The sequence below is a fragment of the Arthrobacter gandavensis genome, assembly GCF_015355785.1.
GTDB classification, from domain to species: Bacteria; Actinomycetota; Actinomycetes; order Actinomycetales; family Micrococcaceae; genus Arthrobacter_B; species Arthrobacter_B gandavensis_A.
On record NZ_JADKYW010000006.1, the window covers coordinates 1 to 57,671 of the forward strand.

50 protein-coding genes and 1 tRNA gene (1 of these 51 running past the window's edge) are annotated in these 57,671 nt (G+C 66.2%); 35 read left to right on the plus strand and 16 right to left on the minus strand.

Translation table 11 applies throughout. The annotated features are described in order from the left end of the window. Nucleotides 1-1,575 precede the first annotated feature (1,575 nt). A complete protein-coding gene (locus tag ITX31_RS11815; RefSeq protein WP_194783651.1) occupies nt 1,576-2,433 on the minus strand; it encodes a hypothetical protein in 858 nt (285 codons plus the stop codon). Between the two features lie 156 nt (nt 2,434-2,589). Here ITX31_RS11815 and ITX31_RS11820 point away from each other — a divergent pair, with 156 nt between their 5' ends. The 10 genes from ITX31_RS11820 to ITX31_RS11865 are packed head-to-tail and all read left to right on the plus strand — an operon-like array spanning nt 2,590 to nt 12,277. Beyond that, complete coding sequence (locus ITX31_RS11820) at nt 2,590-3,393, plus strand: hypothetical protein (RefSeq protein ID WP_194783652.1); 804 nt, start codon at nt 2,590-2,592, stop codon at nt 3,391-3,393. Beyond that, nucleotides 3,386-4,381, plus strand: coding sequence for an HAD-IIA family hydrolase (locus ITX31_RS11825; protein WP_194783653.1), 996 nt, complete (start codon nt 3,386-3,388; stop codon nt 4,379-4,381). The genes ITX31_RS11820 and ITX31_RS11825 overlap by 8 nt, the downstream gene beginning before the upstream one ends. Before the next feature lie 9 nt (nt 4,382-4,390). Continuing rightward, nucleotides 4,391-4,669 (plus strand): hypothetical protein, encoded by a 279-nt coding sequence (locus tag ITX31_RS11830; RefSeq protein WP_194783654.1) that lies wholly within the window; start codon nt 4,391-4,393, stop codon nt 4,667-4,669. A gap of 1 nt (nt 4,670) precedes the next feature. Next, entirely contained in the window at nt 4,671-5,543 is an 873-nt protein-coding gene (locus ITX31_RS11835) for a TlyA family RNA methyltransferase (RefSeq protein ID WP_194783655.1), read from the plus strand. 22 nt (nt 5,544-5,565) lie between these two features. Next, on the plus strand, nt 5,566-6,510 hold the full coding sequence (locus ITX31_RS11840) for an NAD kinase (RefSeq protein WP_194783656.1): 945 nt from the start codon (nt 5,566-5,568) through the stop codon (nt 6,508-6,510). Continuing rightward, a complete protein-coding gene (gene recN, locus ITX31_RS11845; RefSeq protein ID WP_194783657.1) occupies nt 6,507-8,231 on the plus strand; it encodes a DNA repair protein RecN in 1,725 nt (574 codons plus the stop codon). Before ITX31_RS11840 ends, recN begins: the two co-directional genes overlap by 4 nt. Before the next feature lie 18 nt (nt 8,232-8,249). Then, the gene (locus ITX31_RS11850) at nt 8,250-9,944 is read left to right on the plus strand and encodes a CTP synthase (RefSeq protein WP_194783658.1); all 1,695 of its coding nucleotides are present in this window, start codon (nt 8,250-8,252) and stop codon (nt 9,942-9,944) included. A gap of 4 nt (nt 9,945-9,948) precedes the next feature. Next, nucleotides 9,949-10,617: an NUDIX domain-containing protein gene (locus ITX31_RS11855; RefSeq protein ID WP_194783659.1), complete on the plus strand. Its 669-nt coding sequence runs from the start codon at nt 9,949-9,951 to the stop codon at nt 10,615-10,617. 8 nt (nt 10,618-10,625) lie between these two features. Then, on the plus strand, nt 10,626-11,774 hold the full coding sequence (gene xerD, locus ITX31_RS11860; RefSeq protein ID WP_228529321.1) for a site-specific tyrosine recombinase XerD: 1,149 nt from the start codon (nt 10,626-10,628) through the stop codon (nt 11,772-11,774). 35 nt (nt 11,775-11,809) lie between these two features. Then, entirely contained in the window at nt 11,810-12,277 is a 468-nt protein-coding gene (locus tag ITX31_RS11865) for an 8-oxo-dGTP diphosphatase (protein ID WP_323745710.1), read from the plus strand. A 261-nt stretch (nt 12,278-12,538) separates the two neighbouring features. On the opposite strand, the gene trxA is transcribed toward ITX31_RS11865, so the two are convergent. The 5 genes from trxA to ITX31_RS11890 form a co-directional block, all read right to left on the minus strand. Next, a complete protein-coding gene (trxA, locus tag ITX31_RS11870) occupies nt 12,539-12,901 on the minus strand; it encodes a thioredoxin (RefSeq protein WP_194783660.1) in 363 nt (120 codons plus the stop codon). Nucleotides 12,902-13,046: 145 nt separating this feature from the next. Continuing rightward, the gene (locus ITX31_RS11875; protein ID WP_194783661.1) at nt 13,047-14,183 is read right to left on the minus strand and encodes a bifunctional 2-methylcitrate synthase/citrate synthase; all 1,137 of its coding nucleotides are present in this window, start codon (nt 14,181-14,183) and stop codon (nt 13,047-13,049) included. 95 nt (nt 14,184-14,278) lie between these two features. Beyond that, nucleotides 14,279-15,187 (minus strand): methylisocitrate lyase, encoded by a 909-nt coding sequence (gene prpB / locus ITX31_RS11880; RefSeq protein WP_194783662.1) that lies wholly within the window; start codon nt 15,185-15,187, stop codon nt 14,279-14,281. Continuing rightward, nucleotides 15,188-16,705, minus strand: coding sequence for an MmgE/PrpD family protein (locus ITX31_RS11885; RefSeq protein ID WP_194783663.1), 1,518 nt, complete (start codon nt 16,703-16,705; stop codon nt 15,188-15,190). Nucleotides 16,706-16,731: 26 nt separating this feature from the next. After that, nucleotides 16,732-17,379: a GntR family transcriptional regulator gene (locus ITX31_RS11890; RefSeq protein ID WP_194784273.1), complete on the minus strand. Its 648-nt coding sequence runs from the start codon at nt 17,377-17,379 to the stop codon at nt 16,732-16,734. Nucleotides 17,380-17,587: 208 nt separating this feature from the next. Between ITX31_RS11890 and ITX31_RS11895 the strand changes: the two genes are divergently transcribed. Then, a complete protein-coding gene (locus ITX31_RS11895) occupies nt 17,588-19,501 on the plus strand; it encodes an AMP-binding protein (RefSeq protein WP_194783664.1) in 1,914 nt (637 codons plus the stop codon). A 78-nt stretch (nt 19,502-19,579) separates the two neighbouring features. Here ITX31_RS11895 and ITX31_RS11900 read toward each other — a convergent pair whose 3' ends face one another. Beyond that, nucleotides 19,580-20,275, minus strand: a complete 696-nt coding sequence (locus ITX31_RS11900) for a response regulator (protein WP_194783665.1) — start codon at nt 20,273-20,275, stop codon at nt 19,580-19,582. After that, nucleotides 20,272-21,930 carry a sensor histidine kinase gene (locus tag ITX31_RS11905; protein ID WP_194783666.1) on the minus strand — a complete coding sequence of 553 codons (1,659 nt, stop codon included), beginning with the start codon at nt 21,928-21,930 and terminating at the stop codon, nt 20,272-20,274. Before ITX31_RS11905 ends, ITX31_RS11900 begins: the two co-directional genes overlap by 4 nt. 188 nt (nt 21,931-22,118) lie before the next feature. Between ITX31_RS11905 and ITX31_RS11910 the strand changes: the two genes are divergently transcribed. Further along, nucleotides 22,119-23,519 carry a cation:dicarboxylate symporter family transporter gene (locus ITX31_RS11910; RefSeq protein ID WP_194783667.1) on the plus strand — a complete coding sequence of 467 codons (1,401 nt, stop codon included), beginning with the start codon at nt 22,119-22,121 and terminating at the stop codon, nt 23,517-23,519. Between the two features lie 90 nt (nt 23,520-23,609). Here ITX31_RS11910 and ITX31_RS11915 read toward each other — a convergent pair whose 3' ends face one another. Then, complete coding sequence (locus ITX31_RS11915) at nt 23,610-25,097, minus strand: sodium:solute symporter (protein WP_228529380.1); 1,488 nt, start codon at nt 25,095-25,097, stop codon at nt 23,610-23,612. Nucleotides 25,098-25,445: 348 nt separating this feature from the next. Here ITX31_RS11915 and ITX31_RS11920 point away from each other — a divergent pair, with 348 nt between their 5' ends. The 8 genes from ITX31_RS11920 to ITX31_RS11955 all read left to right on the plus strand — a co-directional run bounded on the left by ITX31_RS11920 (nt 25,446) and on the right by ITX31_RS11955 (nt 32,725). Continuing rightward, nucleotides 25,446-26,345, plus strand: a complete 900-nt coding sequence (locus ITX31_RS11920; protein ID WP_416354817.1) for a ParA family protein — start codon at nt 25,446-25,448, stop codon at nt 26,343-26,345. Continuing rightward, a complete protein-coding gene (locus ITX31_RS11925; RefSeq protein ID WP_194783669.1) occupies nt 26,323-27,207 on the plus strand; it encodes a segregation and condensation protein A in 885 nt (294 codons plus the stop codon). The genes ITX31_RS11920 and ITX31_RS11925 overlap by 23 nt, the downstream gene beginning before the upstream one ends. A 10-nt stretch (nt 27,208-27,217) precedes the next feature. Continuing rightward, nucleotides 27,218-27,832, plus strand: a complete 615-nt coding sequence (gene scpB, locus ITX31_RS11930) for an SMC-Scp complex subunit ScpB (RefSeq protein WP_228529322.1) — start codon at nt 27,218-27,220, stop codon at nt 27,830-27,832. A gap of 24 nt (nt 27,833-27,856) precedes the next feature. Beyond that, the gene (locus ITX31_RS11935) at nt 27,857-28,975 is read left to right on the plus strand and encodes a pseudouridine synthase (protein ID WP_194783671.1); all 1,119 of its coding nucleotides are present in this window, start codon (nt 27,857-27,859) and stop codon (nt 28,973-28,975) included. A gap of 10 nt (nt 28,976-28,985) precedes the next feature. Next, nucleotides 28,986-30,089 (plus strand): prephenate dehydrogenase, encoded by a 1,104-nt coding sequence (locus ITX31_RS11940; RefSeq protein ID WP_416354818.1) that lies wholly within the window; start codon nt 28,986-28,988, stop codon nt 30,087-30,089. Then, nucleotides 30,089-30,787 carry a (d)CMP kinase gene (gene cmk / locus ITX31_RS11945; RefSeq protein ID WP_194783673.1) on the plus strand — a complete coding sequence of 233 codons (699 nt, stop codon included), beginning with the start codon at nt 30,089-30,091 and terminating at the stop codon, nt 30,785-30,787. Before ITX31_RS11940 ends, cmk begins: the two co-directional genes overlap by 1 nt. A gap of 182 nt (nt 30,788-30,969) precedes the next feature. Beyond that, nucleotides 30,970-32,514, plus strand: a complete 1,545-nt coding sequence (gene der, locus ITX31_RS11950) for a ribosome biogenesis GTPase Der (protein WP_194783674.1) — start codon at nt 30,970-30,972, stop codon at nt 32,512-32,514. Between the two features lie 137 nt (nt 32,515-32,651). Further along, nucleotides 32,652-32,725: transfer RNA gene (locus tag ITX31_RS11955), tRNA-Pro, on the plus strand. 166 nt (nt 32,726-32,891) lie between these two features. Here ITX31_RS11955 and ITX31_RS11960 read toward each other — a convergent pair. Next, a complete protein-coding gene (locus tag ITX31_RS11960) occupies nt 32,892-34,040 on the minus strand; it encodes an NAD(P)-binding domain-containing protein (protein ID WP_194783675.1) in 1,149 nt (382 codons plus the stop codon). Nucleotides 34,041-34,157: 117 nt separating this feature from the next. On the opposite strand from ITX31_RS11960, the gene ITX31_RS11965 reads away from it, so the two are divergent. After that, on the plus strand, nt 34,158-34,925 hold the full coding sequence (locus ITX31_RS11965) for a MerR family transcriptional regulator (RefSeq protein ID WP_194783676.1): 768 nt from the start codon (nt 34,158-34,160) through the stop codon (nt 34,923-34,925). 21 nt (nt 34,926-34,946) lie between these two features. Here ITX31_RS11965 and bsh read toward each other — a convergent pair whose 3' ends face one another. After that, nucleotides 34,947-35,894: a choloylglycine hydrolase gene (gene bsh, locus ITX31_RS11970; protein ID WP_194783677.1), complete on the minus strand. Its 948-nt coding sequence runs from the start codon at nt 35,892-35,894 to the stop codon at nt 34,947-34,949. Nucleotides 35,895-36,147: 253 nt separating this feature from the next. Between bsh and ITX31_RS11975 the strand changes: the two genes are divergently transcribed. Then, a complete protein-coding gene (locus ITX31_RS11975; protein ID WP_194783678.1) occupies nt 36,148-36,714 on the plus strand; it encodes a small multidrug efflux protein in 567 nt (188 codons plus the stop codon). On the opposite strand, the gene ITX31_RS11980 is transcribed toward ITX31_RS11975, so the two are convergent. Next, a complete protein-coding gene (locus tag ITX31_RS11980; RefSeq protein WP_194783679.1) occupies nt 36,711-37,232 on the minus strand; it encodes an alpha/beta fold hydrolase in 522 nt (173 codons plus the stop codon). The two genes, ITX31_RS11975 and ITX31_RS11980, sit on opposite strands and share 4 nt — an antisense overlap. Nucleotides 37,233-37,401: 169 nt before the next feature. On the opposite strand from ITX31_RS11980, the gene ITX31_RS11985 reads away from it, so the two are divergent. The 8 genes from ITX31_RS11985 (at nt 37,402) to ITX31_RS12020 (ending at nt 45,137) form a co-directional block, all read left to right on the plus strand. Then, nucleotides 37,402-38,736 (plus strand): hypothetical protein, encoded by a 1,335-nt coding sequence (locus ITX31_RS11985; protein WP_194783680.1) that lies wholly within the window; start codon nt 37,402-37,404, stop codon nt 38,734-38,736. 69 nt (nt 38,737-38,805) lie between these two features. Further along, nucleotides 38,806-39,885 carry a PQQ-dependent sugar dehydrogenase gene (locus ITX31_RS11990; RefSeq protein ID WP_194783681.1) on the plus strand — a complete coding sequence of 360 codons (1,080 nt, stop codon included), beginning with the start codon at nt 38,806-38,808 and terminating at the stop codon, nt 39,883-39,885. Between the two features lie 86 nt (nt 39,886-39,971). Further along, on the plus strand, nt 39,972-41,459 hold the full coding sequence (locus ITX31_RS11995) for an FAD-dependent monooxygenase (protein WP_194783682.1): 1,488 nt from the start codon (nt 39,972-39,974) through the stop codon (nt 41,457-41,459). Nucleotides 41,460-41,503: 44 nt separating this feature from the next. Further along, entirely contained in the window at nt 41,504-41,887 is a 384-nt protein-coding gene (locus ITX31_RS12000) for a VOC family protein (RefSeq protein WP_194783683.1), read from the plus strand. A gap of 685 nt (nt 41,888-42,572) precedes the next feature. After that, nucleotides 42,573-43,043, plus strand: a complete 471-nt coding sequence (locus ITX31_RS12005; protein ID WP_194783684.1) for an FHA domain-containing protein — start codon at nt 42,573-42,575, stop codon at nt 43,041-43,043. A gap of 12 nt (nt 43,044-43,055) precedes the next feature. Continuing rightward, nucleotides 43,056-43,811 carry a MerR family transcriptional regulator gene (locus tag ITX31_RS12010; RefSeq protein ID WP_194783685.1) on the plus strand — a complete coding sequence of 252 codons (756 nt, stop codon included), beginning with the start codon at nt 43,056-43,058 and terminating at the stop codon, nt 43,809-43,811. 5 nt (nt 43,812-43,816) lie between these two features. After that, on the plus strand, nt 43,817-44,314 hold the full coding sequence (locus ITX31_RS12015) for a bifunctional nuclease family protein (protein ID WP_194783686.1): 498 nt from the start codon (nt 43,817-43,819) through the stop codon (nt 44,312-44,314). 232 nt (nt 44,315-44,546) lie between these two features. Then, entirely contained in the window at nt 44,547-45,137 is a 591-nt protein-coding gene (locus ITX31_RS12020) for a MerR family transcriptional regulator (RefSeq protein ID WP_194783687.1), read from the plus strand. 78 nt (nt 45,138-45,215) lie between these two features. Here the strand turns inward: ITX31_RS12020 and ITX31_RS12025 are convergent, their stop codons facing one another. Then, nucleotides 45,216-46,058 (minus strand): ParA family protein, encoded by an 843-nt coding sequence (locus tag ITX31_RS12025; RefSeq protein WP_194783688.1) that lies wholly within the window; start codon nt 46,056-46,058, stop codon nt 45,216-45,218. Between the two features lie 246 nt (nt 46,059-46,304). Between ITX31_RS12025 and ITX31_RS12030 the strand changes: the two genes are divergently transcribed. Both ITX31_RS12030 and ITX31_RS12035 read left to right on the plus strand, forming a co-directional pair. Beyond that, nucleotides 46,305-49,703, plus strand: a complete 3,399-nt coding sequence (locus ITX31_RS12030) for a pyruvate carboxylase (protein ID WP_194783689.1) — start codon at nt 46,305-46,307, stop codon at nt 49,701-49,703. 56 nt (nt 49,704-49,759) lie between these two features. Beyond that, on the plus strand, nt 49,760-51,187 hold the full coding sequence (locus ITX31_RS12035; protein WP_194783690.1) for a mycothione reductase: 1,428 nt from the start codon (nt 49,760-49,762) through the stop codon (nt 51,185-51,187). Between the two features lie 83 nt (nt 51,188-51,270). Here ITX31_RS12035 and ITX31_RS12040 read toward each other — a convergent pair whose 3' ends face one another. After that, nucleotides 51,271-53,079 (minus strand): AMP-dependent synthetase/ligase, encoded by a 1,809-nt coding sequence (locus ITX31_RS12040; protein WP_194783691.1) that lies wholly within the window; start codon nt 53,077-53,079, stop codon nt 51,271-51,273. Nucleotides 53,080-53,234: 155 nt separating this feature from the next. Between ITX31_RS12040 and ITX31_RS12045 the strand changes: the two genes are divergently transcribed. Beyond that, on the plus strand, nt 53,235-54,308 hold the full coding sequence (locus ITX31_RS12045) for an ROK family glucokinase (protein WP_194784275.1): 1,074 nt from the start codon (nt 53,235-53,237) through the stop codon (nt 54,306-54,308). A 13-nt stretch (nt 54,309-54,321) separates the two neighbouring features. Here the strand turns inward: ITX31_RS12045 and ITX31_RS12050 are convergent, their stop codons facing one another. Beyond that, entirely contained in the window at nt 54,322-54,837 is a 516-nt protein-coding gene (locus tag ITX31_RS12050; RefSeq protein ID WP_194783692.1) for a hypothetical protein, read from the minus strand. Continuing rightward, nucleotides 54,834-55,598, minus strand: coding sequence for an alpha/beta hydrolase (locus ITX31_RS12055; RefSeq protein ID WP_194783693.1), 765 nt, complete (start codon nt 55,596-55,598; stop codon nt 54,834-54,836). Before ITX31_RS12055 ends, ITX31_RS12050 begins: the two co-directional genes overlap by 4 nt. Nucleotides 55,599-55,810: 212 nt before the next feature. Here ITX31_RS12055 and ITX31_RS12060 point away from each other — a divergent pair, with 212 nt between their 5' ends. After that, a complete protein-coding gene (locus ITX31_RS12060; protein WP_194783694.1) occupies nt 55,811-56,731 on the plus strand; it encodes a lysophospholipid acyltransferase family protein in 921 nt (306 codons plus the stop codon). 78 nt (nt 56,732-56,809) lie between these two features. Next, a protein-coding gene (locus tag ITX31_RS12065; protein WP_323745667.1) for a class II 3-deoxy-7-phosphoheptulonate synthase crosses the window boundary here: on the plus strand, nt 56,810-57,671 show its 5' portion. Its footprint extends 527 nt past the window's final position; the window shows 862 of its 1,389 coding nt (coding positions 1-862); it begins with the start codon at nt 56,810-56,812; the stop codon falls past the right edge of the window.

The window sequence follows — 57,671 nt, forward strand, 5'->3', positions numbered from 1 at the left end:
CCGCCGGACAATCATTGACAGGTTCAGGCCCCGCAGCGCTGCGGGGCCTGAACCTCTTTAACACCCCGGTCCACCCCGGACCCGTGGGCCGACCCCCGGGGGCCTTGCCTGCCTTCCCTGGCTTCTCGTCTTGTCTGGCTGCCGTGCGCTCACCCTGGACCATGGCCTGTGGCCCTGGACCGGGCACCCGCGGCTGATGCCTTGCCCGCGCCGGTCCTGCCCGGCTGCGGCTTCTGCCCGGGTGCGGTTTTTGCCCGGCTGTGGTTTCCGCCCGGGGCTGCCGTCCACGGCCGGCAGCCTGGACCCGGGCTCCCACCCCCTGAGGCATCCGTTCACCCCCGGGACCACACCTGGCAACAACCGCCACCACGGTTGGGAACCATCGCAGGGGAGTGCCTCACGGGCCACCTCCGCCACAACGGCTGGGAACCACTGTCGCAGTCCCGGCCACGAGGACTCGTTCCAGGCCGCCGCACTCCGCCCAGGGACCGCCGCCCGCCCCGGACTCCCACCCCTTGTGACATCCGTTCACCCCCTGGACCACACCAGGCAACATCCGCCACGACGGTAGGGAAGCGCGGGAGCCGGAAAACCTCACGGGCCACCTCCGCCACGACGGGGCGGGAAGCACTGTCGCCGTCCCGGCCACGAGGACTCGTTCCAGCCACCGCGCCCCGCCCAGGGCGGCGGCCCGGACCGGCAACTGTCCCGGATCCGTGCTCCTGCCCCCAGGCCAGCGCTTCCCATCATCTGTGAGATTTGCTGACTAGCGAGGCCACATGCGGCAACACCTGTCACCACGGTTGGGAACCATCCCCGGGGAATGTCTCACGGGCCACCTTCGTCACGCCGGCTGGGAACCACGGATGCTGCAGAGTCTCATGGGCCACTACTGCCACGACGGCTGGGAACCGCGGCGGGTGCAGAGCCTCACAGGTATCAACGGCCACGGACGCTGGGAAGATGGGTCGCGCGGAAGCCCGACACGTACCGCCGTCCACAACGTCTTGGGAACCACCGCCACAATAGGTGGTCCGAAGTCCGGAGACAGTGCAGACCTGGATCCCACCACCGGGCACTATCTCTGGTCTTGCACCCCGCCCCAGATTCCCATCCCCTGTGTCATTTGCCGTGCCGCGGGAAATCACAAGGCGTCAAGCGCCACGACAGCTGGGAATCACGACAAGCGCGCACCCCCACGGGTCACACCCGGCACGACGGATGGGAAGCAGGGGCAGGTCAGTGTCCCATGGTTATCTACTGTCACGATGTGTGGGAAGAACGGTCGTGAGTGGGTCCCATAGGCAGAGTGGGCGGGTCCCAAGGGCAACGATGGCAAACTCGGGTGCGAATCACGCGCGTCAGAAGGCTGCTGCCCCAGAGCAGGCTCGCGGGAAGTGGTGAGCTTCACGGCGCTTTGCAGGTCAGGCTCGGCCCGGCGGAGCGGGGAGGCTGCGCTCTGCCTTAGAATTGATAAGGACCCCGTGCGGTCCCTATGACTTTTGCAGGCCTGATCCTGCCAATCACCTACACATACATAGTGACGAGCGACTGCAGTAAATTCCGTTGGTCGGCTCACGACGAGAGGAACTCAGCATGTCCGAGCAGAACAACCGGGAAGATCGGGACAGCCAGGGGCGCCCCCGCGCGAACGATCGTAAGCCCCCGCAGCGCAAGTCCTACAACGACAGGCAGTCCTCTGCCGGGCGTCCGGCTCGTGAAGGTGAACGTAAGCCGTTCAGCAAGGACCGGGGAGACCGTAAGCCGTTCAGCTCTGACCGTCCCTCGCGCGATGGAGAACGTCGTCCCTTCAACTCTGATCGGGGTGAGCGTAAGCCGTTTGCTGGCCGTGACGATCGTAAGCCGTTCAATAGGGATTCCCGGGATCGCAAGCCTTTTGGTGATCGTCCGGCTCGTGATGGTGAGCGTGGTTCCTTCAACTCTGATCGGGGTGAGCGTAAGCCGTTTGCTGGCCGTGACGATCGTAAGCCGTTCAATAGGGATTCCCGGGATCGCAAGCCTTTTGGTGATCGTCCGGCTCGCGACGGTGAGCGTAAGCCCTTTAACTCTGATCGTCCGGCTCGCGACGGTGAGCGTAAGCCCTTTAACTCTGATCGTGGTGAGCGTAAGCCGTTCAGCTCTGACCGTCCTTCGCGTGATGGTGAACGTCGTCCCTTCAACTCTGATCGTGGTGAGCGTAAGCCCTTTAACTCTGATCGTCCGGCTCGTGATGGGGAGCGTAAGCCTTTCAGTAAAGAGGGCGGCTCTCGCAAGCCTTTCAGCAGTGATCGCGGTGAGCGCAAGCCTTTTGGTGATCGTCCGGCCCGCGACGGGGAGCGCAAGCCCTTCCGCAAAGATGATCGTCCGCAGCGGACCAATGATCGTCCGCAGCGCCACAGCGCCGAGGAAGCGCCCGTCACCGAGCGCAAGCACAACGCCCGCGACCTGCGCAGTGCCAACCGCGCCGGCCGTGAACGCTCACCTGAAATCGACGATGACGTCACGGGCCAGGAACTGGACAAGGTCACCCGCGCCCAGCTGCGCAACCTCGAGGAAGTCAACGGTGAATGGGTTTCCAAGCACCTGGTGATGGCCGGCCGCCTGATCGATGCAGATCCCGAGCTCGCCTTCCAGCACGCCCTGGCAGCCAGCCGCCGAGGGGGCCGCCTTGCAGCAGTCCGTGAAGCCGTAGCGCTGACTGCCTATGCAGCAGGAGAGTTCGGTGATGCGCTGCGCGAGTTCCGGACTCACCGCCGAATCAGCGGATCCAGCGAATACCTGGCCATGATGGCGGACTGTGAACGCGGTTTGGGCCGCCCGGACCGCGCGCTGGACCTGGTCCGCTCCGAGGAAGCCGCCGGTCTGGACAACGCCGGCAAGGTTGACATCGCAATCGTTGCCTCCGGCGCCCGGATGGACATGGAGCAGTACGACGCCGCGGTCAGCGCCCTGGAGATTCCGCAGCTGGATAAGAACCGCGCGTTCTCCTACAGCCCGAGGCTCTTCCGCGCCTACGCCGACGCCCTCGAGCTGGCAGGCCGCCGGAACGAGGCAGAGCCGTGGCGCCGCCAGGCACTGCTGGCTGAGAGTGTTCTGGGCATTGGAGAATTCGCTGAGCCGGAAATCATGGATCTTGGAGAGGACGACGAGCCCGCCGGCAAGCCCCGCTTCCGCCGCGACAGCGAGAATGCGGGTCACGACGCCGAAGCGGAGGACCGTTCCGCGAACTACGCCGAGCGCCCCGAAACCGCAGCTAACCCTGCCGACATCGACGCCGAGGACGCCGACGCTCTGCCCACCGATGAGCACGAATCGGTCCTGGGTGCAGAAGAAGCCGAAGCGGACAGCGAGGACGACGACGACGCCCGCCAGAGCGCGGACAGCAATGACTGAGCCGCTGCTGGGGCGTTTCGACGCGGTTTTTGCGGACCTGGACGGAGTGGTCTATGCCGGCCCGCACGCTATCCCCGGAGCGCCGGAGGCGTTGCAGGGTCTGGAGGCTGCCGGCATCAAGCTCGCATACATCACCAACAATGCATCACGTTCCTCGGCAATGGTCGCGGAGCACCTGCGTGAACTTGGGGCACCCGCCACGGCGGTGAATGTTTTCGGCTCGGCGCAGGCCGGGGCGGAGCTGCTGGCCGGACTGGTGCCTGCCGGCAGCAAGGTGCTGGTCACCGGAAGTGCAACGCTGAGGGACCAGGTGCGGGCCCAGGGCATGGTTCCGGTCGACTCGGCCGAGGACAGCCCCGCAGCGGTGATCCAGGGGTTCGACCCCGGGCTCGGCTGGAAGGACCTCGCCGAAGCAGCGTTTGCCGTAGCCGCTGGGGCAGTGTGGGTCGCCACGAACACGGACCTGTCCATACCGCAGGCGCGCGGCATCGCCCCGGGCAACGGCACGCTGGTAGCTGCAGTGACTGCCGCTACCGGGCGGCGTCCAGTGGTAGCCGGCAAGCCGGAAGCGCCGCTGTTTACGACGGCGGCACGCCACCTGGGAGTGGAACGCCCGCTCGTCGTCGGCGACCGGCTGGACACCGACATCCTGGGCGGCACCAACGCCGGTTACGCGACCGCCCTGGTACTCACCGGCGTGGACAGCCCGGCCTCTGCGCTGGCCGCGCGCACCCAGGAGCGGCCCGGCTTCCTCATCCCATCCCTGTCAGCCCTCTACGAGCCGTACCCGGCTTCGCAAGCCGTTGAGGGTGGAGTTAGCTGCGGTTCAGCCACGGCACGGGTCAGTGGAGAAGAAGTGCTCGTCGAGGCACCCGAGGGGGACCTGGACGGGTGGCGCGCTGCGTGCGCCGCGTGGTGGGGAGAACACCCGGAGGCTGTTGAGGCAACGAACCCGCAGGTCCGCTGGACTGTCGGTGCCGGACGCTAGGCTGTGCCCGTGGAAGAAGAGACTGGCGGGGACACCCCAAAACCGGACCTGACCGGGGATCCGGCTGTTGACCAGGTGCTGTCCGGCTTGGCAGACGCCGGCGAAACCCCGGTGGGTGAACATGCGGCGCTCTACGGAGCACTGCATGACGGCCTGCTCGCTGCCCTGAATGAGGAGCCGGGCCGATCCCCGGATCCCGTTCCGGGCGCCGGTTCCGCCTCCGGCCCGCGGCTCCCGTCCGGCGGGGCGCCCGGTCCCGTTCCGCGTCCGGAACAGGGGCACCCCTAGCGTGGCCCGGCTTGACCAGGAACTCGTGACCCGCGGCCTGGCACGTTCGCGCACCCATGCAGCTAAGCTCATCGCGGCTGGCCGCGTACGGCGCGGCCAGACGGTACTCACCAAAGCTTCGTCATCCATCCAGCCGGACGAGCCGCTCAGCGTGGCCGATGACGGCGGACCAGACTACGTCAGCCGTGCCGGGCACAAGCTGGCCGGCGCACTCGCCGCATTTCCGGGCGTCGACCCCGCCGGCCTGCGCTGCCTGGACGCCGGAGCCTCGACCGGAGGCTTCACCGATGTGCTGCTGCGCGCCGGGGCCCGCGAAGTCGCAGCAGTGGACGTAGGGCATGGCCAGCTGGTCGAGTCGCTGCGCGCGGATCCCCGTGTCCGCGTCTTTGAAGGCATGAACGTCCGCTACTTCACGCCGGCGGACATCGGCGGCACCGTGGACCTCACCGTAGCCGACCTGAGTTTCATTTCGCTGACCCTGGTGATCGGGCCGCTGGCAGCTGCCACTCGGCCGGGAGGCAGCCTGCTGTTGATGGCGAAACCCCAGTTCGAGGTGGGCAGGGAGCTGCTGAACCGCACCGGCGTCGTCACCGATCCGGTACGCCACCGGCTTGCCGTGGAGCGGGTGGCCGGTGCGGCATTGGACGCCGGTCTGGAAATAAGCGGAATCGCCCGCAGTCCTTTGCCCGGGCAGAACGGGAATGTGGAATTCTTTATGTGGATGACGGTCCCGGAGGGGACTCCCCATGACACCGCAGAGCGTGCGGCAGCGGCATCGGCACTGGTCCACCGCGTTTTTGGCGGACAGGCCGCGTTTGCGGAGGCGCCGCAGGGCATAGAAGACTGGCGGGACGGCAACACACTTGCTCCGTAACGGGGCAGAACAGGACTGGAAGATGAGCAGACGGATACTGGTGCTCGCGCACACCGGCCGGAAGGCCGCCATGGCTGCGGCCCAGGAAGTCTGCACGCAGCTGCACGCCGCCGGTCTGGTGCCGGTGATGCGGCGTAAGGACCTTGAGGACATCCAGGCCGAATACGGACAGCTCACCGTCCCCACCGAGATTGTCGGAGAAGACGTCCAGCTTGGCGATGTTGACCTCGGCATGGTGCTGGGCGGCGACGGTACCATCCTGCGTGCCGCGGAACTGGTGCGCGACACCGAAGTCCCGCTGCTTGGCGTGAACCTGGGCCACGTTGGCTTCCTGGCCGAAAGTGAACGCGAAGATCTGGAAAAGACCGTGGGCTGGGTTGTGGACCGTGCCTACACGGTAGAGGAACGCCTCACCATCGACGTGAAGGTCTGGCTGGACAGCACGCTGCTCGCCCACACCTGGGCCCTGAACGAAGCCGCAGTCGAGAAGGCCGACCGCCAGCGCATGCTGGAAGTAGTCATGGAGGTGGACGGCCGCCCCATTTCATCCTTCGGCTGCGACGGCGTTGTCATGGCCACCCCTACAGGTTCCACCGCGTACGCCTTCTCCGCCGGGGGACCGGTGGTCTGGCCCGAGGTGGAGGCACTGCTGATCACCCCGATCAGCGCCCACGCCGTGTTCTCCAGGCCCCTCGTGGTGGCCCCGGACTCGATCCTGGCGGTGGAGATCCTGACCCGGAACGCCGCCTACGGACTGCTCTGGTGCGACGGCCGGCGCAGCCTGGACCTGCCCCCGGGCGCCCGGGTGGAAGTCACCCGGTCCACGATGCCCGTCCGGCTTGCCCGAACCCACCAGACACCATTCTCCGAACGCCTGGTCCGCAAGTTCCAGCTGCCCACCCAGGGCTGGCGCGGACCTGCAAACCACCCCGCAGACGCAGCCGAGAGCGGAGGAGTGCTCCCATGATCGAAGAAATCCGCATCCGGGACCTGGGCGTCATCACCGATGCGACGCTGACGCTGGGTTCCGGTTTTACCGTGGTCACCGGTGAGACCGGCGCGGGAAAGACCATGGTCATCACCGCCCTCGGGCTGCTGCTGGGTGCCCGCTCGGACGCCGGTGCGGTCCGCACGGGCGCCAAGTCCGCCCTGGCCGAAGCCGTGGTGCGGCTCTCGCCGGACAGCCCTGCCGTTGTCCGCGCTGCGGACGCTGGTGCGGAGCTGGAAGAGTACGACGGCGGCACTGAACTGCTCGTGGCGCGCACCGTCAACGCCGACGGCCGCAGCCGTGCACACCTGGGCGGACGATCCGCTCCGGTGGGCGTACTGGCAGAGGTGGGCAGCCACCTGGTGGCCGTCCACGGACAGACTGACCAGCTGCGGCTCAAGAGCACCACCGCCCAGCGGGAAGCCCTGGACAAATACGCCGGGGAAACCCTGAACGCGGCCATGAGCGCCTACCGGCAGGGCTACGACCGGTGGCGATCCGCGGCCGCGGAGCTGACTGAGCTGCGGGAGACCGCCCGGGAACGCCTGCGCGAAGCCGAATACCTTGCCGCGTCGCTGGAGGAGATAGACGCCGCCGCCCCCGAACCGGCCGAGGACGAGAACCTGAAGACCGAGGCCATGCGCCTGGGCAACATCGAAGAACTGCGCACCGCCTCGGTTGGTGCCCACGCCGCGCTGGTTGCCGGGGATTTCTCCGACGGATCGGACGCCACCTCGCTGGTGGACGCGGCCAAGCGCCAGCTGGAACTGGCCGGTGAACACGACCCTGCACTGGCTGCTGCAGCCGGTCGGCTCGCCGAGGTGGGCTACATCCTCGCGGACATCGCCGCTGAACTCTCCAGCTACAGCGCGTCACTGGATTCAGACGGCCCCGGCCGGCTCGCCGAGGTGGAAGCCCGGAGGGCTGAGCTTGCCACTCTGGTGCGGAAGTACGCTCCCAGCATCGATGAGGTTCTGGAATGGGCCGAGACCAGCCGGGCCCGCCTGGCCGATCTGGGGGACGACGGCAACCGCATCGAATCCCTGGAGGCCGAACTGGCCGAGCTTGAAGCCAGGCTGCGGGACGAGGCAGAGGGCCTGAGCAAGCTGCGCACCGAAGCCGCCGCCGAATTGGGGGAGCGCGTCAGCGCAGAGCTGACCGCCCTGGCCATGCCGGATGCACGGCTCGTGATCAACGTCGAGCCCACCGGTGAGCTTGGTCCGTACGGCGCCGATGCCATTGAGTTCCTGCTCGCGCCGCACCCCGGCGCCCCGCCCCGCCCGCTGGGCAAGGGTGCCTCCGGCGGCGAACTCTCCCGGGTCATGCTCGCCATTGAGGTGGTGCTGGCAGAGGTGGACCCGGTGCCGACCTTCGTCTTCGACGAGGTGGATGCCGGCGTCGGCGGCAAGGCGGCCATTGAAATCGGGCGCCGCCTGGCGATGCTCGCCCGGCACGTCCAGGTGATTGTGGTCACCCACCTGCCCCAGGTGGCGGCCTTCGCGGGCCACCATATCCGCGTGATTAAAACCTCTTCCTCCGCAGGCGACGGAACCGGCGTAACCGCCAGCGACGTCGTCGTGCTGGACCGCGAAGCCCGGATCAGGGAACTGGCCCGGATGCTTGCGGGCCACGAGGACTCGGAGTCGGCCCGCGCCCACGCCGAGGAACTGCTGGCGACGGCTGCCGTCCCCGGTGAGTAATACCCCAACCAACAAAAGGTGATAGGCTCGAATTCCGTGGTGCAGCGATCAAATTCCAGGTTTCCCAAGTCGTCTTCTACGACCAAACACATCTTCGTCACCGGCGGTGTGGCTTCTTCCCTCGGTAAGGGACTGACGGCTTCCAGCCTCGGCCACCTGCTTCGGGCACGAGGCCTCTCGGTGACCATGCAGAAGCTCGATCCCTACTTGAATGTGGATCCGGGCACAATGAACCCTTTCCAGCACGGCGAAGTCTTCGTGACCGACGACGGCGCTGAGACGGACCTCGACATCGGCCACTACGAGCGCTTCCTCGACGAGAGCCTCGACGGGTCCGCCAACGTGACCACCGGACAGGTGTACTCCACCGTCATCGCCAAGGAACGCCGCGGCGAATACCTCGGTGACACAGTCCAGGTCATTCCGCACATCACCGACGAGATCAAGCGCCGGATGCGCCTGCCCTCCGAGGCAAAGAAGGCTCCGGACGTCATCATCACCGAAATCGGCGGCACTGTCGGCGACATCGAGTCCCAGCCGTTCCTCGAAGCGGCCCGACAGGTCCGCCAGGACGTCGGGCGCAACAACGTCTTCTTCCTGCATGTTTCCCTGGTGCCGTACATCGGCCCGTCCCAGGAACTGAAGACCAAGCCGACCCAGCACTCGGTGGCAGCCCTGCGCTCCATCGGCATCCAGCCGGACGCGATCGTCATCCGCTCCGACCGGCCCGTGCCGGACTCCATGCGGGACAAGATAGGCCGCATGTGCGACGTCGACGTCGATGCCGTTATCGGCTGCCCGGACGCTCCGAGCATCTATGACATCCCCAAGACTCTGCACTCCCAGAACCTGGACGCGTACATCGTCCAGCACCTGGGACTGAAGTTTAAGGACGTCGACTGGACCAAGTGGGACCGCCTGCTCGAGGCCGTCCACAACCCGAAGCACCACCTTGAGGTGGCACTGGTTGGCAAGTACATCGACCTGCCGGACGCCTACCTCTCGGTGACCGAGGCCCTGCGTGCCGGCGGCTTCGCCAACAACACCAAGGTCAAGATCCGCTGGGTCCCCTCCGATGACTGCGCTACCGAAGAGGGTGCCCGCAAGGCGCTCGACGGCGTGGACGCCATCTGCGTTCCCGGCGGCTTCGGCATCCGCGGCCTCGAAGGCAAGCTGGGTGCACTGAAGTTTGCCCGCGAGAACAAGATGCCGACCCTGGGCCTGTGCCTTGGTCTGCAGAGCATGGTCATCGAATACGCCCGCAACGTAGTTGGCCTGGAAGGCGCATCCTCGAGCGAATTCGAGCCGGACACCAAGTACCCGGTGATCGCGACCATGGCCGAGCAGAAGGACATCGTTGCAGGCCAAGGCGACATGGGCGGCACCATGCGCCTGGGTCTCTGGGACGCCAAGCTGGACGAGGGCTCGGTAGTGGCCAAGACTTACGGCAGAACCGCCGTCGCCGAACGCCACCGCCACCGCTACGAAGTCAACAACGCCTACCGCGAACAGATCGCCGAAGCCGGCCTGGTCTTCTCCGGTACCTCTCCGGACGGCCAGCTGGTGGAGTATGTCGAACTGCCTGAGGAGGTCCACCCGTACTACGTCTCCACCCAGGCGCACCCGGAACTGAGCTCCCGGCCCACCCGGCCGCACCCGTTGTTCGCCGGCCTGATCAAGGCCGCGCTGGCACACCAGGGCGCGGAGGCATAAGGCCATGAGCAAGGACTGGGGGCTCGCCGATGAACAAAGTCCGCGACGGCTGCTTGAATCATCCGTGGTTTACAGCGGTCCCATTTGGGATGTGTTGAGCGAAAAGTTCACCCTGACCGACGGCGGCGAGCCCCTGGTCCGCGACTTCATCCGGCACCCCGGTGCCGTGGCCATCCTGGCCATGAATGAGCAGGGTCAAATCCTGCTCATCAACCAGTACCGGCATCCCGTGCGCATGACGCTGTGGGAAATCCCGGCCGGCCTTCTGGACGTTGAAGGCGAGGACTACCTCACCGCCGCTGTCCGTGAGCTGGCTGAGGAAGCGGACCTGGTGGCAGAGGACTGGAACGTCCTGACTGATCTGTTCCTTTCCCCCGGATCCTCGCGTGAAGAGCTGCGTATTTACCTGGCACGGAGCCTGCACCAAATTCCCGAAGCAGACCGTCACGAACGCTTCCATGAGGAAGCGGAAATCAAAATGATGTGGGTGGACCTCGACGACGCCGTCACAGCCGTGCTGGAAGGGCGGATCCACAGCCCCTCCGCGGCAGCGGCAGTCCTCGCGGCTGCTGCGGCGCGCAATACCGGTTACACCGGCCTGCGTCCGGGCGACGCACCGTGGCCGGAACACCATTCGGAGCATCACGCCTGGCCCAACGGTTCCGTCCGCTAGGGGAACCAATGCCGTCAAACGTTCCTCCATCCAGTGCCGGAACGGACGGCGCCAACGCCGTGCCGCGGCACAATGACACCATAAAGCTGGATCTTGCCGGCCAGCTGAACCCCACACTGGTCCTTGACCGGGACGGCATCGCGTCCCAGGCGCAGGTGGAAACGCCGAAGGCTGCCGTGCCGGCCGCCCGGAGCTCCCGGTCCGCGGAGGAGGAACTCCGTTCCACCGCCGTCGGCCGTGCCATCGGAGCGTATCTGCAGCACATGGCCGTGGAGCGCGGGCTGGCCCGCAACACCGTCGACGCCTACCGCCGCGACCTGCTGCGCTATGCGCGCTTCCTCTCCTCCGGCGGGCGCACCGCCATTCCCGATATCACCCGGCACGACGTCACTGCCTTTGCCCGGTCCATCGCGGAGGGGTCCGACGGCGCCTCCGCCCTCAGCGTGCGCTCCGCCGCCCGGACCATCGTCGCCGTGCGCGGACTGCACAAGTTCTGGGCACTGGAAGGACTGACGGCACAGGATCCGGCAGCAGACGTGCATCCGCCGCTTCCGGGCAAGCGCCTGCCCAAGGCCATCAGCGTGGACGAGGTGACGCGCATCCTGGAAGCCGTTCCGCTGGATACCCCCACCGGTCTGCGGGACCGGGCCCTGCTGGAGTTCCTCTACTCCACCGGCGCACGCATCAGCGAAGCGGTGGGCCTGGACATCGACGATCTCTCCCTCGAACGCATCCCGGCCAACGGCCCCGACGTCGTCCGCCTGTTCGGCAAAGGATCAAAGGAGCGCCTGGTGCCACTCGGCTCCTACGCTGCGCGGGCACTGGATGAGTACCTCGTGCGCGGCCGGCCGGGTGCAGCGGCCAAGGGGAAAGGCACCCCGGCGCTGTTCCTCAATGCGCGGGGCGGGCGGCTGAGCCGGCAGAGCGCCTGGACGATCCTCAAGACCGCAGCGGACCGGGCGAAAATAGACAGGGATGTTTCCCCGCACACCCTGCGCCATTCCTTCGCCACCCACCTGCTGGAGGGCGGCGCGGACGTGCGCGTAGTCCAGGAGCTGCTCGGGCACGCCTCGGTCACTACAACCCAGGTGTACACGCTGGTTACGGCCGACACGCTGCGGGAGGTCTACGCCGCAGCCCATCCGCGGGCACTGTGAAACCGGCAGGCCGGGCACCGCGCGCCACCCCGGTGGTGCTGTGCTTCCTCATGCGCGAAAGCCCCAACGGTGCGCAGGAAGTACTGCTTGGCCTAAAAAAGACCGGATTCGGTGTTGGACGCATTGTCACGCTCGGCGGGCATGTGGAGCCGGGGGAGAGCCCCGAACAGGCTGCGGTCCGGGAGGTCTTCGAGGAATCAGGGGTCACGATGGCCGAAGCCGATCTTGAACCGGCCGGGACCATCGAATTCGTTTTTCCCTCAAAGCCCGAATGGGATATGTCCACCGTTGTCTATCGCAGCTGGAACTGGCAGGGCGAGCCTGCGCCGTCGTCGGAAATCGATCCCGCCTGGTACGCGGCGGACGCGATTCCGTACCCGCAGATGTGGGAGGACTCTGCGCACTGGCTGCCGCGGGTGCTCGACGGCGACTACGTCGCTGCCGTCATCACCCTGGCGCCGGACAACGAGTGCGTGGCCAGCGTGGTGTTTTCCTCCACCTGAGCTGGCAGGGGACCGTTGGTCAGGTTCTCTCGGTGCCCGTTTGCGACGGAAAAAGCGGACGGCACGTGGTGCACGCCAAAGCTGGTTCGGCCTCCGGAGCCAGAGCCTGCCGCTCTAGTTTGAGCCGCGACCACAGCGCCCAGCCCAGAACGGCAAGGGACAGCAGAGCAAACGCGGGCGAAATCAGGCCGGTCAGCACTCCCGGCCGGCGGCTTGTTCGTGCCTGCTCTCAATGGTCATGGTGGTTCCCTCCAGCGGCCGCTAGGACGCCTGCGCTGCCACCTTGGCGCGGACGTCATCCATGTCCAGGTCCTCGACCGCGGTAATGAGCTGTTCCAGGCCTGCTGCGTTCATCGCCCCGGCCTGGGAGAACACCAGGATGCCGTCCCGGAAGGCCATTAGGGTGGGAATGGAGGTGATTCCCGCAGCCCGGGAGAGGCCCTCCTCTGCTTCGGTATCGACCTTGGCGAAGACAACCTCCGGATGCTGGGCTGCCGCCTTGTCGAAGACCGGCGCGAACATCCGGCACGGCCCGCACCAGGCAGCCCAGAAGTCGACGAGCACAATGCCGCTGACCGAGACGGTTTCGGTGAAGTCTTTTTCGGTGATATTGATTGGAGCCATGATGTCAGCATATACCCCCGGGGGTATACTCGACAAGAGGCACCAGGCCTTCGGCCGGAGGCGGCGTGCCGGTCCCCTTCACGGACCAATGCCCGCCGCAGGAGGAAGCTGCGGCGGGCATTGGTCTGTGAAGGAGCTGGACTGTCTAAGCCACGTGCCGCTCCTCCGGTCCGTTGTATTCGCTCAGCGGGCGGATCAGCGAGTTGGCTTCCAGCTGTTCCATGATGTGCGCGGTCCAGCCGGGGATCCGTGCCGCGACGAACAGCGGCGTGAACGTGGGCGTGTCAAAGCCCATCAGGTGGTAGACCGGCCCGGCCGGATAATCCAAATTCGGCAGGATGTTCTTCCGCTCCGCCATGGCCGTTTCCAGAGCAGTGTAGAGCTCGCCCAGGTCCGGACGGTCGTAGTGCTTGATCATGGCATCCAGCGACGCCTTCATGGTGGGGACCCGGGAATCGCCGTTCTTGTAGACCCGGTGGCCGAAGCCCATGATCTTCTTCTTCCCGGACAGCGCCTCGTCCAGCCATGCGGCGGCATTGGCAGCCGCTTCCGAGTCTTCCGCGGTGGCGGCCGTGATCTCCTCGAAGGTGTGCATCACTGCCTCGTTGGCGCCGCCGTGAAGCGGGCCCTTCAGCGCACCGATGGCTCCGGTGACTGCCGAGTGCAGGTCCGCCAGCGTGGAAGTGATGACCCGCGCCGTGAACGTGGAGGCGTTGAAGGAATGCTCCGCGTACAGGATCATCGAGACGTTGAAGGCGTCCACGACCTCGGGGGCGGCTTCCTCCCCGAAGGTCATCCAGAGGAAGTTGGCCGAGTAGCCCAGGTCTTCCCGGGGCTCCACGAGTTCCTGTCCGCGCCGGCGCCGCTGGTCGTAGGCAACGACGGCAGGCATGGCGGCGAAGAGGCTGACGGACTTGGCGAGGTTGGCCTCGGCACTGGAGTCATTGGCTGCCTCGTGCTGGGCGCCCAGCACCGAGGCAGCCGTGCGGCAGACATCCATCGGATGGCAGGTCAGCGGCAGCGCATCGATCACTGCCTTGAGCTCCGGAGTCAGGGCCCGCTGGGAGCGCTCGGCATCGGTAAACACCGCGAGTTCCCCGGCCGTGGGCAGCTCCCCGTTCCAGAGCAGGTAGGCAACCTCCTCGAACGAGCACTTGGCCGCCAGTTCCTGGACAGGGTAGCCGCGGTAGAGCAGTGAGTTCGTTTCAGGGTTGACCTTGGAGATGCGGGTGGTGTCCACCAGCACTCCGGCCAGGCCCTTGTGAATCGTGGTGTCGGTCATGTTCGGACTCCTTCGTCGTGGTGCGCAGGTCAGTGGTGGTGCTGTGCGTTCCTGTGGCTTTCCTGTGTGCGTGTGCCGGAATTGAGCGGGCCGGGTCAGGCCGGGGTGCCGGGGACCTGGAAATTGAATACCGAAGTATCGAAGCGGTTATACGCCTCATAATCCACCAGATCGTACAGGCGTGCACGTGTGAGCATGCTGGGAACGCTGGCGGACTGGGTGCCGTCGGCCTTGATGGTCTCCAGTGTCCGCTCGGCAGCGCCCATGGCACTGCGCAGCAGCGTCACCGGGTAGATGACCATGTTCACGCCCACGGATGCGAGCTGGTCATAGGTGAACAGCTCGCTCTTTCCGAACTCTGTCATGTTGGCCAGGATTGGCACGTCGACTGCGGCACGGATGGCGGCGAATTCCTCCACCGTCTTCATGGCCTCAGGGAAGATGGCGTCAGCGCCGGCCTCGACCAGGGCGCGTGCCCGGTCCTGTGCCGCTTCCAGACCTTCGACGGCGCGGATGTCCGTGCGCGCCATGATGAGGAAGTTCGGATCCCGGCGGGCGTCGGCGGCCGCGCGGATCCGCTTGGTGGCGGTGTCCAGGTCCACCACGTTCTTGCCGTCCAGGTGCCCGCAGCGCTTGGGGTTGAACTGGTCCTCGATATGGCAGCCGGCCAGGCCGGCGTTCTCGAGTTCCTGGATGGTGCGGGCTACGTTCATCGGTTCGCCGAAGCCGGTGTCGGCGTCGACAATCGCCGGCAGGTCCGTCATCCGCGCGATCTGGCCGGCGCGGGCGGCAACCTCCGTGAGCGTGGTCAGCCCGATGTCCGGCAGGCCCAGGTCATTGGCCAGGACGGCGCCGGAAATGTAGACGCCGTCGAAGCCCTTTTCCTCAATCAGCCGTGCCGAAAGCGGGTTGAACGCACCCGGGTACTGCTGGAGGGTGCCGGAAGCCAGGCCTTCGCGCATAGCGATGCGCTTCTGCTCCGGGGTGGTGGCGGAATACAGCATTTAGAACAGTCCCTTCGGTGCGGCCGCCGGGTTGATGACGCCGGCAGCGGCGGTGATGTTGAGCTGGCCGAGTTCCCCGGCGGCGAGTTCGGGCAGGCGTTCTGCGGCCGCGATGAAGCGGTCCATTTCCTCTTCCGTGACCAGGCCCGCGGCCAGGGTGCGGAACTTGTGAATGTAGTCGGCGCGCACGAACGGCCGGGCACCCAGCGGGTGGGCGTCGGCGACTGCAATCTCATCGGTGATGACGGTGCCGTCGGCCAGGGTGATGTCCACGCGTCCGCCGAATGCCTTCTCCGCGATGTCCATGGAGTGGTAGCGGCGGGTCCACTCCGGATCCTCCACCGTGGTGACCTTGTGCCAGAGCGCCACGGTGTCCGGGCGGCCGGCGCGTTCGGGCGCGTAGGAGTCAACGTGGTGCCAGGCGCCGTCCTGGAGGGCGACGGTGAAGATGTACGGAATCGAGTGGTCCAGGGTTTCGCGCGAAGCCGTGGGATCGTACTTCTGCGGATCGTTGGCGCCGGAGCCGATCACGTAGTGGGTGTGGTGCGAGGTGGAGATCAGCACGGAGGCTACGTTGGCCGGGTCGGCCGCCTCGGGGTGCTCGCGGTGGATCTTCCGGGCCAGGTCGATCCAGGCCTGGGCCTGGTACTCCGCGGAGTGCTCCTTGGTGTAGGTGTCCAGGATGGCGCGCTTCGCTTCACCCGGAGCCGGCAGCGGCACCTGGTAGGCGGCATCCGGCCCGTCCAGCAGCCAGGCGATCACGCCGTCTTCACCTTCGTAGATGGGGGTGGGGGAGGTTTGTCCGCGCATGGCACGGTCTACGGCCTCAACGGCCATCTTCCCGGCGAAGGCAGGTGCGTGTGCCTTCCAGGTGGAGATTTCGCCCTTGCGGGACTGACGGGTTGCGGTGGTGGTGTGCAGTGCCTGGCCCACGGCCTGGAAGATGGTCTCGGTGTCCAGCCCCAGCAGGGTGCCGATCCCGGCTGCCGCGGACGGGCCGAGGTGCGCAACGTGGTCGATCTTGTGCTTGTGGAGGCAGATGGCCTTGGCCAGGTCAACCTGGATTTCGTAGCCGGTGGCGATGCCGCGCAGCAGGTCCGCTCCGGAGGCGCCGGTGTGCTGGGCTGCGGCGAGGATCGGGGGAATGTTGTCCCCGGGGTGCGAGTACTCGGCGGCAAGGAACGTGTCATGGTAGTCGAGTTCACGGACGGCCACGCCGTTGGCCCAGGCCGCCCACTCCGGGGAGGTCCTTTCCTGCACGCCGAAGACCGACGCTCCGGATCCGCCGGACGACGGGGCAAAGGAGAGTGCCTGCGCCCGGGCAGCAACGATCGGTCCGCGGTTCAGGGAGGCCACTGCCACTGAGGCGTTGTCGATGATGCGGTTGATGACCATGTCCGCGACGTCCTCGGTGACGTGCACAGGGTCTGCGGCAACAGCGGCGATCTTCCAGGCCAGCTGCTCCTCGCGGGGCAGGTTTTCCTCACTGCGGTAGACACGTACGTTCTGCTTTTTCAAGGCGCGGTCCTCTCGGGTGGTTCGGCTCAGGGGTGGTTGACGGTGGTGAAGTGTTCGAGGCTCTTATGCAGATGGACCTTGGTGGCGGCCGCTGCGAGGGCAGGATCCCCAGCTGCAATGGCCGCAGCGATCGTTGCGTGTTCGGCGGCGGTTTCGCGCAGCCTTGCCGGGTTGTCCTTGGCCAGCCGGCGTACCCGTGCAAGGTGCAGCCGCACATTGACCAGGGCCTGCGCGAGGTAGGGGTTGGCGGCGGCTTCGTCGATGTCGGCATCCAGCCGGGCTACAAGGGCGTAGTACCCCCGCCGCGCAGGGTCTTCGCACGGGTCAGCATCCAGCCGCGCCGCGGCGTCCTGGAAGTCGGTCCGGAGCGCGCGGAAGATGTCGGGCCGGCCCCTCACGGCCGCCAGGGAGGCTGCCTGGCACTCCAGCGCCTGGCGCAGTTCGAAGAGCGCGCCTACTGTTTCAGCGGAGATGGGGGTGACGACGACGCCGCGGCCGTTGTGCGGTGCGGTGAGTCCGTCTGCGGTGAGCCGCGCGAGGGCCTCGCGCAGCGGCGTGCGGGAAACGCCCAGCCGCTGGGACTGTTCGACCTCGCCCAGTACAGTTCCCGGAGGCAGCCGCCACTCGACGATGTCCTCGCGCAGCATGGCGTAGGCCCTGTCGCTGGCCCGCATGGTTGCCCTTCCCACGATCTCTCTTGCTCGCATCAGTGTATACATAGAACGTCTCATCGTGAAGCAGATCTCACATTTGCCCCGGCACGTCGAGCGCTGTGTATACACGGCGGGGGTTCTCACAGATCCCTCGGTCGCCTACGATGGCCGGTACGCACGGTTGCGTGCGCTGCGTCCAAGCCAACGGGCCGCGAATCAAGGAGGATTCATGGAAACTGCCGGTTACGCCGAAACCTATGCCGCGAGCGTCAACGACCCCGAGGCGTTTTGGCTGAAGGCAGCGGACCTCGTGGACTGGGATGTCCCTCCGCGGAGGGCCCTGGACGACTCCGGGGCGCCGCTGTACCGCTGGTTTCCGGACGGTGCGCTGAACACCAGTTACAACGCACTGGACCGCCACGTACTGGCCGGACGAGGCAGCGATGCGGCACTCGTCTACGACTCCGCGATGCTTGGCAGCCAGCGCACCTACACCTTTGCCGAACTGCTCTCGGAAGTGGAGAACTTCGCCGGGGTCCTGCACGGCCAGGGCATCCGTGCCGGGGACCGGGTGGTCATCTACCTGCCCATGATCCCGGAGGCAGTGATCGCCATGCTGGCCTGTGCACGGCTGGGAGCCGTGCACTCGGTGGTGTTCGGCGGCTTTGCCGCCACGGAACTGGCGGCACGGATCGACGACGCCCGTCCTGACGCCGTGGTGACCGCCAGCGGGGGACTTGAACCCAGGCGGCGGGTCGAATACCTCCCCGCCGTCGCCGAGGCACTGGAAGCAGCCTCCCACCGGGTGCGCGCCGTCATCGTCGCGTCGAGGGAGGGGTTTGCGCATACGGCGGCGGAACTGGACGGCGCGGGCGGCGCGGCATGGCTGGACTGGGCCCGGCTGGCGGCGTCTGCCCAGCCGCAGGGGCCGGTGAGCGTTGCGGCCACGGACCCGCTCTACATTCTCTATACCTCCGGGACCACGGGATCCCCCAAGGGGGTGGTGCGGGACAACGGCGGCCATGCAGTTGCCCTGGCCTGGTCGATGGCCAATATCTACGACGTCGCTCCCGGCCAGACAATGTGGACGGCCTCCGACGTGGGCTGGGTTGTGGGGCATTCATACATCGTTTACGGTCCTCTGATCGCCGGCGCCGCCACCGTTCTGTATGAAGGCAAACCCGTGGGTACCCCCGACGCCGGCGCCTTCTGGCGGGTGGCTGCCGAACACGGCGTCGACGTACTCTTCACGGCACCCACGGCGCTGCGGGCGATCCGCCGGGCCGACCCCGAGGCCGCACTCACCGCGGGATACGACCTCTCCGGCCTCCGGACCCTTTTCGCGGCGGGGGAGCGGCTTGACCCGGAAACGTACCGGTGGGCGTCTGAATCGCTGGGCATCCCGGTAGTAGACCACTGGTGGCAGACCGAAACCGGATGGGCCATCTGCGCGAACCCGATGGGACTGGACGCGCAGCCGCTGAAGGCCGGGTCGCCGACGTTCCCCGTCCCGGGGTTCCGGGTACGGATCGTCGACGGCGCCGGTGCGGAGGTCCCGCCCGGGACAGAGGGAAACATCGTGCTGGACCTGCCCCTGCCGCCGGGGACCCTCGCAACGCTGTGGGGCAGCGACGACCGCTACCGAGCCTCTTACCTTGAAGCGTTCGAAGGCAGCTATGCCACGGGCGACTCCGGGTACAGGGACGAGGACGGCTACGTGTTTGTGATGGGGAGGACGGATGACGTCATCAACGTGGCAGGACACCGGCTCTCCACCGGAGCGATCGAGCAGGTCATAGCCTCGCATCCCGCAGTTGCCGAATGCGCCGTGATTGGGGTGCAGGACAGTCTCAAGGGACAGCTGCCCTGCGGGTACGTGGTCCTCAAGGCCGGGTCGGAAGCTGCCGAGGACGAGATCCAGGCAGCGCTCGCGGACCTCGTGCGCACCCGGATCGGGCCGGTGGCCGACTTCCGCGAAGTGCGGGTGGTGGAGGCGCTGCCGAAGACGCGTTCCGGAAAGATCCTGCGGAAGACCATGCGCCAGATCGCTGACGGCGACGACTTCACCGTGCCCTCCACTATCGAAGACCGCTCAGTGCTCGATGACCTGATCCCGCTGCTGCGTCCCGGTGCCGCATCCTGACCCGTCGCCTAGAGGGCAGCTGCGGCTGCTGAGAGCGCCCAAAAGAGCCGTAAGTGCCTTCTCGCCGGCTGGCGCGAATTAGCGGCGCCAGGCGTACTCGAGCTCGGGCCGTCCCGGCGATCCGTAGCGCGGGGTACGGAGGACGGCGCGCTGGGCCGTGAGGTGTTCGAGGTACCGCCGCACGGTGATCCGTGACATGGACAGGGCAGCGGAGACTTCTGAGGCGGACATCGGCGCTCCGGCCTGCTTCAGCGTCGCCGAGACGGCCTCGAGTGTTTCCGGAGAGAGTCCCTTGGGAAGCACTGCCGGCACCGCCGGACGGAGGGCAGCAAGCGCGCGGTCCACCTCGGACTGAGTTGCGGAGGAGCCCTGCGAGGCCAGGTTCGCGTGGAACTCGCGGTAGGCGCCGAGCTTGGCGCTGAATGCCGCGAAGGTGAACGGTTTGATCAGGTACTGGGCAATTCCCGCAGACATTGCCTGGCGCACGACCGGCAGTTCGCGCACCGCAGTAACGGCAATGACGTCCGCCGGAATGCCTGAACCCCGGATGCGGCGCAGCAGGTCCAGCCCGTGGAGGTCCGGCAGGTTCATGTCCAGCAGCACCAGGTCAACTTCCGCATTCGCTGCCTGCAGGAGCTTCAGGGCCTCGGCCGCGGTGTGCGCGATGCCGGCCAGTGCGTATCCGTCGGTGCGGCGCACATATTCTGCGTGCACCTCCGCCACTACCGGTTCGTCCTCCACGACCAGGACACGGATAAGCCTTTCCGGCGTCATCGGCGTGCTCCTTCGGGCAGCGGCAGGAGCACGGTGAACCGTGCTCCTGGTCTCTCCGGGGTTGAGTCCAGCCGGAGCGTCCCGCCGAGCCGGAGCACGGCCTGGTTCACGAGCGCGAGCCCAAAGCCGCGACCGCTTCCGGGCAGGGCGGCCTTTGTGCTGAAACCCTGCTCGAAGATCCGCTGCTGCGACTCCGCCGGTATTCCTGGCCCGCTGTCCCGGACCGAGAGCCGGAACGCGGGCTGTCCGCCGTCGTCCGCTACGGCCAGATGCACGGTGACCTTCGGATCCGGCAGGCCCTGGACCGCGTCCATGGCGTTGTCAACGAGGTTTCCCACAATGGTTACCAGCTCGCCGGAGTCCAGCACGGCGGGCCCGGTGCCGTCTTCCGGGACCGCCTGGAGCTCCAGTTCCACATCGATTCCGCGCTCACGCGCCTGCGCTTTCTTGCCCGCGAGCAGGGCGGCCAGGGCCGGTTCGCCAACAGCGCTGACGACGTCGTCCGCCAGCTGCTGGGACTGCTCGAGGTCCCTGGTGGCAAACTCCAGTGCCTCCGCGGGGCGGTCCAGTTCGATGAGCGATACGACGGTGTGGAGGCGGTTGGCGTGTTCGTGCGCCTGTGCCTGCAGTGCGTCGGTGAGCGTCCGCATTGACTGCAGCTCTCCCGTCAGGGCTTCCACTTCCGTATGGTCGCGCAGGGTCGTTACTGTTCCCAGCCGTCTTGGTTCCCCGGACTTCCTTCCGCGGCCTGTACCGCCCGTCCCCGCGGCTACGGCGGGGGACTGGTTGATGACCAGGATGCGGTCTTTCGTGAAGTGGAATTCGTCAACGGCGGTGCGCCCTGTGCGCAGCAGTTCGGCGAGGGGAGCCGGAAGTCCCAGGGAGCCGAACCCGGTGGGGCTTTGCGCAGCCCCGGAAGGCAGCCCCAGCAGCTCTGCCGCCTGGTCGTTGCAGAGCACCAGGTCGCCGTCGTTGTTGATGAGCAGCAGGCCCTCCCGCAGCGAATGCAGTGCCGCGTCGTGGAAGGCGAAGACTCCCGCCAGTTCATCCGGACGCCGGTCCTGGGTGGTCCGGCGCAAATAACGGCTCAGCAGGAAGGAAGCCAGGCTTCCCCAGGCCAGGGCGGCAGTGGCAATGATGAACAGTCCCGGCAGCTCGGCATCACGGGCGATCGCCACGCGGTCCACGGTCAGCCCGGCCGCGACCAGTGCCCGGACCTCGCCGCGGCTGTCCAGGACCGGAACGATGGCTCGGACGGAGGGGCCCAGGGTTCCGGTGTACACCTCGGTGAAGGAGCTGCCGGTCAGCGCCTGGTCCACGGATCCGATGTACTGCCTGCCGATCTCGGATGCATTGCGGTGCGTGTAGCGTGTCCGGTCCGGAGCCATGATCGTGAGGAAATCCACATGGGCGGAGCCCATAACTGAGGATGCGTAGGGCTGGAGCGCGCTGCTTGGGTCAGCGCCGGCCACTGCTTCAAGTACGAACGGATCAGCCGCGATCGTCTCCGCGACGGAGAGCATGCGGTCCGCGGTTTCCTCGTAGCTGTGCTGCTCCGCCTGGACGTAGAGCGCCCAGGACAGCCCGGCGGACAGGCAAAGGATGAACGCCAACTGGCCAATGAGCAGCCGGCTGGCCAGGCTCCACTTGCGCAAGTAACTCCTTCGGCGCACAACGCGCGTTCTGTTGTCCCGGCGGCGGGTTGCCGCGGGACCTCCGTGAACAGTATGAACACAACCGTGACCACCGTCACACGCTGGGGAGAGGATGTACCCGGATTACTTCCGGTTCCTGCTGCGCTTCGCCGCCGGGGCCCAGCTACCAACGAAGCTAGGAGCATGCGATGGCCTCTGCCACCATACCCGGCGGCGACCAGCCACCGGTCAAAGCCAAAAAGAAGGACCGGACCCACGTCCTGTACATAGCCGTGATCGCTGCCGTGGTTCTGGGCGCGGTCATTGGGCTGGTCGCGCCCGAAATCGGCAAGTCCATGAAGCCGCTCGGTACAGCGTTCATTGGGCTGATCAAGATGATGATCGCGCCGGTGATTTTCTGCACCATCGTCCTGGGTATCGGCTCGATCGCCAAGGCGGCAACGGTCGGCAAGGTAGGCGGCCTGGCGCTTGGCTACTTCATCGTCATGTCCACCTTCGCGCTCGCCATCGGCATCGTAGTGGGCAACTTCATCCACCCCGGTGAGGGCCTGGACCTGCAGTCATCCGGTGCCGCGGCACCGGCAGCCCCGGAGGAGGACGGCGGGACAGTCGGATTCCTGCTCGGGATCATTCCCACCACGCTGCTGGCCTCGCTGACCGGCGAGTCGATCCTGCAGACCCTTTTCGTGGCACTGCTGGTGGGTTTCGCGCTGCAGAAGATGGGCAAGGGCGGCGCACCGATCCTCAAGGGCATCGGCTACATCCAGGTACTGGTCTTCCGGATCCTCATGATGATCATGTGGCTCGCACCGATCGGCGCCTTCGGTGCCATTGCCGCCGTCGTGGGCGAGACCGGCGTGCAGGCGATCGTCTCCATGGCCACCCTCATGATCGCGTTCTACCTGACCTGCGTGCTCTTCATCGCCGTCATCCTCGGAGGACTGCTGAAGATCGTCACCGGGTTCAACATCTTCAAGCTGATGCGTTACCTCGGCCGGGAATACCTGCTGATCTTCTCCACCTCGTCCTCCGAGGTGGCGCTGCCGCGGCTGATCGCGAAGATGGAGCACCTGGGCGTGTCCAAGCCGGTTGTCGGTGTCACCGTGCCCACCGGCTACTCCTTCAACCTGGACGGCACCGCAATCTACCTGACTATGGCCGCGCTGTTTGTCGCCTCCGCGATGGGCAAGCCGCTGGAACTCGGTGAGCAGATCTCCCTGCTGGTCTTCATGATCATCGCTTCCAAGGGTGCTGCCGGTGTTACCGGTGCAGGCCTTGCGACCCTGGCCGGCGGCCTGCAGTCCCACCGCCCCGACCTGATCGAGGGTGTAGGCCTGATCGTGGGCATCGACCGGTTTATGTCCGAAGCCCGGGCCCTGACCAACTTCACCGGCAACGCCGTCGCCACCGTGCTGATCGGCACCTGGACCAGGGAGATCGACAAGGATCAGGTCCGCCGTGTCCTGGACAAGGAACTGCCGTTCGACGAAGCCAGCATGAACGTCGACGCAGGGTCCGGCGAACCGGAGCCGACGGAGGAGTCCCGTGAAGTAGAGAGCGCGGTTCCCGCTGCAGGCAGCCGGTCCTAGCCCGCGCCGGAAGCTGAGCCGACAGACAGAGGCAGATAAAAAAGGAACGCTCCCGCACTTGGCGGGAGCGTTCCTTTTTGTGTTTAGCTGCTAAGCGCGGGAAGCGTCTGCCGCCCGGCCTGCTTCCGCGGTGTCCGGCTGTTCCCGGCCCGCTACCCGCGTCTCCCAGGCAGCCATCACCGCGGGGTCGGTCCGCGGAGTCAGCAGCGACACCACGAAGTACACCGCAGCGGAGGCGATGAGGCCAAAGTAGATGGGCTCGTTGGCGTACACGCCGTCATACGGTGCGTCTCCGGTGATTTCCAGATAGATCATGGTGGCAAGGGTGGCCACCGTTCCGGCGACCATGGATGCCGCGGCGCCGAAGCCGGTGCCCCGTTTCCAGAACAGACCGCCCAGGATCGCCACCAGCAGGCCGCCCACCAGGATGTCGTACGCAATGGTCAGGGCAGCTACCACGTCCTGGACCACAATGGCCAGCAGGATGGTCACGACGCCCAGGCCCAGGACCCAGGCCTGGCTGCGGGCGACGTCGTGCTCCGGGTTTCCGTCGGACGGGGCACCGGTGCCGGCGGACTTTGAACCGCCGAACCAGCTGCGGACGTAGGGCACGACGTCGGTGCGGGCCACCGTGGCGGCCGCAATGAGGGAACCGGAGGCGGTGGACATCATGGCCGCCACGGCGGCGGCAAGGACCAGCCCGCCCAGCCCGACGGGCAGGATGTTCATGGCGACGTCTGCGTAGACGTCATCCTTGGACTCGATGGCCGGCAGGACGACGGAGGCGGCCATGCCGATCAGCGCCCCGGCGACGCCGTACAGGATGCAGTAGATGCCTGCGGCGGTGCCGCCCCAGCGCGCAATCAGCGGGGTGCGGGCGGTGAAGACCCGCTGCCAGATGTCCTGGCCGATCAGCAGGCCAAGCGTGTAGACCACAAAATACGTGATGATGCTCTGCGCGCCGATGCCCGTGATGCTGAAGAACTCGGCGTCAACCCGTTCGCGGATGCCTTCGATGCCACCGGCGTTGGAGAAGGTGAAGGGAAGCATCAGGGCGAACACGCCGATTGTCTTGATGATGAACTGGGCCATGTCGGCCAGTGTGATGGACCACATACCGCCAATGGTCGAGTAAATGAGCACGACGGCGCCGCCCACGGCGATTGCCAGCCAGCGGTCCCAGCCGAAGAGCACCACGAAGATGGTGGCGTAGGCGCCCGTGGAAGTGGCGCAGAGCATGAGGGTGTAGGCGAGCATGACCACGGAGGACATCCGGGTGGAACCGGCGCCGTAGCGAAGCGACAGCATTTGGGAAACCGTGTAGATCTTCAGCTTCTGCAGCTTCGAGGCGAACAGCACGCTCAGCAGCAGGACACCGGTGCCGATCGCCACCACCAGCCACATTCCGGAGATGCCGTACTGGTAGCCGAGGCCCACACCGCCTACGGTTGACGCACCGCCCAGGACCACGGCAGCCATGGTCCCCGTGTAGAAGAGCGGACCTAGGCGCCTGCCGGCAACCAGGTAGTCACTTTCATTTTTGGTGCGGGACTTTCCCCACCATCCGAAAGCAAGCATCCCCACGAGGTAGGCCACAACGATCGCGGCATTTATATATTCCACATTCGGTCCTGTCGGTTCGGCGGACTGGGGTTTGACGTGGACCTCTGCCTCGTATTGCCTTACAGTCAACATCTGTTTACCTAGACGCTAACCGCCTTTTCGAAAAAGCGTCAATGGTTTCAGCCAAACTCGTCACAGCGACCGCTCCCCGCGCCGCGCCTGGCGGAGGAACATTCGAGTTAAGGTTGAGCGTCAAGGCTCGCAGGTGTTGCGGCCCTTGATTCGCAGGATCCGAGTTGCACGGTTGTAACCTTGGAAAGGACAGCCAGCAGGACAGCTAGAGACGGAAGCGTGGATTTATACGTGAGCAGCGAACAGAGTTCCACAACTCTGCAGGACGAGGCGCAGGGCGCGGCCGACGAGGCCATGGGTCCCACCGGCCGGCCGCTGACTGAGTTTCCGGAGCCTCCGGTCCTGACTTCCCACGGTCCGGCCCGCATCATTGCGATGGTGAACCAGAAGGGCGGCGTCGGCAAGACGACGTCCACCATCAACCTCGGTGCTGCGCTGGCGGAAGCCGGACGCAAGGTACTGCTGGTGGACTTCGACCCGCAGGGCGCCCTGTCCGCCGGGCTTGGCACCAACCCCCACGAGCTGGACGTCACCGTCTACAACGTGCTCATGGACCGGAAGGTGGACATCCGTGACGCGATCCAGGAAACGCATGTAGACAACATCGACCTGCTGCCGGCCAACATCGATCTCTCCGCCGCCGAAGTCCAGCTGGTCAACGAAGTTGCCCGCGAACAGGTCCTGGAACGCGCGCTGCGCCGCGTCTCGGACGACTACGACGTCATCCTGATCGACTGCCAGCCCTCCCTGGGCCTGCTGACGGTCAACGCGCTTACCGCCGCCCACGGCGTGATCATCCCGCTGATCTGCGAGTTCTTCGCGCTTCGTGCCGTCGCGCTGCTGGTGGAGACCATCGAGAAGGTCCAGGACCGGCTGAACCCGGGGCTGCAGGTGGACGGCGTGCTCGCCACCATGTACGACGCACGGACCCTGCACAGCCGGGAAGTCATTGGCCGCCTGGTGGAAGCCTTCGGGGACAAGGTCTTCGAGACCGTTATCAAGCGCACCATTAAGTTCGCCGACGCCACCGTCGCTGCCGAACCGATCACCTCCTACGCCGGAAACCACGCCGGCGCGGAGTCCTACCGCCGCCTGGCCAAGGAACTGATTGCCCGCGGCGGCGCACCCTAGCGCCGCAGGGGATACGGCCGCCGCGGCCGGGTTTGAAGTCCGGCTGGAGAACTTCCGCGGCCCGTTCGACGTGCTGCTGGGCCTCATTACCAAGCATGAGCTGGACATCACTGAAATCGCGCTGGCCACCGTCACCGACGAGTTCATTGCCTATATCCGGGCGCTGACTGCCTCCGGCCAGGGCTGGGCCCTGGACGAGGCGAGCGAATTCCTGGTCATCGCGGCCACGCTCCTGGACCTGAAGGCCGCGCGCCTGCTTCCTGCCGGGGACGTGGAGGACGACGACGACATCGCGCTCCTTGAGGCGCGGGACCTGCTCTTCGCCCGGCTGCTGCAGTACCGGGCCTTCAAACAGGTGGCCTCCCTGATGGCGAGCCGGCTGGAGGAAGAAGGCCTGCGCTTTCCCCGGGACACCGCACTGGAGCCGCACCTGGCTGCCATGCTGCCGGAACTGATCTGGAAGACCAGTGCCGAGGAGTTTGGGCAGCTGGCACGGAAGGCACTCGAGCCCAAACCGGGGCCGCCCACAGAAGTTGGCCTGGCGCATCTGCACGCACCGCGGGTCAGCGTGAGGGAACAGGCCCGGATCATCGGGGACAGGCTGCGGCAGGGCAGCCCCCTGACGTTCCTCGAGCTGACAGAGGGCGCCACCCCGCTGGAAGTAGTCGGCCGGTTCCTGGCCCTGCTGGAAATGTTCCGGGACGGTGTCCTGGCCTTTGACCAGCCGGAGCCGCTGGGCGAGCTGAAGATTACCTGGACCGGAACCGGCCCCCAGGGTTGGTCCGCCTCCGCCCTCACCGATGAATACGACGACGCTGATGAGGAGACCGATGCAGCCGCAGCTCTCGAACCGGGGTACTGAAAACTCCGCCATGTCCAGCGAGGCTGTTGTGCAGGAGAGGCCAGGTGGAATACGGGCAGCCGCCGAAGCGGTCCTGATGGTGGCCAGCGAGCCGGTGGGTGCCGCAAGCCTAGCCGGCGCGCTGGGGATCGGCACCGCGGCTGCCGAAGAGCTCCTTGACGATCTGCGCAAAGAGTATGACGGCTATACTGGGGATGGACCTGACGGGCTGCGAGCCGTCGAACCGCGTGGTTTTGAGCTCCGGGAAGTTGCCGGCGGCTGGCGAATCTACTCCCGCCCCGCCTTCGCCGACGTCGTTGGACAGTTCGTCCTCGAAGGGCAGAGCGCACGGCTTTCCCAAGCCGCGCTGGAAACCCTGGCAGTGGTTGCCTACCGGCAGCCGGTTACCCGCGGACAAATTTCGGCTATCCGTGGAGTCAACGTTGATTCCGTGGTCCGCACGCTGGTCCAGCGGGGACTGGTAACTGAATCCGGTACCGAACCCGAGACCGGTTCACTGCTCTACGTGACGACTCCGCTTTTCCTGGAAAAGCTGGGTTTGGGCAGCGTAGAGGAACTGCCGCAGATCGCACCGCACTTGCCCGGGCTGGAAAACCTCCCGGAATTTGAAGAAACTACTTACTAACCGCTACACCCGAAGGACTTCTCAATGACACAGGCACCCCGTTCCGGCTCCGGCCGCAGTAATCCGCGCAGCGGCGGGGGAGCAGGCTCCGGCCGCGGCTTCGGCAAGGGCTCCAAGCCCGCCACCGGACGCACCGGCGGCCCGAAGTCCTCGGGCGGCGCAGGCGCCCCCAAATCGGGCGGCTTCAAGCCCGGCACTCCCAAGTCAGGCGCGCCCAAATCGGGCGGTTTCAAGGGCGGCGCACCCAAGGAAGGCAGCTTCAAGCCCGGTGGTCCCCGCACCGGTGCCCCCAAGGGGAAGGGCGGGGAGCGGGCCTTCCGCAACGAACGCTTCGGTAAGAACCTGGGCCCGGTGACCAGGCGTCCCTCGACGCGCCGCCCGGGCAAGCCGGTCATCTCCGAACACCATGACCCTGAGGGCGTCCGCCTGCAGAAGGTCATGGCCAGCGCCGGAGTTGCCTCGCGCCGCGTCTGCGAGGAAATGATCACCGAGGGCCGCGTGGAGGTCGACGGTGAAGTCGTCACCGAACTGGGCGTGCGCGTTGACCCCAAGACCGTTGCCATCCATGTGGACGGCATGCGCCTGCAGCTCGACGAGACGCAGAAGTACTACGTCTTCAACAAGCCGCGCGGCGTCGTCTCCACCATGGAGGACCCGGAGGGCCGTCCGTGCATCAGCGACTACCTCAAGAGCACCAACAAGCATGAGCGCCTTTTCCATGTTGGCCGGCTGGACACCAACACCGAGGGTCTGCTGCTGCTGACCAACGACGGCGAGCTGGCCAACCGCCTCACCCACCCTTCCTACGAGGTGCCCAAGACCTACCTGGTGCAGGTGCGTGGCCCCATGGCCCACGGCGTCGGCGCCCAGATGCGTGAAGGCATTGAGCTGGAGGACGGGTTTGCCAAGGTTGATTCTTTCCGCCTGGTGGATTCAACCCCGGGCCACATCCTTGTGGAGGTTGTGCTCCACTCCGGCCGGAACCGTATTGTCCGCCGTATGTTCGACGCCGTTGGCCACCCCGTGGAGCGCCTGGTCCGCACCCAGATGGGACCGATCCGCCTGAACGACCAGCGCCAGGGCAGCATCCGTGTCCTGGGACGCCACGAAGTCGGCCACCTGATGGCCGTCGTGGGCCTCTAGTCCCGTGACCGTGCTGGCCAACGGGGGCACCCATCTGTCCGGACCGGTGCTGGTCATCGGCACCGGCCTGCTCGGCGCGAGCATCGGCCTGGGCCTGCGGGCCCGCGGCATCGACGTCGTGCTCTCCGATATTTCCCCCTCAACCGCCGCGGTGGCAAAGGACATCGGCGCCGGGCGCCTGCTCCAGGACGTGGAGCCCGGCTTCGATCCCCAGCTGGTAGTCGTCGCTGCGCCGCCGGACGTGACCGCGTCCCTGGCGGCGCAGGCCCTGGCCGACTGGCCGGACGCCGTCGTCGTAGACATAGCGAGCATTAAAGCCGCTGTCCTGGCTGACCTGCGGGCCACCGGGGCGGATCTGTCCCGGTACGTGGGCACGCACCCCATGGCCGGCCGGGAAAAGTCCGGACCGGTGGCGGCGCTGGGGAACCTGTTCACCTCCATGCCCTGGGTTATCTGCGCCGCAGAGGAGAGCTCCCCGGAAGCCGTGAAGACGGCGGAGGCCCTGGCGATCGACCTCGGTGCGGTGGTTTCACGGATGGATGCCGAAGACCACGACGGTTCGGTGGCGCTGATCAGCCACCTGCCGCAGGTCATGTCCTCCCTGGTGGCGAGCCGGCTGCAGGACACCCCGTCTCCTGCCCTGGCGCTTGCCGGCAACGGGCTGCGGGATGTCACGCGGATAGCCGCAAGCGACCCCAGGCTCTGGGTCCAGATCCTCAGCGGCAACGCTCCGCGCCTGGTCAGCATCCTGCACGGGGTGCGGGAGGACCTGAACCGACTGATCAATACGCTCGAAAACCCCTCCGCCGACGGCGCGCGCCTGGACATGGCCCAGCTCATTGCGGAGGGAAACACCGGGCAGGCGCGGATTCCGGGCAAGCACGGTGCGCCCCCGCAGTCCTTTGTCAGTTTCACCGTCCTGGTGGACGACACCCCGGGGCAGATCGCCCGGCTCCTCACGGAGATCGGTGAAATTGGCGTGAACCTGGAAGACCTGCGGCTGGAGCATGCCTCCGGACGCCAGGTTGGACGGGTGGAAATCTCGGTGCTGCCGAGCAAGGTGCATGGCCTGGTCAGTGAACTGACCACGCGCGGCTGGAAGGTAGTTCAGTGATGACAGAGCAGGACCCGGCACAGTTCCGGCTGGGCAAGCCCCTGGTGGTGGCAATCGACGGACCGTCAGGCTCCGGCAAGTCCAGCATCAGCCGTGAAGTGGCCCGCAGGCTGCACGCCAACTACCTGGATACCGGCGCCATGTACCGGGCGGTCACCATTGCCTGCATGCGCGCAGGGATAGACCTGGCCGACGCCGTGGCCGTTGAAGCCGCAACCCGGAACGCGGACATTGAACTGAGCACGTCACCGGATGCCGAGCGGGTGCTGGTCGGGGGAGAGGACGTCACCTTGGCGATCCGCGAACCCGAGGTCTCCTCCAACGTCTCCGCCGTGGCCACCACCCTTGGCGCCCGCGCCGAACTGGTGCGCCGCCAGCAGCAGCTCATCAAGGACTCCGGTCTGCGGATCGTGGCCGAAGGCCGGGACATCACCACCGTGGTGGCGCCCACCGCCGAGGTGCGCATCCTCCTCACCGCCTCCGAGGAAGCGCGCCTGCGCCGGCGGGGCGTCCAGCTGGGGGGTTCCCAGTCCGCTGCGGCGCTGCGGGAGCAGGTCCTTACCCGCGACGTTAAGGACTCGACCGTGGTGAACTTCCAGCAGGCAGCCGACGGCGTCATCACCGTAGATTCCTCCGACCTGGATTTCGAGGAAACGGTCCAGGCCGTGCTGGATGTGGTTTTTTCAAGCACGCACTAAGTACTGACGGCAGGCGGACAGCCGGGACTCCAATGGGGTCCCGGCGCCTTGCCGTGTTTCAATGGACTGGTGGCCGTACGGGAATTTCCGTGCCGGCACCCCAACACTTACCCGGGCTGAACGTCCGGAGACGGCCGTGCGCAGCTGCGCCGACGGCCTCAACGGAAAGAAAGCAATAGTTTATGAACGCCAACCCGACCTTTGACGGTGACTCCGAAGAGTACATTCCGGCAGGCGAGGACCAGATCGACGAGCGGCTCGCGGCCCTCGACGACGACGAAGCGAACCTGCGCGCCGAAACCCTGCGCGCCGGGCTCTCCGATTACGAACTCGACGACGAAGACGCCGCCCTGCTGTCCGGCGGCTACGACGAATACGACGAGGACGCCCCGCTGCGCCTTGACCCCGTCGTCGCGATCGTGGGCCGGCCGAACGTGGGCAAGTCCACTCTGGTGAACCGTATCCTCGGCCGCCGCGAAGCCGTGGTCGAGGACACGCCGGGCGTCACCCGCGACCGTGTGTCCTATCCGGCCACCTGGAACGGCGTGAACTTCACCCTGGTAGACACCGGCGGCTGGGAGCACGATGCCCGCGGCATCCACGCCCGCGTTGCCGACCAGGCTGAAATCGCTGTCGACGTGGCCGACGCCGTCATGCTGGTGGTCGACGCGACGGTCGGCATTACCGCCACCGACGAAGCAGTCGTGCGCATGCTGCGCAGCAAGGGCAAGCCGGTCATCGTCGTCGCCAACAAGGTGGATGACATCCAGAACGAAGCCGACGCCTCGGTGCTGTGGGGACTGGGCTTCGGCGAACCGTACCCGGTCTCGGCACTGCACGGCCGCGGCACCGCGGACATGCTCGATGCCGTGCTGGACGTGCTGCCGGAGTACTCCGCCTACGGCGGCCTTGAATCCAGCGGCGGCCCGCGCCGCATCGCGCTCATCGGCCGCCCGAACGTGGGCAAGTCCTCCCTGCTGAACAAGCTGGCCGGCAGCGACCGCGTGGTTGTTGACGACCTCGCCGGAACCACCCGGGACCCGGTGGACGAGCTGATCGAACTGGGCGGGCGCACCTGGCGCTTCGTGGACACCGCCGGCATCCGCCGCCGCCAGCACATGGCGCAGGGCGCCGACTTCTACGCCTCCCTGCGTACGCAGGCCGCGCTTGAAAAAGCGGAGGTCGCCGTCGTGCTCCTGGCCGTTGATGAAGTCCTCTCCGAGCAGGATGTGCGCATCCTGCAGCTCGCCATCGATTCCGGCCGCGCACTGGTCCTGGCGTTCAACAAGTGGGACCTGCTCGACGACGAACGCCGCCGTTACCTCAAGACCGAGATCGAGCGCGACCTGGCCCACGTTGAGTGGGCTCCGAGCGTCAACATTTCCGCCAAGACCGGCTGGCACAAGGACAAGCTCGTTCCTGCCCTGGACCTGGCCCTTGAAAACTGGGACAAGCGCATCCCCACCGGAAAGCTGAACGCGTTCCTCGGCGAGCTCGTGGCAGCGCACCCGCACCCCGTGCGCGGCGGCAAGCAGCCCCGCATCCTGTTCGGCACGCAGGCGTCCTCGCGCCCGCCGAAGTTTGTCCTGTTCACCACCGGGTTCCTGGATCCGGGCTACCGGCGCTTCATCACCCGCCGCCTGCGGGAGACCTTCGGCTTCGAGGGCACGCCGATTGAGGTTTCAATGCGCGTGCGTGAGAAGCGCGGCAAGACCAGCAAGCGCTAGCAGGCGTTAGCACGGCCGCCGGCCCCGGAGCCAATGTGAACTCCGGGCCGGCGCCGATGCTGGGAAAACGCCAACCATGATGTAGAGTATTTGAGTTGGTTCGGCCGGAAACAAACCGTCCAGGCGGATCAGCGGAACGGGTTGTGGCGCAGCTTGGTAGCGCACTTGACTGGGGGTCAAGGGGTCGCAGGTTCAAATCCTGTCAACCCGACAGATACAGGAAAAGCCTCGGCGGACATCGTGTCCGGCCGGGGCTTTTTTGTGCCCCCAGTGCCGGGCTTCCCTCACATCGCTGCGGGTGGCTCCCGGGTGGCCACGGGAAGTCACGGGAGCAATGCGGTGTGGAACTCACGGTCAGCAGAACCCCGAAGGTCCCGTCAGGACCGGACCGGCTCAGCCTCAAACTGCCGAACCAGGGTCCGGACAGCGTCCCGCCCGGCCCGGTTTCCTCCGACGGTGGACTGCGAGGGCCCGAAGCCGATCAGATGGACGCGCGGATCCGCGGCGGCCACCGTACCGTGAACCTCTATTCCGCCGCGCTCATTGCGCAGCCGGAGCGGGTCAAGATGTTCCAGCGACGGCTTAAAGCCCGTGGCCCACAGGATGGCACCCACGCGGGTCAGGGAGCCGTCAGCCTCCCGCACTCCCTCCGGCTCGATGCCGGTGAACATCGGCCGCCGGGCCAGCGCACCGCGTTCCTTCGCGGCCAGGGCATACGGTGTCCACAGCAGATCCGTGTAGGAGACCACGCTGCCGGTGGGATTGCCCGCCTCCACGTCCGCCGCAACCCGGGACACCACATCCTTCCCGGCCTCCGCATCGAAGGAGCCGTCACGGAAAACCGGTTCCCGCCGGGTGTACCAAAAGACCTTGGCCACCCGGGATATCTCCTCGAGCTGCTGGACGGCCGAGATTCCGCCGCCAACGACGGCGACCCGCTGGCCGGCGAATTCAGCCGGCGACGCATAGTCCCGGGTATGGAGCTGGCGGCCGGTAAAGCCCTCGCGGCCCGGATATTCGGGCACGGTGGGGTTGTCCCAGGTTCCGGTGGCATTGATGACGGCCCGGGCGGCCCAGGTTCCGGCGTCGGATTCGACCAGGAGGTCACCGTCGGGTCCGGCGCCTGCGGGACGCACCGTGATGACTGTGACCGGACGGAGGATCGGAAGCTGCAGGCGTTCCTCGAACGCCGCGAAGTATTCGGGCACCGCAATCCGGGCTGGGGCCCCGGGATCGCCAGGGGCCTGCCGGAACCCCGGAAGATCGAAAATGCCGTTGACGGTTGCCATGGTCAGCGAATCCCAGCGGTGCAGCCAGGCACCCCCGGGTGCCGTCCCGGCATCGAGCATTACGAAGCTTCGCTCGGTGTCCGCGTCGGTCAGGGCATTGGCAAAGCCTCGCCGGGCCAGGTGGTAGCCGGCAGAAAGGCCAGCCTGTCCGGCCCCGATGACCACGACGCCCGCCTTGCGGATGCAGCCGGGGCCGGTTTCGGCCTGTTCCCCTGGTGGGAAGGCGGGGGTATGCATGCGGTAACTCCTCGGGTACTGGGGACACTGGGTAAATGCCTGAAGGCAGGCAAACATTCCCTTTCGCTGCGGCGGGAGTGCTGTACAGCGCGTTCCCGGGCAGGAAAGATTAGGCGCATGTCCTGGAGTACACGCGAACTGGCCGATCTTGCCGGCACCACTGTGAACACCGTGCGCCACTATCACCGGCTGGGACTGCTGGAGGAACCGGACCGGCGTTACAACGGTTACAAGCAGTACGAGGTGCGGCACCTGGTGAGCCTGCTGCGCATCCGCAGGCTCGCCGTCCTGGGCATTCCACTGTCCCAGCTGGGCAGCGCCGCGGATGCTGCCCGGGGAATGCCGGAAATGCTGCGCGAAGTGGACGCCGAACTCCAGCAGCGCATTGAATCGCTGAACCAGGCGCGGGCGCACATCGCCGCGATCATAGAACACCAGGCACCGGTGGACGTGCCGGCGGGCTTCGAAGCGGTTGCTTCCCGTCTGTCGGAGAGTGACCGGTCAATCGTTCACCTCATGACCCGGTTTTATGACGAGAAGGCGCTGGAAGACATCCGCAAGATGTCCGCGGATGAATCGGATGACACAGGGCCGGAGATGGATAACCTGCCCGCCGACGCCGATGAGCAGACCCGGCAGGCGCTGGCCGAGCGGGTTGCCGAGATCATCGTGAAGCACCTCGTCAACTATCCCTGGCTCAGAAATCCTGCCCCGCACCTGCCCAAGGGCCGCCAGGCCAGCATGCAGACCTTCGGCCATGCGCTGGCGGAGCTGTATAACGAGGCCCAGCTGGACGTGCTGTTCCGCGCCAATGTGATCGCTGTGAAGACGATGGAAGCCGCGCAGCCGCAGGAGGGCGAGGGGAGCATGCACAGCCCCGAGTGAACTACGGCCCGCCCGGAGATCCTAGACGACCACCAGGTCCTGTCCCGAAGGCTTGTTGTCGGCGAGCGCCGCACTCTGGATGGCCGGGTCCTCGTAGGTGTTCCAGTAGTAGGTCATGGTCTTGGACGAGAACAGGCCGGTGTAGATGGTCTTCTCGAAGTCTCCGCTGCCCATCGCCGCGCTGCCCTCCACCATGGCTACCTGCTGCAGCGTGTGGAAGGCGCGGCTGACGTTGTCCGCCTCGCCGGTCTTCTGCGGATAGTGGGCGTTCACGTAGGCCGCCCGGACGAAGCGCGACGGCGAGTAGTAGTCACCGGGAATGCCGCGCATCAGCGAGCCTGAGCCGAACGGGGTCAGGTGCGCCTGGTTCAGCACCACCTCCTCGGGGAACTCCGATGACAGGTTGAGGTAATTGCGCAGGTTTTCATGGTGCCAGGTGAATCCGGGCTGGTTTGCCAGGACATCAACATCGTCATGGAAAACCTGCATGCCCGTGCCCGTGTATTCCACGACGATGGACCGGTTCGCGTCACCGATGATCCAGTGCAGCAGCGAACTCGGATACTTGTTATTGATGGGTCGGTCCACAATGGCAACGCTGCCCAGTGCTGCTTCGACCTCGTCGACGCTGGCGAACTGGGCGGCTACCCACAGCGGGAACTCAAACGCGGCCACGTTGACCGCGCCGCCCACCGGGTCCGGAGCGTAGCTGGCATATCCAGGAAAATTCAGTCCGGCCACTGCTAGGCCGGCGTCGTTACCGCAGTCGAAGTAGAGCGGGGTGTCTTCCTCCACAATGCCCATGCCGATGACCGCGTGCCTGATTTCCCGGACAGCGCCAAACGGTGACTTTGGCGTGTAGCCGGTGGGCGTGACAACCACCCGTTCGCCGTAACCGAATGTCCAGTCCAGGTTGCGTGCGAGATAGAGGTTGCCGCTGCCGTCCGTGTACCGAATGCCTGTGCACATGCTGATGCTCCCTGTTCCTGGAATGTCGCTCGTCCTCCGGCGAGCTTTCAGGGTAGGCCTGTGGGACGGGTCTGCGGGAGGGACGCCGGGCATTCGGGAGGCCCTGCGTCCGGATCGCCCGGGGTACGTGCCGTTGAGGTGTCCCCGGGAGGCTTTGCCCAAAGGGTTTGACCCTGTTCCGGGAACACGGTTTCTACTGGCTTCCACGAGCCGGGGGATAAGCCCCCGGCTACGAAGACTAGGAATCAGTTCGATGAACCCCACCCAGGAACTCGTCCACAACTTTCAGGAGCTGCTAGGCCAGGTGCCTGAGTTCATTCAGCCCTTCATCCTGCTGCTCGCCGCCGCCGTCCCCTTCCTGGAGGGTGAAGTGGGCGCGATGCTTGGCGTCGTCGGCGGGCTAAACCCCGTCCTTGCCGCCACAACGGCCGCCGTCGGCAACTTCGCCAGTGTGGCGCTGGTGGTGCTTCTGACCTCCCGGGCGCGCGCCGCCGTCACGAACCGGGTGGATGCGCGGGCAGAAGCCGCGGCGGCCGCAGCGGGCGGCACTTCCACTTCCACTCTGGTCGCGGTGCCCACAGCAAAACCCGAATCGAAGGGACGCCGCCGCTTCAAGCGCTGGCTGGTCCGCTTTGGCGTTCCGGGGGCGAGCATCATGGGTCCGTTGGCCATCCCCACCCACTTCACGGCATCGATCCTCGTGGCGGGCGGTACCCCGCGCGGCTGGGTACTGCTCTGGCAGGGCGTAGCGATCGTTATCTGGACCACGATCTCCACGGTCCTCGCCTGGGGCGCGCTTCGGTTCGTCGTCGGGGCCTAGGAACCCAGGGCGGCCACATCGCGGGCCACTGCATTTATCCGGCCGTCGAACTGGTGTCCGCCGGTGTCATGCCGGCGGACTACCGCGCCGGGAAGAAGGGCTTCGTAACGGTCAAGGTGCTCGATCGGCACCGTGCCGTCATCCCGGCAGTGGTGCAGGAAAACCGGGAGGCCCGGCGGCAGCGTGAACCCCACCGGTAGGGCATACTCACCCTGCCAGCCTTCCGATCCCCAGAACGGTGCAGCCAGCAGCACCATCCCCAACGGCATTGGGTCCGGAGGGATAGCCGCGAAGCGCAGCAGCGCCATTGACGATCCGAAGGAATGCCCAACGATCACGGTATCCGGACCCAGCGGTTCCAGCGCCGCGTCGAGGCCGGCAAGCCAGGCCTCCGCGGTCATCTCATCATCCGGAAGGCGCGGCATGGACACCGGCACCTTCAGCCATGAGCGCAGTTCCTCCGCGATTGGCTGATCGTCATTCCATCCGCCCGCTCCATGCAGGAACAGAACCTCCACGGCCTACCACCCGCTTCCCTTCGATCTCCTCCCACTGTCCCGCATCAGCCCGGCCGCCAACAGGGGTACAGCAAAGTGCCCGCGTTCGGCTGCACGGAGCCAAATGGCCGGAGCTCTGAGTCCGGCGTCACAATTCCCGAATTTGGACGGTGTCCAGCATTATGAACTGGTGACGAACACAGACTTGATTCCCGCGGACGGCACGGGTGCCGTCGAACCCGCTGCCCGGCGCCGTGCGCGCGTCCGAACCTATGTGGCGCTTTTCGCCGGCGTGCTCATCGCCAACGCGGTGCTCTTCGGCTGGGGCCTCGCGGAGGGGTGGTGGCATCCGCACGCCTCCAGCCTGCAGATCATCGCTGCCATCTCGCAGATCAACATCCTGTTCTCGATCCTGCCGCGCCAGCACTGGATGGTGAACCTGCTGTCCTTCCTGGCCACCAGGGCACCCACGTCCTGGCCACTCCGACTCCGCTGGCGGCTGGCGCAGTACTACCACGTGGGCGGACTGCACGTAGGTGGCGCCATCGCAGGAACCCTCTGGTACGTGGTCTACGTTGCCGAGCTGGCTCCGGCCTGGGCCGACGGGGAAGCGGGGTACGACGACGCTTCCCTGGCCATCGCCGTTACCGTCTGCCTGGTGCTGCTCACCATCTGCGCGCTCGCAGCACCCGGGTTCCGCACCCGCCACCATGACGTCTTTGAGGCGTCGCACCGGTTCGGCACCTGGACCGTTCTGGGCCTGGGCTGGGCGAACACCACGATCCTCGCGCAGCTGCAGACCCCCCAGCGCGCTTTTGGCGAGGCACTGCTCGCGTCACCGATCTTCTGGATGCTGGTGGTCTCCACCGGCCTGGCGCTCTGGCCCTGGCTGCTCCTGCGGAAAGTGCCCATCACCACCGAGCGGCCGTCGAGCCACACGATCATTGTCCGGCTGGACCACGGCTTTGTTCCGCCTGTCGGCACCACCCGGGCCATCAGCCGCCACCCACTGCTGGGCTGGCACCCCTTTGCCTGCATTCCGGCCGCCGCAGGGGAGAGCGGCTATCGGATGGTCATTTCCCGCGCCGGCGGCTGGACCAGCCAGTTCATCGAAAACCCGCCGCCCCACGTGTGGGTCCGCGGTATCCCAACCGTTGGCGTTGCCAACGCCAAGCGCCTCTTCAACCGTGTGCTGTACGTTGCCACAGGCAGCGGCATTGGCCCTGCCCTTGGGCACCTGCTCACGGACACCCGGGGAGCCCGGCTGGTGTGGGTCACCAAGACTCCGCGGGCCACCTACGGAGACGGACTTGTTGATGAGGTGGAGAAAGCCCAGCCGGAGGCCGTTATCTGGAACACCAGCAAACAGGGGAAACCGGACGTGTTTGAACTGTCCTATGAAACGTTCGAGGCTTCCGGGGCCGACGCCGTCATCATCGTTTCCAACAAGGTCGTTACCGGGCGTGTGGTGAGTGAATTCGAACGCCGCGGCATCCCCGCCTTCGGACCGATCTGGGATTCGTGAAACTGCAGGCGTGCCGCCACCGGGTGTGAACTGGTAGCTTCGGCTTCCACGACCCGAGGAGTGTAAGCCATGCAGACACGGCAGCAGCGGCGCGGACGTGTCTCGGCGGTGGCCGCGTCCGCCGCTGTACTGGCCCTCGCCGCCTGCAGCGCCAGCGACCGGACAGCGCCGACGCCGGCCCCGGCGGTCTCCACGGCGACGCTCTCCGAGCCCGAGACCATCAGCACCGGGCTGCAGTCGCCGTGGTCCATCGCGTTCCTGGAGAGCACCCCGCTGGTTAGTGAACGGGACACGGGCCGGATCCTGGAGCTCGACGGCGACGGGAACCAGCGCGAAGTAGGGATGGTCGACACGCAGGGACGCGGTGAAGGCGGTCTGCTGGGCATTGCCGTGCACCGGCGCTACCTCTACAGCTACCTCACCGCCGGAAACGAGAACCGGATCGAACGCCGGCAGCTGCGCGGAGCGCCGGGAACCCTCAGCCTGGGCGAGCCGGAGCAAGTGCTCGCAGGTATCCCGGCCGGACCGGTGCACAACGGCGGCCGCCTCGCTTTCGGCCCGGACGGGATGCTCTATGCCACAGCCGGTGACGCAGGCAACCGGGACAGTGCCCAGGACACTGGATCACTCGCGGGCAAGATCCTGCGGCTGATGCCCGACGGCGGTGTCCCCGGGGACAATCCGTTCCCCGGGTCTGCGGTTTACAGCTACGGACACCGCAACCCGCAGGGTATCGCCTGGGACAGTGAAGGAACGCTGTACGCCAGTGAATTCGGCCAAAACACCTGGGATGAACTGAACGTCATTGAACCCGGAGGAAACTACGGCTGGCCGGACGCCGAAGGGATCGCGGGGCAGGAGGGGTACATCGACCCTGTCCAGCAGTGGGAGCCTTCCGCAGCCAGCCCCAGCGGCATCGCCGTACTGGGGAACTCGGTCTTCATCGCCAATCTGCGCGGCGAGCGTTTGCGGGAAGTGCCGCTGCAGGAGCCGGGCAGCGCCGTCGAACATTTGACCGGCGAAGGACGGCTGCGCGATGCCGTCGCCGCCCCGGACGGCAGCCTCTGGGTCCTGACCAGCAACACGGACGGCAGGGGCAGGCCGGGCGCTGAGGACGACCGCATCCTGCGGCTGGACGTCGTGCCGTGAACCGCCGCCCTCAACATTTCCGCGGCGAGGACGTACGCTGTCCGGCACCGTCATGACATCTGCCTGTACCAGTGAGGGGAACATCCGTGCCTGAAGTAATAGTTGCCGGAGCCGGGCCTACGGGGATTTTCCTGGCCACCGAGCTGCGCCTGCACGGCGTGGACGTGGTGGTCCTTGACAGGGAGCCGGCGCCGAACACCGTCATCCGCGCCCTGGGCCTGCACTCCCGCAGCATTGAAATCATGGACCAGCGGGGACTGGGCGGGGAGTTCGCCGCTGCCGGCACGCGGTATCCGCTGGACGGTTTTTTCGCCGGTATCCTCCGCAGCGCACCCGAACTGGACACCACCCACCCCTACGTGCTGGGGATTCCGCAGACAGAAACGGAGGCCGTGCTGACACGCCGTGCCCTCGAACTCGGCGTCGGGATTCGCCGCGGCAGCGAGATAACCGGCCTGGCGCAGGACGGTACGGGCGTCTCGGTGACACTGGCAGACGGCACTGAGCTCCGGGCCCGGTACCTGGCGGGCTGCGATGGCGGCCGCAGCACAGTCCGGTCCCTGGCCGGCATCGGTTTCCCCGGGGAACCCAGCAGACGGGAATTCCTGCTGGGTGAAGTGGAACTCACGGCTGCGCCGGAACACGTGGCCGCCGTATCCGCCCGGGTCCGTGAAACCCACCGCGACTTCGGTGCCGGCCCTGCCGAAGGCGGCGCCTTCCGGGTGGTGGTTCCTGCTGACGGTGTCGCTGAAGACCGCGCGGTTCCACCGGAGCTGGAGGAACTGAAGAAGCAGCTGCGGGCCTACGCCGGGACGGACTTCGGTGCCCACTCCCCGCGCTGGATCTCCCGCTTCGGGGACGCCACCCGGCTGGCCGAGGCCTACCGGTCCGGCCGGGTATTCCTGGCCGGGGACGCGGCGCACGTCCACCCGCCGTTCGGCGGACAGGGGCTGAACCTTGGCCTGCAGGACGCCCTGAACCTGGGCTGGAAACTTGCCGCCGCGGTGAACGGATGGGCGCCGGAAGCCCTGCTGGACACCTACTTCACCGAACGGCACCCGGTCGCAGCTGATGTCCTGAACACCACCCGCGCCCAGTCCGAGCTGGTCTCCACTGGCCCGGGACCGCAGGCCGTGCGGAAGCTGCTAACCGAACTCATGGAGTTCGACACCGTGAACCGGCACCTGATCGGCAAAATCACGGCGCTGGACATCCGGTACGACTTTGGGCCAGGTCCGGAACAGCTCGGGCGCCGACAGCGGGATGTCCAGCTGGAGGAGGGCACGCTCTACCAGCGGATGCACACCGGACGGGGGATCCTGCTGGCCCGGACTGGGGAGCTGCTGCTGGAAGGCTGGGAAGACCGGGTGGACCAGATCGTGGAACCCGCATGGGAACCGCAGACACCATCCATGCTGCTGCGGCCGGACGGACATGTGGCCTGGCTGGAAGATGAGCCCGACTACGACGGCGGGCCTTCGTCCAGGAGCCAGGCGGACCTGGTGGATGCGCTGGAAACCTGGTTCGGCCCGCCGAGTCTGCCCAGTATGGTTCAGCTGACCGAACTGACCTGAAGAAGACCCGGCGTCGGAAGCGCCCGCCCAAGAAGGAGCGGATCATGACCGGTGGAATACTCGCGTTCGGGATCTCCCTCAATGTTCCGGACCCGGTTGCCTCTGCCGCCTTCCTGCGGCAGCACTTCGGCTTCCTTCCAGAAATGCAGGACGAAGGGTTCATCTCCCTTAAACATCCCGACGGCGAGCCGAACATCGTATTTCTGCGTACTGGTCTTCCCACCTTCAAGCCAGCGGAGATTGCCGGCCGTGCGCGCGACGGACTCCTCCTTGTGCTGGTGGTCGATGACCTGGAGGAGCGCCACGGGCGCCTGGCAGCTGCGGACGCCGACGTCGTTGCCCCACCCGAGACGGAGCCCTGGGGCGAACGCTTTGCCCAGTACCGGGATCCGAACGGCCTCATCATCCAGCTCGTGCAGTGGGTCTGACCGGGCCGGGAAACTAAGCCCCTGCCGGCGCCCACACGGTTTAGCCAGGAGCGGAAACAGTTCCCGCAGCGCATCTGCCGGGACGCCCTCCAACGGCTGGTGACGGCTGGCAGGTGTTCTCCGGCCGGGAGGTGGATCCACTGATGCAATGACGTCGTTTAGAACCTGGATGCATAAACCATTGTTGCAATAACGTCGAATTGAGTCGCAGAAGACAGCGCCAATACATCAGAGGATGAACGGCGGGGCCTGAAAGCAGCGGCAATGCGTCAATGGATGAACGGTCCAGCCGGGCGGTTAAGGAGCCGGTCTCTCCGCCCGCACAATCTCGCCCCGGCCCCGACCCGGCCCGGCCCGTCCCCGCCCCGCCCTGCCCCGGCCTGGCACCGGCCCGGCGCAGCGTCGCCCACGCACCAAAAGCCCAAAAGCTGCGGAGGTCAGGCCAAGGCTGCGGAGCACGGCATCCGAATCTTCGAACGCAGGGGCCGCCCAAGTCAGGCGGGCAATGACGGCCAACGCAGGGCCCGGCGTACGGGGCCGGACGCTGGGAGGAGATCCGCTGTGCCGCAGACGGCTCATAACAGGTAGGCTAAGACAGCCGGTAAGGCACGAACGGTAAGTGAGTGTACATATGGCCAGTCGCCTCAGGGGCGGGTTGGCCGGTTCTTTTTGGGGAGGAAACACCATGGCGGGCGAGGAACACAACGCCGCACGAGCGGATGATCAGCGTGGCTTCAGTGCGGAGGACACGACGTCGATCAGCCTTCCGCCTATCTCCGATGCCACAACGATCGAACCGAAGCTCAGTGCGGACGAGCGGGCCGCCGTAGCGGCACTCCCGGCCGGGTCCGCACTCCTCATCGCCCACACCGGGCCCAATGCCGGCGCACGGTTCCTGCTGGACCAGGACGTGACGACGGCCGGGCGCCACCCCAACGCGGACGTGTTCCTGGATGACGTAACGGTTTCCCGCAAGCACGTCGAGTTCCGCCGCACTCCGGAGGGCTTCCGGGTGGTGGACTCGATGAGCCTGAACGGTACATACGTCAACAATGACCGCGTGGACAACCTCCTGCTGCGCACCGGCAATGAAGTCCAGATTGGAAAGTTCCGGCTCACCTTCTACGCTGCGCGCCCGGCTGCCGGCACGGCCTAAGGGCGGACGCGTATGCCAGGACCAGAGGCGGCGCGGCGGGCCATCGGCTCCGCTGCGGAGCGGGCGCGCCCGCGTGTACTCAACATCGGCCAGGTCCTCGCGGACCTGAGTGCCGAATTTCCCGGCATCAGCGCCTCCAAGATCCGGTTCCTGGAAGAAAAAGGACTGGTTTCCCCGCAGCGGACCGCCGCCGGATACCGGAAGTACACCTCCCAGGACGTCGAACGGCTCCGCTTTGTCCTGGCCCTGCAACGGGACCAGTACCTGCCGCTGAAAGTCATCAAGGACTACCTCGATGCCGTTGACCGCGGAGAACGTCCCGAATCCCTGCCGGGGGGACTCACGCTGGCGCCCCGTGCGGTATCGGACCAGCTCGCCGGAGAACTGGCCGCCCGGACCCGTACCCGCCTGCTCTCGTTCGAAGAGCTCGTTACGGAATCGGGTGCCTCAGCTGAACTGGTTCGCAGCCTGATCAGTTTCGGTCTTATCAGCGCACCAGAGCAGCAGTATGATGAACACGCCCTGAAGGTCACCAGGGCCTGCCGCCAGCTCGAGGCCCACGGCATCGAACCGAGGCACCTGCGGCCGTTCAGGGCGGCAGCGGACCGGGAAATGGGACTAGTGGAACGTGCCATTGCACCCGTTGCCTCGCGGCGGGATGTTGCCTCGCAGGCGAGGGCCGCCGAGGCGGCCCGGGAGATCAGCGACCTATGCCTGAGCCTGCACAGTGCCCTGGTCCACGGACAAATAGCCCGGATGGAGAGCTGAAACCGATGCAGGAAGTCGAAGTGGTGGGCGTTCGGATCGAACTCCCGTCCAACCAGCCCCTGGTCCTGCTGAAGGAAACGGAGGGGGAGCGGCACCTGCCCATCTGGATTGGTGCACCCGAAGCAAGCGCCATAGCCTTTGTGCAGCAGGGGATTGTTCCGCCGCGTCCCATGACCCATGACCTGATGGCAGCCGTGATCAAGGCGCTGGGCCGCCGGGTCACCGAAGTTCGACTGGTCTCCGTGGAAGACACGGTCTTCCACGCCGAGCTGGTGTTCGACGACGGCACGCGGGTGGGGTCCCGCGCTTCCGACGCGATCGCCGTCGCACTTCGGGTTCCGTGCCCCATTATGTGTGCCGAGACCGTCCTGGAAGAGGCCGGGGTGCGAATTACCGAGTCCGATGCCGAGGACGACGAGGATGAAGCCGAGAACGCCGAGCAGGAGCTGCGGCAGTTCCGGGAGTTCCTCGCCGACGTCGAACCCGAGGACTTTGAGCGCTGACGGATTCGACACGATCCAAAAAATACCCGCCGCATCTTTGACCTTGCCCGTGCACGGATCTAACGTCGAAGCATAGAGTTCCCATTGCGCCGATGGGTTACCGGAGACACACTAGGAAAACTGCAGGCACCAGTGCCTGCAGGACCCAGGTCCAGCAGGGCACGGTCGGTCCGTCTCCGCTTAGGTAACCAAGCGGCTTCAGACGTTGCGGGGACCAATACTAGGAGGAACAGTGAGTCCGAAAGGCGATGCCGGCGAACACCGCGCTGCAGCACCCGGAAAGGTTCTGCCGGCAAGTGCCCAGGGACTGCTGTTCACCGAAGACCTGCCGGTTCTTGATAAAGACGCCGGTTACCGCGGACCTACTGCCTGCAAGGCAGCAGGCATCACGTACCGCCAGCTCGACTACTGGGCACGCACCGGGCTGGTGGAGCCCGCGGTCCGCGGAGCTTCCGGATCCGGGACCCAGCGCCTCTACAGCTTCCGGGACATCCTCGTCCTGAAGGTCGTGAAGCGCCTGCTTGATACCGGGGTGTCCCTGCAGCAGATCCGTACCGCCGTGGAACACCTGCGCGAGCGCGGCGTGGAGGATCTTGCCCAGATCACCCTGATGAGCGACGGCGCGAGCGTCTATGAATGCACGTCCGCGGATGAAGTCATTGACCTGGTCCAGGGCGGACAGGGTGTCTTCGGGATCGCCGTCGGCCGGGTGTGGCGTGAAGTTGAGGGCAGCCTGGCGCAGCTTCCCAGTGAACACGCAGATGATCATTCTTTCCCGGAAGACGAGCTCAGCCGCCGCCGGGCTGCACGCAAAATCAGCTAGTTTCGAGGTTCTCATGCGAAAGGCCGCTTTCCCGGGAGGGAAGCGGCCTTTCGGCTGTCCGGCGTCCTGCTGCGGGGACTAGTTCGCGGGCCTCCGCATGACCCGGTTGCGCACGCTCCCGGTCTGCACCAGGTTCTTGAGCAGCGCGTCGAAGGATCCTGCCGCCTGCTTGGCGGAGTCACCGGGCCAGTGGTGGACCGAGTGGGCCGCGCCCTGGATCTGCTGCCAGTTGGCGTGCTCGGCAATATTCGGCTCCATCAGCAGGTCGCCGAACATCTGCTTCATTTCGGCAAGCCGGAAAGTGTGTTCGTTGGAGGTGGGACGCACGCGGTTGGCGACGATCCCCGCGGGAGCGAGGTTCGGTGCGAACTCCTGGCGGAACAGGTCCAGTGCGCGCATGGTCCGCTCGGTGCCGGCAACGGAGAAAAGTCCGGGTTCGGCGACCAGCAGTACCCGGTTGCTCGCGCTCCACGCCATCCGGGTCAGCCCGTTCAGGGACGGCGGGCAGTCAATCAGCACCAGTCCGTAGCCGGTTACCTTTCCCAGGAGGGTGGAGAGGCGGCGGAGGTCCCGTTTGCCAAGGTCCGGACGGTCATAGATGCCGGAGTAGGCGGAACCCATGGCCACGTCCAGCAGGAGACGGCGCTTGGGATCGCTGCCGGGCTGTTTGCGGGCCGTCTCTACCCAGCCGCTGGGCACTGCGTTGGCGGCGAGGTCTGCCCGGCGGGCGCTGCGGAGCATGTCCCCGATGCCCAAGCTGTCCCCGGGCGACACAGCCAGACCGGTGGTGGCATCGGCATGCGGATCCAGGTCAACTACCAGGGTAGGGATGCCGGCTGCCAGGGCAGCTGAGGCCAAACCCAGCGTGACGGAGGTCTTGCCGACGCCGCCCTTCAGGCTGCTGATGCTCACTACTTGCACTTGTTGAACCAAAACCTAACGTGTCGAGGGATCACGGGCGCCGGGTCCGTGCCGGGGAACCGTAATCATTCTATGTGACACAACCCGACAGGCCCGGCAGGCGCGGGTTTGCACATCTGAGCCGTGCACTGAACTATGTTCGATGTGATGTGAATTACCCGCTTGCCGAATGATCGGGCCGTGCAGAGACTGAAGACACAGCGATATACGGCCCGTTCCATCCCGACGCAACGACGCAGGAGTGCAATGTTCTCGAAGATCCTGGTAGCCAACCGCGGCGAAATTGCCATCCGTGCGTTCCGCGCGGCCTATGAACTTGGGGCCAAGACCGTTGCCGTCTTTCCCTATGAGGACCGCAATTCGATCCACCGCCAGAAGGCCGATGAGGCCTACCTGATCGGAAGCGAAGGGCATCCTGTCCGCGCGTACCTCGATGTAGACGAGATCATCCGTGTAGCCAGGGAATCCGGCTGCGACGCGATTTACCCCGGCTACGGTTTCCTGTCCGAAAATCCGCAGCTGGCCCGCGCGGCCAAGGCGGCAGGCATCACCTTCATCGGCCCGGACGCAGATGTCCTGGAACTGGCCGGGCATAAGGTCCACGCCATCAATGCGGCCCGCGAGGCGGGGATCCCGGTCCTTCGCTCAACCGCTCCGAGCGCTGACGCCGAAGCGCTGCTGGCCGAGGCGGAAGAGATCGGATTCCCCATCTTCGTCAAGGCAGTGGCCGGAGGAGGCGGCCGCGGCATGCGGAGGGTGGATACCGCCCATGACCTGCCCGACGCGCTGAAGGCGGCCATGCGGGAAGCTGACACCGCGTTCGGGGATCCCACCGTGTTCCTCGAACAGGCGGTACTGCGCCCCCGCCACATCGAAGTGCAGATCCTGGCGGACAACGACGGCAACGTGATCCACCTCTTTGAGCGTGACTGCTCCCTCCAGCGCCGGCACCAGAAGGTCATTGAGATTGCGCCGGCGCCGAACCTGGACGAGGGCATCCGCCAGGCACTGTACCGCGACGCCGTGGCGTTCGCCAAGTCCCTGAAGTACGTCAACGCCGGCACCGTCGAATTCCTGGTTGACACTATCGGGGAGCGGGCCGGACAACATGTCTTTATCGAGATGAACCCGCGCATCCAGGTGGAGCACACGGTGACCGAAGAAATCACCGACGTTGACCTGGTTCAGTCCCAGATGCGTATTGCAGCAGGCGAGAACCTGGCCGACCTCGGACTGGTGCAGGAGGACCTGCAGATCAGGGGAGCGGCGCTCCAGTGCCGCATCACCACGGAGGACCCGGCCAACGGTTTCCGTCCGGACGTAGGCAAGATCAGCGCGTACCGGTCCGCCGGCGGCGCAGGCGTGCGGCTGGACGGCGGCACGGTATATTCCGGTGCGGACATCAGCCCGCACTTCGACTCGATGCTGGTGAAGCTCACCTGCCGCGGACGCACCTACCCGGCGGCCGTCAATCGCGCACGCCGGGCACTGGCAGAATTCCGCATCCGCGGAGTGTCCAGCAACATTTCGTTCCTGCAGGCGGTCCTGGAGGACCCGGATTTCGTGGCCGGCGACGTCGCCACTTCCTTCATCGAAGAACGTCCCGAGCTGCTCAATGCCCGTGGTCCTGCGGACCGCGGCACGAAACTGCTGAACTGGCTCGCCGACGTCACCGTCCACAAGCCCCACGGTGAGCTGCAGGCACGGATCGACCCGCGGGAAAAGCTGCCAGCGGAGCTTCCGGAGCCGAAGCCGGGATCGCGCCAGCGGCTGCTGGAACTTGGCCCGGAAAAGTTTGCCGCCGCACTGCGCGCGCAGCAGCCGCTGGCTGTCACCGACACCACCTTCCGCGATGCCCACCAGTCCCTGCTCGCCACACGTGTGCGCACCCGCGATCTGGCGGGGGTAGCCCCCGCCGTCGCGGCGCTGACCCCAGAGCTGTTCTCGGTCGAAGCCTGGGGCGGTGCCACCTACGACGTCGCTCTCCGCTTCCTGGGCGAGGATCCGTGGGAGCGGCTGGACACCCTGCGCCAGGCGCTGCCCAACATCTGCATCCAGATGCTCCTGCGCGGCCGGAACACGGTGGGATACACGCCATACCCCACCGAGGTCACCGACGCCTTCGTGGAAGAGGCTGCCGCGGCCGGCGTCGACATCTTCCGTATCTTCGACGCACTGAACGACGTCTCGCAGATGGCCCCGGCCATTGAAGCCGTCCGCCGTACCGGGACAGCCGTCGCCGAGGTGGCGCTCTGCTACACGGCGGACATGCTCGACCCCCAGGAGAAGATCTACACCCTGGACTACTACCTGGGCCTGGCCCAGCAAATGGTCGACGCCGGTGCCCACATCCTGGCCATCAAGGACATGGCGGGACTGCTCCGTCCCGCGGCCGCCGCGAAGTTGGTAGCGGCCCTGCGGGAACGGTTCGACCTGCCGGTCCACCTGCATACGCACGACACCGCCGGCGGCCAGCTCGCCACGCTGCTCGCTGCGGCGGAAGCGGGCGTAGACGCCGTCGACGTAGCCAGCGCAACTATGGCCGGCACCACCAGCCAGCCGTCGGCATCCTCCCTGGTGGCCGCCCTGGCACACACGGAGCGGGACACCGGGCTGGACCTGGCAGCCGTGAGTTCCCTGGAACCCTACTGGGAAGCCGTGCGCCGGGTCTACGCACCCTTTGAGTCCGGCCTGGCCGGACCCACCGGACGGGTCTACCGCCATGAGATCCCCGGCGGGCAGCTCTCCAACCTCCGCCAGCAGGCCATTGCCCTGGGCCTGGGGGAGCGCTTCGAAGCTATCGAGGACATGTATACGGCATCTGACCGGATCCTGGGCCGTCTGGTCAAGGTCACTCCTTCCTCCAAGGTGGTGGGCGACCTTGCCCTTCAGCTCGTGGGCAGCAACGTCTCCCCGGAGGACTTCGAAGAGAATCCGCAGAACTACGACATCCCCGATTCGGTCATCGGTTTCCTCAGCGGAGAGCTGGGTGATCCCCCGGGGGGCTGGCCGGAGCCTTTCCGGACCAAGGCGCTCCAGGGCCGGAAGCCCAAGGCCCGGCAGGTTGCGCTGACCGAGGTGGACAGCCAGGGGCTGGCCGGGGACTCCGCCACCCGGCGGGACACCCTGAACCGGCTGCTGTTCGCCGGGCCGGCCCGTGAGTTTGCCACAGTGCGGGAAACCTACGGGGACCTGTCCGTGCTGGACACCCGGGACTACCTGTTCGGGCTGCGCACCGGGGTGGAACACGTGGTCGAGCTTGAAAAGGGCGTCCGTCTCATCGCCACCCTGGAAGCGGTGTCCGAGCCGGATGAGAAGGGTATGCGCACCGTGATGACCACGCTCAACGGCCAGATGCGCCCCGTCATGGTGCGCGACCGCAACGTGACGACGGACGAGAAGGTCTCCGAACGTGCCGACCCCGCCCAGCCGGGCCACGTCGCTGCACCGTTTGCCGGGGCCGTGACCGTGACGGTGGAGGAAGGCGCACAGGTTGGGGCCGGGGAGACAGTCGCGACGATCGAGGCCATGAAGATGGAGGCATCCATTACGGCTCCCGTTGCCGGTACGGTCACGCGCCTAGTCGTCAGCGGCGTGCAGCAAGTGGACGGCGGTGACCTGCTGGTGGTTATCGAGCAGGGCTGAGGCAGCAGGGACAACGCACACCGGGATGCCGGAACCGGCGCCGATAGACTGGGAGGGTGACTCATTACGATCTCGCCATCATTGGCTCCGGCTCCGGCAATTCCCTCATCACCCCCGACTGGGACGACCGCAAGGTAGCCGTTATTGACGGCGGTACCTTCGGTGGTACCTGCCTGAATGTGGGCTGCATTCCCACGAAAATGTTCGTCTACCCGGCGCAGCTCGCCACTTCTGCAGCCGAAGCGGCTCGGCTGGGAGTGGACCAGCGGGTTGACAAAGTCCGCTGGCGCGAAATCCGGGACCGCATCTTCGGCCGGATCGATGCGATCTCCGAGGGCGGACGCCGCTACCGGGACGAAGAGCTGGAAAACGTCACCCTCTACAGCGAGTATGCGCGTTTCACCGGCCCGCACCGGCTGGAGACAGCCTCCGGGAAGGAAATCACCGCCGACCAGATCGTGGTGGCAGCCGGTTCCCGGCCCATCCTGCCGGACATTCCGGGAATGGACCTGCCGCAGGTGCACACATCGGACACCGTCATGCGCGTCGAAGAGCTGCCGGGACGTGTCCTGGTCCTGGGCGGCGGCTACATTGCCGCCGAGTTCGGCTTCGTCTTCTCGGCCTTCGGATCCGAGGTGACCATGGCCGTGCGGTCGGGTGCGCTGCTCCGCGCCCAGGACGAAACCGTTTCGGAGCGCTTCACCGCCGCAGCATCAGGCCAATGGGACGTCCGGCTGAACACACAGCTCACCTCCCTGGCAGAAAACCCGGACGGGTCGGTCCGCGCCGTCCTGCACGGACCGGCCGGAACCTCGGAGCTCGACGTCGACCTGGTGCTGGTTGCCACCGGCCGGGTCCCGAACACGGACCGCCTGGACCCCGAGGCAGCAGGCCTGGACGTGGAAGCGGACGGTCGCCTGGCCGTGGACGAATACCAGCGGGTGCTCAGCGGAGGCACGCCGGTTCCCGGGCTGTGGGCCTTGGGGGACGTGAGCGGGGCCGACCAGCTCAAGCACGTGGCGAACCTGGAAGCACGTACGGTGGCCCACAACCTGGTCCACCCCGATGACCTGCAGGCCTCCTCCCGCCGTTTCGTTCCCTCGGCCGTGTTCAGCCATCCGCAGATCGCCTCCGTGGGCCTGACCGAAGCTGAGGCACGCGACTACGCCCTGGGCAACGGCATGGACCTGGTGATGGCGGTGCAGGAATACGGTTCGACGGCGTACGGCTGGGCCATGGAGGACAGCACCGGATTCGTGAAGCTGCTCGCGGACCGAACCACCGGGCAGCTGCTGGGTGCCCACATTATGGGCCACGAGGCGTCCATGCTGATCCAGCCGCTGATCCAGGCCATGGCCTTCGGGCTCGACGCGGCCGCCATGGCACGCGGCCAGTACTGGATCCATCCGGCACTCACCGAGGTAGTGGAAAATGCGCTCCTGTCCCTGGGAACGAACCCCCAGGGCATCGCGCTTCGGCCTTAAAACCGCAGGCCCAGACGCCAGAGAGGCGGAAGTCCCGGGATGAACCGGGGCTTCCGCCTCTCTGTGCCCAGGCCGCGCGGCGGTTAGACCTTCTGGCCGGAATAGATGTCCTCGACGACGTCGGAGAAGTCCTTGAGCACCTGGGCGCGCTTGATCTTCAGGGAAGGCGTCAGGTGTCCGCTGGATTCGGTGAAGTCCGTGGTGACGACGCGGAATACCTTGATGGCCTCAGCCTGGGACACGGCCTTGTTGGCGCGGTCCACCAGGGCCTGCAGCTCGTCCCGGAGCTGCTGGGACTGTGCCGCTTCGGCCACCGTGGTGGAAGCCGGCATGCCGTGGCGTTCCAGCCATCCCGGCAGCGCTTCCTCGTCGATGGTGATCAGCGCGGAGATGAAGGGCCGCTGGTCGCCGACGACGACGCACTGGGAGACGATTGCGTCCGCGCGGATAGAGTCTTCCAGCATCGCCGGGATGACGTTCTTGCCGCTGGCGGTGACGATGATTTCCTTCTTCCGGCCGGTGATCCTCAGGAAGCCGTCGGAATCGAGCTGGCCGATGTCGCCGGTACGGAACCATCCGTCAGCGAAGTTCTCGTCCGTGAGGTCCGGGCGCTTGAAGTAGCCCTTCATCACGCTGATGCCCTTCGTCAGGATTTCGCCGTCCTCGGCGATCTTCACGGCATTGCCCGGCAGGGGTGCGCCTACGGTGCCGATCTTGATCAGCTGCGGGGTGTTCACGCTGATCGGTGCCGTGGTTTCAGTCAGGCCGTAGCCTTCAAGGACCATGACGCCGATTCCGTCGAAGAAGTGGCCCAGCCGGTCGCCCAGCGGAGCGCCGCCGGAAATGGCGTACTGGACCCGTCCGCCCATGGCGGTGCGGATTTTCGAGTAGAGGAGCTTGTCGAACAGCGCGTGGCGGAGCTTCAGCCCCAGGGGCACCTTGCCCGTTTCCTTGGCCTTGGAGTACTCGATGGCGGTCTTGGCTCCGGCGTGGAAGATCTTGCCCTTGCCGCCGTCCTCCGCCTTCAGCATCGAGGAGTTGTAGACCTTCTCGAAGACGCGGGGGACCACCAGAAGGAAGGTGGGCTTATAGCTCTGCAGGTCCGGGAGCAGGTTCTTCACGTCCGGCGTGTGGGCGACGGTGGATCCGGCCGCGACGGCGAGCACGGAAATGAACCGCGCGAAAACGTGTGCCAGGGGCAGGAACATGATGGTCTGGGCGCCCTCCTTGGCAACTTCGGGCAGCGCTGCCGTCGAATTGCGGGAGAGGTTGACGAAGTTGCCGTGCGTCAGCTCGCAGCCCTTGGGCTTTCCGGTGGTGCCCGAGGTGTAGATGATCGTTGCCGTATCCGCCAGGCTGGCCGAGGACCGGCGGGATTCAAGTTCCTCGTCCGTGACGTTTGCGCCGGCTTCGCGAAGCGCGTCGAGTCCGCCGCCGTCGATCTGCCAGACGTTCTTCACGGCAGAGAGATCCTCATCCGCACCTGCCTGGCGCACCACGTTCTCGTGGCGGGCGGCCTCCACCACCACGCCAACCGCCTCGGAGTCACCGAGAATCCATGCGACCTGTGCGGGGGAAGACGTCTCGTAGACGGGAACCGAGACTGCTCCGGCAAACCAGATCGCAAAGTCCACCAGGGTCCATTCATAGCGGGTGCGGGCCATGATGCCGACCCGGTCGCCCTGTCCGATGCCGCTGGCGATGAGGCCCTTGGCAATCCGGGAGACATCAGCGAGGAACTCCGTGGCGGAGATGTTCTTCCACTCATCACCGGTTGAACGCACGGCGAAGAGGGCCGGATTGGAAGGCTTGGCGGCCTGTTCCAGAAGCAGATCCGTAGTGTTCGTCTCCGGTGGTGATTCCCCCAGGACTGGAACGCTGTATTCGCGCACGATAGCTCCTTTGATACCTGTTTGAACGGCGGGTTTTTGGACGGCGGGTTGGAACTTAGCCTATAACCTGGATCACATTTTATACCCGCGGGTAACTTTCGAATGCATAACGCTTGCATGTTCGCGGGCCGCCCGTTGCCTACAATGGGTCTTTGATGCATTCCCCTAACCCAGCTCCGGTTCCCTTTCCCGCTCCTGCCGCGCGGTGGTCCCGCAGGCCATCCGACCCCCTGCGTCCACGGCGGAGTGCACGGCTCTCGTCTCCGATGCGCCGGCGCGGCCTGGCGATCGGGATTGATATTGGCGGAACCAAGGTCGCCGCCGGCCTGGTCGATGCCGGCGGCAGGGTGCTCGAGGTCCTCCGCCGGTCCACGCCCGGGCAGGACCCGCGAGAGGTCGAAAACGTCATCGTCGATCTGGTCCGTGAACTTTCCGCGCACAAGCACGTGTGGTCGGTTGGAATCGGGGCTGCCGGATGGATGGACCTGGCCGGCAGCACGGTGCTTTTCAGCCCGCACCTGGCCTGGCGCAATGAGCCCCTGCAGGAGAACCTGGAGCGGCTGCTGCGCCGCCGGGTCTACCTTGCCAACGATGCCGACGGCGCTGCCTGGGCGGAGTGGCGCTTCGGTGCGGGCAGGGGGGAGAGCCGGCTTGTCTGCATCACCCTCGGCACCGGAATCGGCGGAGCAATGATCATGGACGGCCGCCTTGAACGCGGACGCTTCGGCGTGGCCGGGGAATTCGGCCACCAGATCATCATGCCGCAGGGACAGCGCTGCGAGTGCGGCAACCGCGGCTGCTGGGAACAGTACGCCTCCGGCAACGCCCTGGGCCGCGAGGCCCGTGAGCTCGCTGCCGCCAATTCGCCGGTGGCCCAGGAAATACTGGCCAGCGTCCGGGGGAGCATTCCGGACATCACCGGTGCGGTTGTCACCCGGCTTGCGCTGGAGGGGGACCGTACCGCGATCGAGCTGGTCGGTGAGGTTGGCGAGTGGCTCGGCCTGGGACTGTCCAACCTTGCTGCCGCACTCGACCCAGGCATGTTCGTCATCGGCGGGGGACTCAGCGACGCAGGTGAGCTGCTGCTGGAACCGGCCCGGAGGGCCTATGCCCGGAACCTCACCGGGCGCGGTTTCCGCCCGGAAGCCCGCATCGAAAAAGCGGCGCTCGGTCCCGAAGCCGGACTGATCGGTGCAGCGGACCTTTCCCGGGTCGCCGCCCGGCGCTGATGGTGCGCTGCGGTTAGACCGCCGCGCCGTCGTCGCCTTCATCCCGGGACTGGGGCAGCCGGAACAGGAGATAGCCGGCGCAGGTGACGAAGATCGCGACGACGCCAAGGACCACGGGCATTGGCGCGCCGCGCCAGAACATGGCAAACAGGAGCAGCAGCAGCGGTCCTCCCGCAGCGCCGAGCCAGGCCAGAATGACCAGCGGCTCGCCGCTTCCCAGCGGCGGCGGTTCTTCCGGCACGAACGAGCCGTCCTCCTCGTCGGGGCTGTAGTCACGGGGTCCGGAGGGGGGCTGCGGTGACGCGCGCAGCGGCTGGTTCTCGAAAATGGCCCGGGTACGGTCCGCTGCGGAGCGCGGCCCTGCGGGCGGAGCGCCGGGGCCGGGCGCCTGGGTCGAGTCATCCGGGGCAGGCTGGTCCGGGGACGGCTGCCGGGGATCTGTTTCCGGTGTTTCCTGCAGCCGGGCAACCAGGTCCAGCCAGGTGGCCTCGTCCGTGGACTCGTTGCGGTCCGGTTCGCGTTCAGTCATGCTGCGGCACCTGCACTCACCCGTTGGATGAATTCATGGGAACGGTCAAAGATCAGCTGTGCGTCATGGTCCATTGTGGCCACATGGTAGCTGTTGGGAAGCGGTACTACCTCAAAATCCGTGCTGCCAAGCTGCCTGCGGACCAGGTCCATGCTGGATTCGGGCACCACCGGGTCCACCGTTGACCGGAACGCGATGACGGGCGCCTTGACGTCCGGCAGGTGCGCGGCTGTGTCTTTGAAGAGCCGAAGCAGCTGGGCCACCGCCCCCACCGGAGTGCGGGAATAGGCTCCCTCATCCTGTCCCGGGAGCCGGATGCTGTTTCCAATCGCGGGAACGGACGGCATCACATACTTCAGCAGGTGGGCATAGCGGGCGCGGGGGTCCGCCACAGTCAGTCCGGGATTGACGACGGCGACCCCTGCAACCGGCTGCCGGGCGGCCAGGCGCAGTGCCAGGGCCCCGCCCATCGACAGGCCGGCGGCGAATACACGGTCGGTCCGTCCGGCCAGTTCCGTGTACGCCTCCTCATAGCCCCGGTACCAGTGCTGCCACGGAGTGCGGGCCAGCTCCTGCCAGGTGGTTCCGTGACCGGGCAGCAGTGACAGGCTGACGGCATACCCGGCATCTGCCAGATACCGGGCCCAGCCCAGCATGCTCACGGTTGAGCCGGTGAACCCATGGCTGAGCAGCACGCCGGTGGATGCATTCGGGCCCTCGCCGGCACTTGAAAACGGCGCCGGGCCCCCAGGGGAAGTCATGTCTCTATGGTTGCACTAGGCTGACGATTTTCCACCCTGCGGGAAACAAAGTCGCCCGTGTCAGAAGCGGCGGAAACTCTACGCTGCCGCTGCGGCGCTTACAGTAGTAGTAAGGGAGCCAGTCGGGTCCTTGGGGTGTTCCCTCATTGTGTTGTTAGTTGTGCTGTTATGTGTGTTGTCAATTGTGTTGTCCGGACGGGAGAGCTGGCCGCGTGTTCTATTGGGTGATGAAGACGATATTCATCGGACCGGTGGTGAATCTCCTGTTCAGGCCGTGGGTAAAGGGCATTGATAATGTTCCCGCCACGGGGCCGGCGATTCTCGTCAGCAACCATCTCTCCTTCTCGGACTCCATCTTCCTGCCGCTGGCAGTGCCGCGTCCGGTCAGCTTCCTGGCTAAGTCGGAGTACTTTACGGGCCAGGGCCTGAAGGGCAAGCTCACTGCAGCGTTCTTCCGCCTCACCAACCAGCTGCCGATCGACCGTTCCGGGGGCGCTGCCTCCGAGGCAGCGCTGCGGGCCGGCGTCAAGGTCCTTGAGGGAGGTGACCTCCTCGGCATCTACCCGGAGGGCACCCGCAGCCCCGACGGGCGCCTGTACCGCGGCAAAACCGGTGTGGCAAAGATGGCGCTGCAGACCGGCGTACCAGTGATACCCGTGGCCATGATCGGCACCGACAAGGTGCAGCCGATCGGCCGCCGAATCCCCAATATCCGCCGGATCGGCATTATTGTCGGTGAGCCGCTGGATTTCTCCCGCTACGCAGGAATGGAAAATGACCGTTTCGTGCAGCGCTCAGTCACTGACGAGATTATGTACGAGCTCATGCGCCTTTCGGGCCAGGAGTACGTGGATGTGTATGCCAGCACCGTGAAGGACAAGATGGCGGCGGCGCGGAAGGCCTCCAGGACGGCCGAATCACGCAGCGCGGCGGTCCGCCTGCCGCATGCTGAAACCCCGGAGACGGGGGTAGGTCCCCGGACCGGACGCGGGAACGGCCGCAAGGAACCGGGTGAGGTCACCGTCATTGGGACCCCGGACAAGCCGGAACAGCCGCCGGCGCCGGAGAAGAAACCAAGCGAAACCGGGGACAACAGCTCCGGAGGGTCGCAGCAGGCCCCTCATGGTGCCTGAGGGCCCTGCCGCCGCTCCGGCTGCGTAACAGGACACATTGGATCGCTGACGGCGGACGCAGGGACGTAGGCTTAAGGGGTGATCCATAAACCTGCTGAACTTGATCCCAGTTTTCCCCCGTCCTCCGGCGCCGCCGTATATCCCGGACTCGATGACTGGCGGTCGCTGCCCATCTCCCAGCAGCCCACCTGGCGCGAAGACCCCGGGTATGAGGCAGCCGTGGCGGAGCTCTCCATGGTTCCGCCGCTGGTGTTTGCCGGCGAGGTGGACATCCTGCGCGAGCGGCTTGCCCAGGCTGCCCAGGGCAAGGCCTTCCTCCTGCAGGGCGGCGACTGCGCTGAGACGTTCGAGGCGGCGACGGCGGACAAGATCAGCGCGCGCGTGCGCACCATCCTGCAGATGTCGGTGGTGCTGACCTATGGTGCTTCCCTGCCTGTCATCAAGATGGGACGGATGGCCGGCCAGTTCGCCAAGCCGCGTTCCTCGAACGACGAGACGCGGAACGGTGTGACGCTGCCGGCGTACCGCGGGGACATGGTCAACGGCTTTGAATTCACCCCGGAATCCCGCCGGCATGACCCGGCCCGCATGGTGCGGGCGTACCACACCTCGGCTTCCACCCTGAACCTGATCCGCGCCTTCACCCAGGGCGGCTTCGCCGACCTCCGGTTGGTCCATCACTGGAACCGCGGCTTCACAGCCAATCCGGCGCACTCGCGCTACGAGTCACTTGCCCGTGACATTGACCGTGCCGTGCGCTTCATGGACGTCTGCGGTGCCGATTTCGAGGCACTGAAACGCGTGGAGTTCTTCGCCAGCCACGAGGCCCTGCTGCTTGACTATGAGCGGGCACTGACCCGAATCGATTCCCGGACCGGCCAGCCGTACGACACCTCTGCCCACTTCCTGTGGATCGGCGAACGTACCCGTGACCTTGACT

Bases quoted from the DNA above. Each gene is read 5' to 3' on its own strand.
- ITX31_RS11820 (WP_194783652.1), top strand. From the start codon at position 2,590: ATGGCCGGCCGCCTGATCGATGCAGATCCCGAGCTCGCCTTCCAGCAC.
- ITX31_RS11825 (WP_194783653.1), top strand. From the start codon at position 3,386: ATGACTGAGCCGCTGCTGGGGCGTTTCGACGCGGTTTTTGCGGACCTG.
- ITX31_RS11840 (WP_194783656.1), top strand. From the start codon at position 5,566: ATGAGCAGACGGATACTGGTGCTCGCGCACACCGGCCGGAAGGCCGCC.
- recN (WP_194783657.1), top strand. From the start codon at position 6,507: ATGATCGAAGAAATCCGCATCCGGGACCTGGGCGTCATCACCGATGCG.
- ITX31_RS11855 (WP_194783659.1), top strand. From the start codon at position 9,949: ATGAGCAAGGACTGGGGGCTCGCCGATGAACAAAGTCCGCGACGGCTG.
- xerD (WP_228529321.1), top strand. From the start codon at position 10,626: ATGCCGTCAAACGTTCCTCCATCCAGTGCCGGAACGGACGGCGCCAAC.
- trxA (WP_194783660.1), bottom strand. From the start codon at position 12,901: ATGGCTCCAATCAATATCACCGAAAAAGACTTCACCGAAACCGTCTCG.
- ITX31_RS11875 (WP_194783661.1), bottom strand. From the start codon at position 14,183: ATGACCGACACCACGATTCACAAGGGCCTGGCCGGAGTGCTGGTGGAC.
- prpB (WP_194783662.1), bottom strand. From the start codon at position 15,187: ATGCTGTATTCCGCCACCACCCCGGAGCAGAAGCGCATCGCTATGCGC.
- ITX31_RS11890 (WP_194784273.1), bottom strand. From the start codon at position 17,379: ATGCGGGCCAGCGACAGGGCCTACGCCATGCTGCGCGAGGACATCGTC.
- ITX31_RS11895 (WP_194783664.1), top strand. From the start codon at position 17,588: ATGGAAACTGCCGGTTACGCCGAAACCTATGCCGCGAGCGTCAACGAC.
- ITX31_RS11900 (WP_194783665.1), bottom strand. From the start codon at position 20,275: ATGACGCCGGAAAGGCTTATCCGTGTCCTGGTCGTGGAGGACGAACCG.
- ITX31_RS11910 (WP_194783667.1), top strand. From the start codon at position 22,119: ATGGCCTCTGCCACCATACCCGGCGGCGACCAGCCACCGGTCAAAGCC.
- ITX31_RS11915 (WP_228529380.1), bottom strand. From the start codon at position 25,097: ATGCTTGCTTTCGGATGGTGGGGAAAGTCCCGCACCAAAAATGAAAGT.
- scpB (WP_228529322.1), top strand. From the start codon at position 27,218: ATGTCCAGCGAGGCTGTTGTGCAGGAGAGGCCAGGTGGAATACGGGCA.
- ITX31_RS11935 (WP_194783671.1), top strand. From the start codon at position 27,857: ATGACACAGGCACCCCGTTCCGGCTCCGGCCGCAGTAATCCGCGCAGC.
- cmk (WP_194783673.1), top strand. From the start codon at position 30,089: ATGACAGAGCAGGACCCGGCACAGTTCCGGCTGGGCAAGCCCCTGGTG.
- der (WP_194783674.1), top strand. From the start codon at position 30,970: ATGAACGCCAACCCGACCTTTGACGGTGACTCCGAAGAGTACATTCCG.
- ITX31_RS11960 (WP_194783675.1), bottom strand. From the start codon at position 34,040: ATGCATACCCCCGCCTTCCCACCAGGGGAACAGGCCGAAACCGGCCCC.
- ITX31_RS11965 (WP_194783676.1), top strand. From the start codon at position 34,158: ATGTCCTGGAGTACACGCGAACTGGCCGATCTTGCCGGCACCACTGTG.
- bsh (WP_194783677.1), bottom strand. From the start codon at position 35,894: ATGTGCACAGGCATTCGGTACACGGACGGCAGCGGCAACCTCTATCTC.
- ITX31_RS11975 (WP_194783678.1), top strand. From the start codon at position 36,148: ATGAACCCCACCCAGGAACTCGTCCACAACTTTCAGGAGCTGCTAGGC.
- ITX31_RS11990 (WP_194783681.1), top strand. From the start codon at position 38,806: ATGCAGACACGGCAGCAGCGGCGCGGACGTGTCTCGGCGGTGGCCGCG.
- ITX31_RS12000 (WP_194783683.1), top strand. From the start codon at position 41,504: ATGACCGGTGGAATACTCGCGTTCGGGATCTCCCTCAATGTTCCGGAC.
- ITX31_RS12005 (WP_194783684.1), top strand. From the start codon at position 42,573: ATGGCGGGCGAGGAACACAACGCCGCACGAGCGGATGATCAGCGTGGC.
- ITX31_RS12010 (WP_194783685.1), top strand. From the start codon at position 43,056: ATGCCAGGACCAGAGGCGGCGCGGCGGGCCATCGGCTCCGCTGCGGAG.
- ITX31_RS12015 (WP_194783686.1), top strand. From the start codon at position 43,817: ATGCAGGAAGTCGAAGTGGTGGGCGTTCGGATCGAACTCCCGTCCAAC.
- ITX31_RS12030 (WP_194783689.1), top strand. From the start codon at position 46,305: ATGTTCTCGAAGATCCTGGTAGCCAACCGCGGCGAAATTGCCATCCGT.
- ITX31_RS12045 (WP_194784275.1), top strand. From the start codon at position 53,235: ATGCATTCCCCTAACCCAGCTCCGGTTCCCTTTCCCGCTCCTGCCGCG.
- ITX31_RS12050 (WP_194783692.1), bottom strand. From the start codon at position 54,837: ATGACTGAACGCGAACCGGACCGCAACGAGTCCACGGACGAGGCCACC.
- ITX31_RS12055 (WP_194783693.1), bottom strand. From the start codon at position 55,598: ATGACTTCCCCTGGGGGCCCGGCGCCGTTTTCAAGTGCCGGCGAGGGC.